59 protein-coding genes (1 of these 59 running past the window's edge) are annotated in these 57,671 nt (G+C 52.3%); 32 read left to right on the top strand and 27 right to left on the bottom strand.

Going from position 1 to position 57,671, the window contains the following annotated elements; genetic code table 11:
• Both KNP74_RS10265 and map read left to right on the top strand, forming a co-directional pair.
• Positions 1–286 carry the end of an EAL-associated domain-containing protein gene (locus tag KNP74_RS10265; RefSeq protein WP_251130149.1) on the top strand. Its footprint begins 878 nt before the window's first position, so only the last 286 of its 1,164 coding nucleotides appear in the window; its start codon lies off the left edge, out of view; the stop codon is at positions 284–286.
• A gap of 12 nt (positions 287–298) precedes the next feature.
• Positions 299–1,048: a type I methionyl aminopeptidase gene (gene map, locus KNP74_RS10260; protein ID WP_214712413.1), complete on the top strand. Its 750-nt coding sequence runs from the start codon at positions 299–301 to the stop codon at positions 1,046–1,048.
• Positions 1,049–1,097: 49 nt separating this feature from the next.
• On the opposite strand, the gene menC is transcribed toward map, so the two are convergent.
• From menC to KNP74_RS10230, 6 genes are read right to left on the bottom strand one after another with little or no spacing between them, the layout of a single operon-like run.
• The gene (gene menC, locus KNP74_RS10255; RefSeq protein WP_214764206.1) at positions 1,098–2,165 is read right to left on the bottom strand and encodes an o-succinylbenzoate synthase; all 1,068 of its coding nucleotides are present in this window, start codon (positions 2,163–2,165) and stop codon (positions 1,098–1,100) included.
• Complete coding sequence (gene menE / locus KNP74_RS10250) at positions 2,149–3,519, bottom strand: o-succinylbenzoate--CoA ligase (protein WP_214764205.1); 1,371 nt, start codon at positions 3,517–3,519, stop codon at positions 2,149–2,151. The genes menC and menE overlap by 17 nt, the downstream gene beginning before the upstream one ends.
• Before the next feature lie 49 nt (positions 3,520–3,568).
• A complete protein-coding gene (gene menB / locus KNP74_RS10245; protein ID WP_021067784.1) occupies positions 3,569–4,393 on the bottom strand; it encodes a 1,4-dihydroxy-2-naphthoyl-CoA synthase in 825 nt (274 codons plus the stop codon).
• Entirely contained in the window at positions 4,394–5,170 is a 777-nt protein-coding gene (locus KNP74_RS10240; protein ID WP_214764274.1) for an alpha/beta fold hydrolase, read from the bottom strand.
• Positions 5,170–6,819, bottom strand: a complete 1,650-nt coding sequence (gene menD, locus KNP74_RS10235; RefSeq protein ID WP_214764204.1) for a 2-succinyl-5-enolpyruvyl-6-hydroxy-3-cyclohexene-1-carboxylic-acid synthase — start codon at positions 6,817–6,819, stop codon at positions 5,170–5,172. Before menD ends, KNP74_RS10240 begins: the two co-directional genes overlap by 1 nt.
• Positions 6,816–8,201, bottom strand: coding sequence for an isochorismate synthase (locus tag KNP74_RS10230; RefSeq protein WP_034781040.1), 1,386 nt, complete (start codon positions 8,199–8,201; stop codon positions 6,816–6,818). Before KNP74_RS10230 ends, menD begins: the two co-directional genes overlap by 4 nt.
• A gap of 166 nt (positions 8,202–8,367) precedes the next feature.
• On the opposite strand from KNP74_RS10230, the gene KNP74_RS10225 reads away from it, so the two are divergent.
• Together KNP74_RS10225 and KNP74_RS10220 are read left to right on the top strand one after the other, a co-directional pair.
• On the top strand, positions 8,368–9,267 hold the full coding sequence (locus tag KNP74_RS10225) for a 1,4-dihydroxy-2-naphthoate polyprenyltransferase (RefSeq protein WP_138859928.1): 900 nt from the start codon (positions 8,368–8,370) through the stop codon (positions 9,265–9,267).
• Positions 9,268–9,286: 19 nt separating this feature from the next.
• Positions 9,287–9,838, top strand: coding sequence for a beta-class carbonic anhydrase (locus tag KNP74_RS10220; RefSeq protein ID WP_034781037.1), 552 nt, complete (start codon positions 9,287–9,289; stop codon positions 9,836–9,838).
• A gap of 41 nt (positions 9,839–9,879) precedes the next feature.
• Here the strand turns inward: KNP74_RS10220 and KNP74_RS10215 are convergent, their stop codons facing one another.
• From KNP74_RS10215 to KNP74_RS10200, 4 genes are all read right to left on the bottom strand, one after another.
• A complete protein-coding gene (locus tag KNP74_RS10215; protein ID WP_138859927.1) occupies positions 9,880–10,827 on the bottom strand; it encodes a YihY/virulence factor BrkB family protein in 948 nt (315 codons plus the stop codon).
• A 68-nt stretch (positions 10,828–10,895) separates the two neighbouring features.
• Positions 10,896–11,333: an NUDIX domain-containing protein gene (locus KNP74_RS10210; RefSeq protein WP_034781346.1), complete on the bottom strand. Its 438-nt coding sequence runs from the start codon at positions 11,331–11,333 to the stop codon at positions 10,896–10,898.
• A gap of 66 nt (positions 11,334–11,399) precedes the next feature.
• Positions 11,400–12,326: a carbohydrate kinase family protein gene (locus KNP74_RS10205; protein ID WP_034781033.1), complete on the bottom strand. Its 927-nt coding sequence runs from the start codon at positions 12,324–12,326 to the stop codon at positions 11,400–11,402.
• 119 nt (positions 12,327–12,445) lie between these two features.
• The gene (locus KNP74_RS10200; RefSeq protein WP_214764203.1) at positions 12,446–14,353 is read right to left on the bottom strand and encodes a heavy metal translocating P-type ATPase; all 1,908 of its coding nucleotides are present in this window, start codon (positions 14,351–14,353) and stop codon (positions 12,446–12,448) included.
• A 199-nt stretch (positions 14,354–14,552) separates the two neighbouring features.
• Between KNP74_RS10200 and KNP74_RS10195 the strand changes: the two genes are divergently transcribed.
• Both KNP74_RS10195 and KNP74_RS10190 read left to right on the top strand, forming a co-directional pair.
• On the top strand, positions 14,553–15,488 hold the full coding sequence (locus tag KNP74_RS10195; protein WP_034781029.1) for a DMT family transporter: 936 nt from the start codon (positions 14,553–14,555) through the stop codon (positions 15,486–15,488).
• Positions 15,489–15,626: 138 nt separating this feature from the next.
• Positions 15,627–15,929: a hypothetical protein gene (locus KNP74_RS10190; protein ID WP_128123764.1), complete on the top strand. Its 303-nt coding sequence runs from the start codon at positions 15,627–15,629 to the stop codon at positions 15,927–15,929.
• A 41-nt stretch (positions 15,930–15,970) separates the two neighbouring features.
• On the opposite strand, the gene KNP74_RS10185 is transcribed toward KNP74_RS10190, so the two are convergent.
• Genes KNP74_RS10185 through yfkAB form a run of 3 tightly spaced genes read right to left on the bottom strand, consistent with a single transcriptional unit; the run spans position 15,971 to position 18,509 of the window.
• Positions 15,971–17,113, bottom strand: coding sequence for an MFS transporter (locus KNP74_RS10185; RefSeq protein WP_034781020.1), 1,143 nt, complete (start codon positions 17,111–17,113; stop codon positions 15,971–15,973).
• A 41-nt stretch (positions 17,114–17,154) separates the two neighbouring features.
• Positions 17,155–17,349, bottom strand: coding sequence for a hypothetical protein (locus tag KNP74_RS10180; protein WP_021067771.1), 195 nt, complete (start codon positions 17,347–17,349; stop codon positions 17,155–17,157).
• A 53-nt stretch (positions 17,350–17,402) separates the two neighbouring features.
• A complete protein-coding gene (gene yfkAB / locus KNP74_RS10175; protein ID WP_214764202.1) occupies positions 17,403–18,509 on the bottom strand; it encodes a radical SAM/CxCxxxxC motif protein YfkAB in 1,107 nt (368 codons plus the stop codon).
• Positions 18,510–18,594: 85 nt separating this feature from the next.
• On the opposite strand from yfkAB, the gene KNP74_RS10170 reads away from it, so the two are divergent.
• From KNP74_RS10170 to KNP74_RS10160, 3 genes are all read left to right on the top strand, one after another.
• The gene (locus tag KNP74_RS10170; protein ID WP_016510454.1) at positions 18,595–18,804 is read left to right on the top strand and encodes a hypothetical protein; all 210 of its coding nucleotides are present in this window, start codon (positions 18,595–18,597) and stop codon (positions 18,802–18,804) included.
• Entirely contained in the window at positions 18,801–20,177 is a 1,377-nt protein-coding gene (gene rlmD / locus KNP74_RS10165; protein ID WP_034781018.1) for a 23S rRNA (uracil(1939)-C(5))-methyltransferase RlmD, read from the top strand. Before KNP74_RS10170 ends, rlmD begins: the two co-directional genes overlap by 4 nt.
• Positions 20,178–20,272: 95 nt before the next feature.
• On the top strand, positions 20,273–20,680 hold the full coding sequence (locus KNP74_RS10160) for a cytidine deaminase (protein ID WP_214764200.1): 408 nt from the start codon (positions 20,273–20,275) through the stop codon (positions 20,678–20,680).
• A 27-nt stretch (positions 20,681–20,707) separates the two neighbouring features.
• Here KNP74_RS10160 and KNP74_RS10155 read toward each other — a convergent pair whose 3' ends face one another.
• Complete coding sequence (locus KNP74_RS10155; RefSeq protein WP_034781015.1) at positions 20,708–20,917, bottom strand: hypothetical protein; 210 nt, start codon at positions 20,915–20,917, stop codon at positions 20,708–20,710.
• A gap of 127 nt (positions 20,918–21,044) precedes the next feature.
• Between KNP74_RS10155 and KNP74_RS10150 the strand changes: the two genes are divergently transcribed.
• A complete protein-coding gene (locus KNP74_RS10150) occupies positions 21,045–21,332 on the top strand; it encodes a hypothetical protein (protein WP_034781013.1) in 288 nt (95 codons plus the stop codon).
• A gap of 24 nt (positions 21,333–21,356) precedes the next feature.
• On the opposite strand, the gene KNP74_RS10145 is transcribed toward KNP74_RS10150, so the two are convergent.
• The 5 genes from KNP74_RS10145 to KNP74_RS10125 all read right to left on the bottom strand — a co-directional run bounded on the left by KNP74_RS10145 (position 21,357) and on the right by KNP74_RS10125 (position 26,439).
• A complete protein-coding gene (locus tag KNP74_RS10145) occupies positions 21,357–22,742 on the bottom strand; it encodes a sensor histidine kinase (RefSeq protein ID WP_034781011.1) in 1,386 nt (461 codons plus the stop codon).
• Entirely contained in the window at positions 22,739–23,428 is a 690-nt protein-coding gene (locus KNP74_RS10140) for a response regulator transcription factor (protein ID WP_021067764.1), read from the bottom strand. The genes KNP74_RS10145 and KNP74_RS10140 overlap by 4 nt, the downstream gene beginning before the upstream one ends.
• Before the next feature lie 169 nt (positions 23,429–23,597).
• A complete protein-coding gene (locus tag KNP74_RS10135; protein WP_021067763.1) occupies positions 23,598–24,164 on the bottom strand; it encodes a GNAT family N-acetyltransferase in 567 nt (188 codons plus the stop codon).
• A gap of 201 nt (positions 24,165–24,365) precedes the next feature.
• On the bottom strand, positions 24,366–25,517 hold the full coding sequence (locus KNP74_RS10130) for an amidohydrolase (protein WP_214764199.1): 1,152 nt from the start codon (positions 25,515–25,517) through the stop codon (positions 24,366–24,368).
• 13 nt (positions 25,518–25,530) lie between these two features.
• Positions 25,531–26,439 carry a TIGR01777 family oxidoreductase gene (locus KNP74_RS10125; RefSeq protein WP_034781005.1) on the bottom strand — a complete coding sequence of 303 codons (909 nt, stop codon included), beginning with the start codon at positions 26,437–26,439 and terminating at the stop codon, positions 25,531–25,533.
• A gap of 158 nt (positions 26,440–26,597) precedes the next feature.
• On the opposite strand from KNP74_RS10125, the gene recX reads away from it, so the two are divergent.
• From recX to KNP74_RS10065, 12 genes are all read left to right on the top strand, one after another.
• Positions 26,598–27,410 (top strand): recombination regulator RecX, encoded by an 813-nt coding sequence (gene recX / locus KNP74_RS10120; protein WP_214764198.1) that lies wholly within the window; start codon positions 26,598–26,600, stop codon positions 27,408–27,410.
• 49 nt (positions 27,411–27,459) lie between these two features.
• Entirely contained in the window at positions 27,460–29,097 is a 1,638-nt protein-coding gene (locus tag KNP74_RS10115) for an L-lactate permease (protein WP_214764197.1), read from the top strand.
• A gap of 316 nt (positions 29,098–29,413) precedes the next feature.
• Positions 29,414–31,138 carry an ABC transporter ATP-binding protein gene (locus KNP74_RS10110; RefSeq protein ID WP_214764196.1) on the top strand — a complete coding sequence of 575 codons (1,725 nt, stop codon included), beginning with the start codon at positions 29,414–29,416 and terminating at the stop codon, positions 31,136–31,138.
• A 22-nt stretch (positions 31,139–31,160) separates the two neighbouring features.
• Entirely contained in the window at positions 31,161–33,206 is a 2,046-nt protein-coding gene (locus KNP74_RS10105) for an ABC transporter ATP-binding protein (RefSeq protein WP_214764195.1), read from the top strand.
• 9 nt (positions 33,207–33,215) lie between these two features.
• The gene (locus KNP74_RS10100) at positions 33,216–34,394 is read left to right on the top strand and encodes an RtcB family protein (RefSeq protein ID WP_214764194.1); all 1,179 of its coding nucleotides are present in this window, start codon (positions 33,216–33,218) and stop codon (positions 34,392–34,394) included.
• Between the two features lie 68 nt (positions 34,395–34,462).
• A complete protein-coding gene (locus KNP74_RS10095) occupies positions 34,463–34,777 on the top strand; it encodes a YfhH family protein (protein ID WP_214764192.1) in 315 nt (104 codons plus the stop codon).
• Positions 34,774–35,043 carry a YfhJ family protein gene (locus KNP74_RS10090; RefSeq protein ID WP_021067754.1) on the top strand — a complete coding sequence of 90 codons (270 nt, stop codon included), beginning with the start codon at positions 34,774–34,776 and terminating at the stop codon, positions 35,041–35,043. Before KNP74_RS10095 ends, KNP74_RS10090 begins: the two co-directional genes overlap by 4 nt.
• A gap of 164 nt (positions 35,044–35,207) precedes the next feature.
• Positions 35,208–35,747: a helix-turn-helix domain-containing protein gene (locus tag KNP74_RS10085; RefSeq protein WP_214764191.1), complete on the top strand. Its 540-nt coding sequence runs from the start codon at positions 35,208–35,210 to the stop codon at positions 35,745–35,747.
• A 13-nt stretch (positions 35,748–35,760) separates the two neighbouring features.
• Positions 35,761–36,867, top strand: a complete 1,107-nt coding sequence (locus KNP74_RS10080; RefSeq protein WP_214764190.1) for an ABC transporter ATP-binding protein — start codon at positions 35,761–35,763, stop codon at positions 36,865–36,867.
• Entirely contained in the window at positions 36,854–37,675 is an 822-nt protein-coding gene (locus KNP74_RS10075) for an ABC transporter permease (RefSeq protein ID WP_034780994.1), read from the top strand. The genes KNP74_RS10080 and KNP74_RS10075 overlap by 14 nt, the downstream gene beginning before the upstream one ends.
• Positions 37,672–38,472 (top strand): ABC transporter permease, encoded by an 801-nt coding sequence (locus KNP74_RS10070; RefSeq protein WP_034780992.1) that lies wholly within the window; start codon positions 37,672–37,674, stop codon positions 38,470–38,472. Before KNP74_RS10075 ends, KNP74_RS10070 begins: the two co-directional genes overlap by 4 nt.
• Entirely contained in the window at positions 38,469–39,539 is a 1,071-nt protein-coding gene (locus KNP74_RS10065; RefSeq protein WP_214764189.1) for an ABC transporter substrate-binding protein, read from the top strand. The genes KNP74_RS10070 and KNP74_RS10065 overlap by 4 nt, the downstream gene beginning before the upstream one ends.
• Positions 39,540–39,589: 50 nt before the next feature.
• On the opposite strand, the gene KNP74_RS10060 is transcribed toward KNP74_RS10065, so the two are convergent.
• The 3 genes from KNP74_RS10060 to exaC all read right to left on the bottom strand — a co-directional run bounded on the left by KNP74_RS10060 (position 39,590) and on the right by exaC (position 42,353).
• Positions 39,590–40,321, bottom strand: coding sequence for a nuclease-related domain-containing protein (locus KNP74_RS10060; RefSeq protein ID WP_214764188.1), 732 nt, complete (start codon positions 40,319–40,321; stop codon positions 39,590–39,592).
• 126 nt (positions 40,322–40,447) lie between these two features.
• A complete protein-coding gene (locus KNP74_RS10055; protein WP_214764187.1) occupies positions 40,448–40,831 on the bottom strand; it encodes a DUF779 domain-containing protein in 384 nt (127 codons plus the stop codon).
• A gap of 1 nt (position 40,832) precedes the next feature.
• Positions 40,833–42,353, bottom strand: coding sequence for an acetaldehyde dehydrogenase ExaC (exaC, locus tag KNP74_RS10050; protein WP_214764185.1), 1,521 nt, complete (start codon positions 42,351–42,353; stop codon positions 40,833–40,835).
• Positions 42,354–42,574: 221 nt separating this feature from the next.
• Here exaC and KNP74_RS10045 point away from each other — a divergent pair, with 221 nt between their 5' ends.
• The gene (locus KNP74_RS10045) at positions 42,575–43,108 is read left to right on the top strand and encodes a YceI family protein (protein WP_214764184.1); all 534 of its coding nucleotides are present in this window, start codon (positions 42,575–42,577) and stop codon (positions 43,106–43,108) included.
• A gap of 27 nt (positions 43,109–43,135) precedes the next feature.
• On the opposite strand, the gene KNP74_RS10040 is transcribed toward KNP74_RS10045, so the two are convergent.
• Positions 43,136–44,095 (bottom strand): metal-dependent hydrolase, encoded by a 960-nt coding sequence (locus KNP74_RS10040; RefSeq protein WP_251130148.1) that lies wholly within the window; start codon positions 44,093–44,095, stop codon positions 43,136–43,138.
• A gap of 110 nt (positions 44,096–44,205) precedes the next feature.
• Here KNP74_RS10040 and mutY point away from each other — a divergent pair, with 110 nt between their 5' ends.
• The 5 genes from mutY to KNP74_RS10015 all read left to right on the top strand — a co-directional run bounded on the left by mutY (position 44,206) and on the right by KNP74_RS10015 (position 49,309).
• Entirely contained in the window at positions 44,206–45,240 is a 1,035-nt protein-coding gene (mutY, locus tag KNP74_RS10035) for an A/G-specific adenine glycosylase (RefSeq protein ID WP_214764182.1), read from the top strand.
• Positions 45,227–45,652: an SRPBCC family protein gene (locus KNP74_RS10030; RefSeq protein ID WP_214764181.1), complete on the top strand. Its 426-nt coding sequence runs from the start codon at positions 45,227–45,229 to the stop codon at positions 45,650–45,652. The genes mutY and KNP74_RS10030 overlap by 14 nt, the downstream gene beginning before the upstream one ends.
• 89 nt (positions 45,653–45,741) lie before the next feature.
• A complete protein-coding gene (gene ntdP, locus KNP74_RS10025; protein ID WP_021067741.1) occupies positions 45,742–46,284 on the top strand; it encodes a nucleoside tri-diphosphate phosphatase in 543 nt (180 codons plus the stop codon).
• Positions 46,285–46,320: 36 nt separating this feature from the next.
• Positions 46,321–48,069, top strand: a complete 1,749-nt coding sequence (locus KNP74_RS10020) for an ABC transporter ATP-binding protein (RefSeq protein WP_214764180.1) — start codon at positions 46,321–46,323, stop codon at positions 48,067–48,069.
• 91 nt (positions 48,070–48,160) lie between these two features.
• Positions 48,161–49,309 (top strand): DUF3238 domain-containing protein, encoded by a 1,149-nt coding sequence (locus KNP74_RS10015; RefSeq protein WP_214764179.1) that lies wholly within the window; start codon positions 48,161–48,163, stop codon positions 49,307–49,309.
• A gap of 13 nt (positions 49,310–49,322) precedes the next feature.
• On the opposite strand, the gene KNP74_RS10010 is transcribed toward KNP74_RS10015, so the two are convergent.
• Positions 49,323–49,739, bottom strand: a complete 417-nt coding sequence (locus KNP74_RS10010; RefSeq protein WP_214764177.1) for a thiol-disulfide oxidoreductase DCC family protein — start codon at positions 49,737–49,739, stop codon at positions 49,323–49,325.
• Positions 49,740–49,792: 53 nt separating this feature from the next.
• Positions 49,793–51,025 (bottom strand): MFS transporter, encoded by a 1,233-nt coding sequence (locus KNP74_RS10005; RefSeq protein WP_214764176.1) that lies wholly within the window; start codon positions 51,023–51,025, stop codon positions 49,793–49,795.
• A gap of 93 nt (positions 51,026–51,118) precedes the next feature.
• On the opposite strand from KNP74_RS10005, the gene KNP74_RS10000 reads away from it, so the two are divergent.
• Positions 51,119–52,756 carry an ABC transporter substrate-binding protein gene (locus KNP74_RS10000; RefSeq protein ID WP_034780970.1) on the top strand — a complete coding sequence of 546 codons (1,638 nt, stop codon included), beginning with the start codon at positions 51,119–51,121 and terminating at the stop codon, positions 52,754–52,756.
• A 33-nt stretch (positions 52,757–52,789) separates the two neighbouring features.
• Here the strand turns inward: KNP74_RS10000 and KNP74_RS09995 are convergent, their stop codons facing one another.
• Positions 52,790–54,088, bottom strand: coding sequence for a glutamate-1-semialdehyde 2,1-aminomutase (locus tag KNP74_RS09995; protein ID WP_214764175.1), 1,299 nt, complete (start codon positions 54,086–54,088; stop codon positions 52,790–52,792).
• 191 nt (positions 54,089–54,279) lie between these two features.
• Between KNP74_RS09995 and perR the strand changes: the two genes are divergently transcribed.
• A complete protein-coding gene (gene perR, locus KNP74_RS09990) occupies positions 54,280–54,711 on the top strand; it encodes a peroxide-responsive transcriptional repressor PerR (protein ID WP_029596002.1) in 432 nt (143 codons plus the stop codon).
• Positions 54,712–54,739: 28 nt separating this feature from the next.
• On the opposite strand, the gene KNP74_RS09985 is transcribed toward perR, so the two are convergent.
• Positions 54,740–55,099: a YgzB family protein gene (locus tag KNP74_RS09985; protein WP_034780966.1), complete on the bottom strand. Its 360-nt coding sequence runs from the start codon at positions 55,097–55,099 to the stop codon at positions 54,740–54,742.
• Positions 55,100–55,267: 168 nt separating this feature from the next.
• Here KNP74_RS09985 and KNP74_RS09980 point away from each other — a divergent pair, with 168 nt between their 5' ends.
• The gene (locus KNP74_RS09980) at positions 55,268–56,134 is read left to right on the top strand and encodes a nucleotidyltransferase-like protein (protein ID WP_214764273.1); all 867 of its coding nucleotides are present in this window, start codon (positions 55,268–55,270) and stop codon (positions 56,132–56,134) included.
• 32 nt (positions 56,135–56,166) lie between these two features.
• Positions 56,167–57,342, top strand: coding sequence for a PstS family phosphate ABC transporter substrate-binding protein (locus KNP74_RS09975; RefSeq protein WP_214764272.1), 1,176 nt, complete (start codon positions 56,167–56,169; stop codon positions 57,340–57,342).
• Positions 57,343–57,671 lie beyond the last annotated feature (329 nt).

Raw genomic sequence — 57,671 nt, 5'->3', positions numbered from 1 at the left:
TTTGACGGACCAAACCGGGTTCCAGACGAGCGCAAACGTCTATCAGGCACAGTCCGCTTGGACGGTCGATAACACGTATCGCGGCTATAATTGGAGTTTCCGTCCGTACTTTATTCGGACGATGGCAGCGATGGACGTGCGCGGACGGGGCTACTTGTCCGAGGATTATCGCGACTTCAGTTCGAACGAAGTGACGCGGACGTTCAGTTATCCGTTACCGGACGGCATGTTCTTGTTTGCGGACTTATCAGAAGAGTTCTTATATCAAAATCGATTATTAGATTGAGAGGGAAAACGAATGTTAGATTATGATTACGATGCATTGCGTGAGATTGGGCGAATCGTCGCCTTGGCGCGCGATGAGATGGCGAAAGCGGTCAAACCGGGCATGACGACGAAACAGTTGGATGAAATCGGGCAGCGTATTTTGGAAGCGGAAGGGGCCGCCTCGGCCCCGATCACGATGTATGAGTTCCCGGGTTATACGTGTATTTCCATCAATGACGTCGCAGCCCATGGGATTCCAGGTGACCTCGTCATCCAAGACGGCGACGTGGTCAACGTCGACGTATCCGCCGTGAAGGACGGCTACTATGCGGACACAGGACGTACGGTCATCGCGGGCACACCGAAATCGGCTAAACACGAGCGTTTGGTCGAAGTGTCATTGACATCGCTCGAAGCGGGTCTCAGCAAAGTGAAGGCCGGCGTCAAGGTCAACCAAATCGGGAAAGCGATTTATGCCGATGCCCGTAAGAACGGCTTCACGGTCATCCGTAACTTGGCGGGCCATGGCCTCGGTCGCACGCTCCACGGTGAGCCGGAGACGATTTCGAACTACTATAGCCGTGAAGAGAACGACATCTTGAAAGAAGGACAAGTCATTGCCGTCGAGACGTTCATCTCGACGAAAGATGAAATCGTCTATCAATCAGAAGAGGACGGTTGGTCGTTATTCACCCCGAACAACAGCCTCGTCTCCCAGTTCGAGCACACGGTCGTCGTCACGAAAGACGGCTATGAAGTATTGACGGGCACATTCCGTTAACGATGAAAAGGCGGCAGACGCGAAGTCTGCCGCCTTTTTTGCGGAGTTTTTACAGGAGTCGAATCGTCTGTTCACTCAGTTGCTCGATCATCGTCCAATCCGGTGCGACCTGGTCGGGAAGCATCAATTGTCCGTTCTCGACCTCGAGCGGGGTATCGAGCAAATCGGTTTCGAAGTAAGCGCTCGTCCCGGCCATATCGGCCGGATAGGAGGCTCCGCTCAATGAGGCGAATAAGAGCGTGTGATAACGGCCGATCGAGGACTCATACATCCCACCGACCCAGTAGGGGGTGCCGCTATCGCGAATCGCGAGCGCCTCGCTCCAGCCGCCGACGCGGGCCGGTTTGATATTGACGATGCGACCGGCTCGAAGTCGATGCATCGTCGTCGCGTCTTGAGCCGAACTGATCGATTCGTCGAGACAAATCGGTGTGGTGAGCCGTGCCTGCAAGTCCGCTGTCTCGACCCAATGTGTGCTCGGATAAGGCTGTTCGATCATCAAGAGACGGTAGGTATCTAACGCCTCGAACCAGTCAAGCGGTTGCTCGGAGCCACTTCCATTCAAATCAATCATGAGCGGGGCGTCCGGAAAATTGCTTCGAATCTCGCCGAGTGCAGGAAGCAGTTCATGCGGGGACGCTTTTAACTTGATCCGGTCGAATCCGGACGCGAGCGCAGCCTCGATGGCGTTCAACGTCTGACTGAGCAGACCGATGCCAATCGTCCGGCCGCATGCCACGGCATCGCCGGCTTGGACGTATTGTTTTAATGTCTGATTCGCGCGGGCCGCTTCCACTTCCCATAGAGCGCTCTCCCACATCGCTTTCGCCATCGGTTGGCCGATGATCGAGCTGACATGGGTACCGAACGAGGCGGCAGACAACGTCATCCCTTTCAGGAGTTGGATAATCAAAGCGGACGTATCGATGACGGAGCGGACGGTCTCAGCCGTATACCATGGCGTCTCGAACGCGACACCTTCCCCGTAGCCGACAACACCGTCGACCGTCTCCAGCCGGAGAATGACCGTCCGTCTCGTCGTCAACACGGCGTGGGCGGTGACAATCGGATGTTTGAACGTGAGGGGGACGATATACAGTTCAGCGCGATGAATCATGGTCAGCCTCCTTTAAGCGATGACGCATCAATTTACCGTTGGCGTTACGAGGCAGCTCGTCGACGGCAATCCATGCTTTCGGATGTTTATAAGATGCCAGATGGTCGTGCAGCAGCTGAATCGCCTCATCGAAATCGAACGTACCAACCGTGAAGGCGATGGGTACCGCTCCCCAATTCGGGTCGGGACGACCGACGACCCCGACGTCTTGAATGCCCGGGCAACGCAATAACACGCTCTCGATTTCGGCCGGATAAATGTTCTCACCGCCGGAGATGATCAAATCACTGCGGCGGTCATGGACGTACAAGTAACCGTCTTTCATCGTGCCGAGGTCGCCCGTCCGCCAATAGCCGTCGGGCGTCCAAGCATCGGCCTCTGGCTGTTTATAGTAACCAGGGGTCACCGTCGGTCCGTTCACTTCAATCTCCCCATCCGCATTGATACGGAGTTGGGTCGGCGTGATTGCTTGACCGCTCGAACCGATGTGGGCGAGTGCCTCGGCTGGCAACAGCGTCGCGACTTGCGAACACGTCTCCGTCATCCCGTATGTCTGGGCGACCGGTAACTGCCGCCGCTCGGCTTCTTCGAGCAACGGACGCGGTACGGGACCGCCGCCGACGAGCAGAAGTTGCAACTGATGGCGGGAGAGACCTGCGTCGAGGAGCCGCTTAAGCATGACCGCAACGAGCGAGATGTGGGTGATCTGCTCCGTCGCAATCAACTCGAGTGTACGAGCGACATCGAACTTCGGTTCGACGTATAGTAGCGAACCGAAACGAGCGCTCCGATACACTTGGGCGAGTCCGCTCATATGGAAGAGTGGCGTCACGACGAGCATCCGGTCACTTGTCCCATAACCGAGGCGCGTCTTGGCCGCCTCGGCGCTCGCGACGTGATTGCCGAACGTCTGCTTTACGGCCTTGGCCCGTCCAGTCGTGCCCGAGGTGAACATGAGCGACATGACTTCATCGTCTGTCCACTCGTGCGGTTTGGCGAGTGACGCCTCATCTCGTGACGTCAACGCGAATTGGGTGATCGACAGTTCAATCGGTTCATCGACGAGCAATACATCGATATCGGCCGTCTCGATTTGTCCTGCCAGTTCGCTCATCGTCAACCGTGTGTTGAGCGGAACGAGTACTTTTCCGAGTAACTGGATGGCGTGGACAGCGATGACATAATCAGCGCTGTTCACAGCGCGTAATCCGATATGCCGGGCTTCGGGTGCGACCCGTTCCAGGAAGTGGGCCAAACGGGAGCTTTCCGTGCTTAACTCGGCCCAAGTCAAACTGACGGACGCGGTGACGAGTGCCATGGCGTCGCGTCGATGTTGTGTCACATAACGATTCATCATCAGGACCTCCAAAAAAAGAGTAGCGAAGTCGCTACTCTTTGTCGATTTACGGGAAACGCGGGAACTGACCGAAGTCTGGATCGCGTTTTTCTTTGAAGGCGTCGCGGCCTTCTTTTGCTTCGTCTGTCGTGTAGTAGAGAAGCGTCGCGTCGCCGGCAAGCTGTTGAAGTCCTGCGAGTCCGTCCGTGTCGGCGTTCATCGCTGCTTTCAAGAAGCGAAGGGCCGTCGGAGAGTGTTGCAAGATCTCTTGGCACCATTGGATCGTCTCGGCTTCAAGTTGCTCGAGTGGAACGACCGTATTGACGAGTCCCATGTCAAGCGCTTGCTGTGCGTCGTATTGACGGCAGAGGTACCAGATTTCGCGTGCTTTCTTGTGGCCGATGATGCGGGCCAAGTAACCTGAACCGTAACCGGCATCGAACGAGCCCACTTTTGGTCCAGTTTGACCGAAACGGGCGTTGTCGGCTGCAATTGTCAAGTCACAGACGACGTGCAAGACGTGTCCGCCACCGATCGCATAACCGGCTACCATGGCGATGACTGGTTTCGGGATGACGCGAATCAAACGTTGAAGGTCGAGGACGTTCAAGCGTGGAATCTCGTCGTCACCGACGTAGCCGCCGTGGCCGCGGACTTTTTGGTCGCCGCCTGAGCAGAAGGCTTGATCGCCTTCACCAGTCAAGATGATGGCACCGACTTCTTTATCGTCACGGGCGCGTGCGAACGCGTCGATGAGCTCGTTGACCGTGAGTGGACGGAACGCGTTCCGTACTTCCGGGCGGTTGATGGTAATTTTGGCGATGCCGTTCCACTTCTCGTACTTGATATCTTCGTACGTGCGGACCGATGTCCAGTTTGCTACTGATTCCATTTAAATTCCCCCTAAAATCAATTTCTCTATCATTGTACCAAATTGTTGGGCATTCTCGACATGTGGAGCATGAGATGCGTCCGAAATTTCATGAATTTCAATATCGGGACGAATCAACTGCATATTCCGAGCAATCTGTTGAAACTTCACATCGTGTTCCCCGACGATCAAATCGGTGCGAGGTAAACGGTCGAGTAGCGGCCAGAGCGACGGCATGCTACCCGTCCCGATGGCGCGGAGGCTGTCCGCGAGTGCGGCTGGACGTTGGGCCAACCGCTCGGGACGGAGGGCGGCGCGCATCTCATCGGTTTGATGCCAGAGCGGAAGACGTTCCCAACGGTCAACGAACGCCTCAAGTCCTGCTCGCTCGATGAATTCGGCGAGCTTTTCGTCTTGAAGCCGGCGTTGTCGACGTTCAGCCGCTATGTTGAGCCCGGGCGTCGTGCTAATGCCGATGAAGTGGTTGACCCGATCATCATAGGCGGCGAGTGTCATCCCGATACGTCCGCCGAGCGAGTAACCGACGACCGTCCACGGACCTTCGTCCGTATCGAGTAGCGCCGACAAGTCTTTAATCTGTTGACTCATCTTGGCACGCCCGACCGCTTGCTGTCCGGTGCCGCCGTGTTGCAATAGCGACGGGGCGACGAGCCGGACGGGAAGCTCAGGGAACTGGGAGATCCAAGCCGCACTCCCGGTGAACCCATGAAGAAGCAAAACGGGACGGCCGCTTCCACGTTCGAGCACCTCATAGGAGACGCCACGCACGGAACGCATCACGACTCGTTCTCCGTCGTCAAACGGTCCGTGAGCGAAGCGGTCCAACGACGATGCTCGGCCACGTTTCTAGCGCGATCAGACGGAAATTCAATCAGCTGAACGCCTGCTTCAATCGCCGTCATGACATCTTCAGGCTGCTCGAGCAAGCGATAGCTGAGTCCGTATGTCTCGGCAAATCCGCGCAAGTTCAAGTGGAGCGGCGTCCCGAACAAGTCCTCGAACATTTGCGGTGCGATCGAAGCTTGTGGCAAGAAGGAGAAGATGCCGCCGCCATCATTGTTGACGACGACGATGGAGAACGTACCTGGGTGCGATTTGACGAGTTGCAGGGCGTTGCTGTCATGATAAAACGCCAAGTCGCCAATTAACAGGGCGGCCTTGTCCGTATCGTGACAGGCACCGAGCGCGCTCGAGATGATGCCGTCAATCCCGTTCGCCCCGCGATTGGCGAGGACGTCGATTGACTGACCGGCTGAAAGTGTTGTATCGATATCACGGATCGGCATGCTATTGCTGACGAAGATGCGATCAAGACGAGACGCCAGCAAATGACGCGTCAATGCGCTTTCTCCGCTCAAAGCAGGTTTTGCGGATTCGGCGACGCGTTCGAACAATGCGAAACGATCGAATAAGTCGGCGTCATAGTCTTTGTTGATGTTGGCGACATAATCAATCGCATCGCCGTACACGACCGTGGCGCTGTTCGACGGGTCGCGGAACGATCCCGGTTGCTCGATCAAGACGTATGGCACGTCGTGAAGCCACTGATTCAGCCGTTTCGAGACGGGGGCAGCCCCGAACCGGACGACCGCGTCAGGTGTCCATTCCGTGCGATGCTCGCTCGCGAGCCACGCGTCATAGTTCGTCAAGACATGGTCAAACCGGCGCATCCCGCTCAATGGGTCGGCGAAGACCGGAATGCGATGGGCCAGCGCCGACGTGTAGAGAGGCTCAAGCCATGATGTCGGAGTACCTGGTCCGACGATGAAGGCGAGACGATTGACGTCAATCTCTTGTTTGAACCGTTTCAAGTCGAGACTTGTCGGTTTAAGATAGGTCGGCTCAGAGGATTCGGCTTCACCGCCCAGGAGTGACGTGAAGCGCTCGATATCCGGCAACAACGGTTCACGGAACGGGATGTTCACATGGACCGGACCGAACGGCGCATGCATACTCGTCCGGACGAGCCGGGCGACTGTCTGTTCCATGTAGCGCTGGCTCGCTGCTTCAGGAACGGGGAGGTCGACGCTCGCTTTCACGTGTTCGCCGTACAGTCGGACTTGGTCGATCGCTTGAGGCGCCCCGACGTTCCGAAGTTCGTGCGGCCGATCGGTCGTCAACACAACGAGCGGCAGTTGTGAGATATTTGCCTCGGCCACCGCCGAAAAGTAGTTGGTGGCGGCAGTGCCGCTCGTGCAGATGAGCGCGACCGGGCGCAACGATGATTGCGAACGAGTCAACCCGAGTGCGAAAAAGGCGGCCGACCGTTCGTCGACGATGATATGATGTCGGACGCTCGGATGAAGATAGGCGGCCATGGCGAGCGGTGTCGAGCGAGAGCCGGGACTGATGACGACGTCCTCGACTCCTTGTTCGACGAGCCGGTTCATCATACCGGCGACCCACTCCGTTAACGGTTCATTCATGCTTCATTGCCTCCTGCGCGTACTTTGTCCAATCCGAGAGCTTGCTTGATTGGACTGAGCTTGATTTCTGTCTCGGCGAGCTCCGCTTCGAGTTCAGACTCTTGGACGATTCCACAGCCTGCGTATAGCGCCACGAATTGATGGTGGACAAGAGCCGACCGGATCGAGACGACGAACTCTCCTTCACCGTCCGTGTTCAGCCAACCGAACGGTGACCCGTACCAGCCGCGGTCGAACCGTTCAATCTCGCGCAACAAGCGGACAGATGTCCGTTTCGGAGATCCACCGAGCGCCGGGGTCGGGTGGAGCGACTCGATGATCGACAGCAAGGATGCGTTCGTATCGAGCGTCGCTTGAATCGGTGTGTGCAGATGGAACACCGACCGGTTCTCCAAGATGCGCGGCGACTCCGGTGCTTTGATGGTAGCCGCGTATGGTGTGAGGGCGTTCTTGATGTCCTTCACGACGATTTGGTGTTCCTCGAGGTTTTTGGCGTCGTGGAGTAACGTCTGTTTGGCTACATCCGATTCGATCTCGGTGTCTGGTCGCTTGATGGTGCCGGCGATGGCGGCCGTTTCAATGTACGGTCCTTGTTTCTTGACGAGCCGTTCCGGCGTCGCTCCGAAAAATCCGATTTCCCGCTTCGGCTGATACAAGAACACGTAACTGCCCGTCTGATGTTCTGACAAGTGGCGCAGTGTCGTCGCGAAGGGGAACGCCTCTTCCGAGGTCTGGTAGATTTCTTCCCGGGCGATGACGATCTTTTCGACTCGTTCTTCAGTGATGTTCAGTTTAGCTTGTTGGAAACTCGACTTGAAATGGTCGACGCCGTCTTTGACTTGCGAGTAAGTCGGTGTTTGTTCGTCGGGCGCATGTAGCGCGTTGAACTGGGCGAGTTGATCGGCCAATTGAATCAAATATTGTTCGACCGAACGTTTGGCCGAGACGAGCGTCGAAACGGTCAACGTGTGCTTGTCGCCCGAGCGGCGATATAAAAATTTCGGCACGACCAACGATGCTTCACCGAACGCTTCCCACATATTTTTTTGGGGCCGCACGAACGTGTCGAACGAAAAGCCTGAGAACGCATAAATGACCGCGTCGACGTCCCGGCGGTGCAGGCTCCAATCGTACTGTAGACGTTGGAAACGTTCGGGACCAGAAGCCGTCAACACGAGCGCATCGGCACATCCGAGCATCTCGAGGGAGCGGTCTGGCGTCGAAAAATAGTAGTGGGACGTTTCAGTGTTTTGAATAATATGGAACGCGTCGAACGAAGGGATTTCCCACGTGTACGAGGCAAGTACCGGTCGTTGCCAAGCACGTGCCCGTTTATGGGCTTGTTCGATTCGTTGTTTAATGTGTGTTTGAGTATCTGGCATGAAAGAAAAGCCTCCTCAATCCAATGGAATTCTCATTCTTTAGTGTATCATGACTTCACAACAGAACTGGCCGTCAAATGCTCGAGAAAGTGAAGGGAGCCGTCCGAGCGGCGGGCATTGACAGGTTTTTTCAAAGAGACGTAAACTAACGAAGGGAGGGAAGTGCATGAAGAAGAGAGAGAAAGGTGCGTATTGGCGCATGATTCGCCCGCATACGTTGACAGCGAGCTTCATACCGGTGCTGTTAGGGACGTTCATCGTCCTCGGGCAAGTCGAGTTGAAGTGGGGATTGTTCTTAGCGATGCTCATCGCCTCGGTCTTGATTCAAATCGCGACGAATTTATTTAATGAATATTATGATTACAAGCGTGGACTCGACCACGAAGGTTCCATTGGAATCGGTGGCTCGATCGTACGTGATGGGTTCACACCCGGACAAGTGCTCGGGATCGCGCTCGGTATGTATGGGGTGGCGGCTGTGCTCGGGCTCTATATTGCGGCTTCAACGAGTTGGCATTTAATTTGGATCGGTGTGCTGTCGATGGTCGTCGGATTCCTGTACACGGGAGGTCCGCTCCCGATCGCCTACACGCCGTTCGGGGAAATCGTCGCTGGCCTATTCATGGGTTATGTCATCATCGGCATCTCGGGATATATCCAAATCGGGACGGTGACGACAGAACTGTTGCTCGTATCGTTTCCGATGGCGCTTTTGATCGGGGCGATCTTGCTCGCGAACAACATTCGTGATTTGGATAATGATAAAGTGAATGGGCGCAAAACAATCGCCTGTCTCGTCGGACATCGTCGTGCCGTTCTCGTCTTGGCCGGATTCTTTATCGCGGCATTGGTCGGCATCCTCGTCGCCGTATTCGGGTTTGGCGTGACGCCGTGGGTGCTGTTGTCATTGCTGACAATTCCAATCATGGTACGGGCAGTGAAGCGTTTTTGGGTCAAGCGTGAACCGGCTGAACTCATGCCGGCGATGGCGATGACCGCAAAAGTGAACACGTTGTTTGGCGCTTGGATGGTCATCGGGTTAATGGTCGCGCGGCTAATCGCGTGAATTAAGAGGAGGGAACCACATGTCAGTCGTTCAAGAAATGCTAGCGTTCAATGAAAAATTCGTAACAGAGAAACAATATGAGCAATTTGTCTCGGATAAGTTTCCCGATAAAAAAATCGTCATTTTAACGTGTATGGATACGCGTCTGACGGCGTTGTTGCCTCAAGCCCTCGGACTAAAAAACGGGGATGCCAAAATCATAAAAAATGCGGGAGCCGTATTGTCACATCCGTTCGGATCGGTTATGCGTTCGATCCTCGTCGCGTTGTATGCGCTCGGGGCCGAAGAGGTCATCGTCATCGGTCATTATGATTGCGGCATGGCGGCGATCGATCCGAATGCGGTCATCGCAGAAATGGAACGTCGCGGCATTGAACCGCAGACACTTCAAACACTCAAGTCGTCAGGGATGGATTTGGAGAAGTGGTTGCACGGGTTCGACTCGGTCGAAGCGAACGTCGTCAACTCGGTCAACCTCGTCAAAAACCACCCGCTCTTGCCGCCGGGCACGAACGTCCATGGGTTCGTCATCGACCCTGCGACCGGTCGTCTTGACGTCGTCGAAGCATAATGCAAAAGGCGGTCTCTTCTGGAGAGACCGCCTTTCTTTCGTTACCCGTATGTGTTGACGGGGATATCTTTATAGTCGTCTTCGTCCGAATCTTTTGATTTGGACTTTTTATTTTTCTTATAGTTTTTCTCGTACTCACGTTCGCTCGGCGTTTTGAAGAAACGTTGCCAAGTAGCGTTGATTTCTGAGCCAATCAAAATGATCATGCCGGTCAGCTGGAGCCAAAGCAACGTGACGATGATTCCTCCGAGTGAGCCGTACGTCGAATCGTAATTGCCGAAGTTCGAAACGTACAGGCTGAAGCCGAGGGAGACGAGCTGCCAGGCGATGACGCCAAAGATCGCACCTGGAATCGTGCTTTTCCAGAACACGTGTTGCTGCGGGGCGATTTTATAGAAAATTGACAGCGTGAAAATCAAGATGACGGTCGTCAACACGTAGCGGAACACGTTGATCAAGATGACGTCGGCCCCCGAAATCGGGATGAAACGGGCCACGAAATCGATGATTTGCGAACCGAATACGTTCGAGACGATGAGCAGTAACATGCCAACGCCGAGTAATAACGTCAACCCGAGGGCGATGCCTTTGCTGACGAAGAAATTACGTTCGTTATCTTCCCCGTACGCGTGAATCGCCATATTGATCAAGCGTTCAACCCCTTTAGCCGCCGACCAAATGGCTAAAATCGCACCGATTGAGAGGAGTCCGCCGCGCGGTTCGCCGATGGCGTCGAAGATACCGGTCAAAAATTCAGTCGCGGCCGCCCCGGGCGCCAAGTTGTTCAACTGCTCTTGGAACGACGCCTGAGAAATGTCAAAGAACGACAGCAATGCGAGAATGAAGATGATACCCGGGAAAATCGATAAGAACCAAAAAAAAGCGAGTGTCGCGCCGTAATCTTGAACATCATGTTCTTTGAAGCGACGAAGCAACTCTTTCCCGAAGGCGAACCAATTCTTTTTTTCTTTTACTTCTGTAGTATCCATATATGTGCCTCCTGAACGTTATCGTTAGAAACGTTCTTTCCCGAAATGTCAGGAGGCTACACATGAAATCAGTCTTCGGCCAGCGTTTTATTGAAAAATCGCTCGGCTTCGTTCGACAGCAAGTCGGCGAGTGACGGTGGTCGTACCGGTAAATGGCTGAGCGCGCTTCGTTTCACCCACATCGGCGTATACGATCCGTTCGTTTGCTCTGCTTGAAATTCTTCACCTGTCCCGGTCCCGAACTCACCACCGGTCATCCGGGCCCAGTAGTATGGGTTCAACTCTCCATTGAAGGCGACATGTGCGGCTACGCCTTCAAGTTCGACGTGGACGCCGAGCTCTTCGAACGCTTCACGGACGGCCGTCTCTTCAGCCGTATGACCGAATTCGACACCACCGCCCGGAAATACATAATACAAAAGGTTTTCTTTCTCTCGGCGAATGAGCGCGACTTCGTCATGTTCATTCACGAGGATGATGGCACTGCGTAATTTCGTTCTGACCAATGGAATCGTTCCTTTCGATTTCGTATCGTGAACAAAACGCATCGACTCGCGGCCGATGCGTTTTGGTTAATCTGTTGCTGGTTGTTCAAGTGAGGCGTACATGTCAGGTGTCAGGCCGTTATCGTGCGAGGCGATGACTTTCCCAGCGACGCGCATCCCGAGTCGGAGCGCATCTTCAATCGGGTGACGTTTCATCAACTCAGAGATGACAGCAGAGAAGAATGAGTCACCCGCACCGGTCGAGTCGGCAACTTTCACTTTCGTCGTCGGGACGTGACCTTGTTCATTCGTGCGTAAGTCGACATAGACGGCGCCGAGCTCACTCATCGTGACGATTGTGAGCGGAGCTCCTTTCATCGCGAGCACTTCGGCGACGCGTAACGCATCGTCCACTGTGACGATGGACATATCAGACAAAATCTCCGCTTCTTCGCGGCTACAGATGAAGCCGGTGAAACCTTGAAGTAAATGACGGTTCCGTTCAATCACCGACAGATGACCGCACACGCCATACAGCGGAAGCTTCATTTCGCGGCACAGTTCAATGGTCTCGTTCAATACATTGACCGACAAGTCGAGGTCAATCGCGACCGCCTCACTTTCAGCGAACACCGTATCGATGCGACGGAGGATACATTCTTCCATCATCGCTTCGTCCGGTTGCTTAGAGATTGACGTTTGCAGGTCACCGTTGTTATCCATGACGGCAAGCCACATGCCCATCCCATTGTCATCGAGCAAATCGACGTGATCGACGTTGACGTTCAAACCGCGGAGTTCTTCGAGAACACCCATCCCGATTTGATCGTTCGTCACGGTCGACACGAAACGGACGTCATTCCCGAGAACACCTAAGTTTTGGGCGACGTTTCGGCCGGTCCCACCGTTCGAGAACGCGATGTCACCGACGTTCTTGGCATCTTTATGAAGCGGGGCGAACGAGGTTCCTTTAATATCGACAAACACCTTGCCGATTACTGCAATCGTATTCATATACTGTACCACCTTTAGCCAATCTTCCTATCAGTTCCGGTCTCATTAGACACATTGTTTCAATTATAGCGAAATTACTAACGGCTTTCAACGACGGTTTGAATGAGTGTCGAATTTTGTCATTCCCACGAGGTGCTGAGCAAACGAAGCCCGTTCAAGATGACGAGGATGGTCGATCCTTCATGGCCGACGACCGCGAACGGCATGACGAGCAGTTCGAAGATGTTCGTCGCGATCAACACGAGGATGACACCTAGGGCAAACACGACGTTTTGGAGGACGACGCGATTCAATTTACGGGACTGTTTGATGGCCGAGCTCAACCGACGGAGGTCGTTTTTCATTAAGACGACGTCGGCCGTCTCGAGGGCGGCGTCTGTCCCTTCACCCATGGCGATCCCGACATCGGCTGTCGCGAGGGCAGGGGCGTCGTTGATGCCGTCGCCAATCATGCCGATGCTACCGTATTCTTGTTTTAATTGTTTAATCTGCTCGACCTTCTCTTCTGGGAGACATTCGGCGATGTAACGGGTCAACCCGGCCTCAGTGGCGATGGCGCGGGCTGTCGCCTCGTTATCGCCCGTGATCATGATCGTCGCGATACCGAGATGGTTGAGTCGTTCGATCGCTTGTTTGGCTTCAGGGCGCAGTGTGTCCCGGAGCGCGAACGCTCCAATCGTCTTCGCTTCATCGCTGACGAACACGAGCGTATGGCCGGCAGCTTTTAAACGTTCGACATCGTCGCGGAAGAAATCTCCGCTCAGATCGGCGAATTTTTGTTTGCCGACCCGATAGGCGACACCATCGATCGTCGCTTCAATCCCGGACCCGGTCACGTCTTTGAAGTGTTCCATCGTTCCTGTGTAGTTCCCTGTGAATTGGACGAGCGCTTCGGCGAGCGGGTGCATCGAATGTTCTTCAATCAAACTGACGATGCGATAGACGTGCTCTTTCTCAACGGTTGGATGGATCAATGCCGATTGGACTTCTGGTTTACCGATTGTAAGCGTGCCGGTCTTATCGAAGGCGATTGCTTTCAAACGGCCCATGTTCTCGATGTGAACGCCGCCTTTGAACAAAATTCCATGTTTGGCGGACGAAGCGATGGCGGCGAGTGCGGCCGGAGTGATGGCTGCGACGAGGGCGCACGGCGAAGCGACGACGAGTAAAATCATACCGCGGTAAATACTCGTCTCAAGCGACCACGGCGTCAACACAGGTCCGAGCAAGATGATTGCGGTGACGGAGACGAGCACGACTTGAACGTAGCGTCCCTCGTACCGGTCGATGAACTGGGCGGACGGTGATTTTTCTTCTTGCGCTTGCTGTACCATTTGAATGATTTTTTGGAACAACGTTTCCGTGGCGAGTTTTGTCACTTCTAATGTCAAGACACCGTTCAAGTTGACGCTTGAGCCGTATACCTCGTCACCGACGTTTCGGTCGACTGGAATCGATTCACCGGTGATGGCGGCTTCCTCGATCGAGGCACTGCCTTTCAAAATCCGACCGTCGACCGGGATGCGTTCGCCGGGTCTTACGTAGATGTGGTCTCCGACGCGAAGGTCGTCGATATGGACGACCTCGAGGCCGTCCGAAGCGTTCAATCGCGTCGCTTGTTCAGGTTGCAGTTCCATTAATGACTCAAGAGCGCGTTCGTTTTTGTTCATCGTGTACGTCTCGAGTGCACCGGACAAAGCGAAAATGAAGATGAGGATGGCACCTTCCATCCAATAGCCGATGGCCGCGGCGCCGATGGCCGCGATGATCATGAGCAGTTCGACGTTCAACGAACGGGTTTCCCACGTATCGGTCAGACCTTCTTTCGCTTTGGCATATCCGCCGATTAAAAAGGCGGTCAAATAGAGGGTGACGTAGAGCGCAGGAGCTCCGTCTTGTCTTTCCGCGATATATGCGAGTACAATCAATACACCACTGATGAGCGCCATGATGAGCTCGATATGTTCGAACCAGTTGGCCCGTTTGAAGACGTGGCTTTTTTCCTGTGTGACGGTTGATGTGTTCATGTGAGCACCTCTTTCTAAATGAGAATATATATCAGTTAAATGATAATGATTGAGGATGATTATCATTATCTATTGTTGATATGATTGGATTTAATACTAGTTTCGGCTCATAACCTTATTTATAATGATTATCATGTAAGTCTATTTTAGCACCAATCGTAATAACTCACAAACTAAAAGATTAAGGAGTTTTTGTGTCATGCAAAATGTATTTCAACGTCCTTGGACGGTCACGTTCCTCGCGCTATTCAACACGTTTTTATGGGGGAGCGCGTTCCCGTTCATCAAACTGAGCTACGAGGCGCTTGATATTCAAGAGCACGAGTACGGCCAGCAGTTGTTTTTTGCCGGCGAACGCTTTTTATTGTCCGGACTGCTCTTGCTCGTGATTAGCCGCCTCGTCTTCAAACGGCCGATTCGATTAAACGCGGAAAAGTTGAAGGCGTATGCACATTTAGGGGCATTTTTGACATTCTTACAATATTTGTTCTTTTATATCGGGCTTTCCATCTCGACCGGGGTGCAAGGTTCGATTATCGCGGGATCGACCTCATTCTTCCAAATGGCGCTTGCCCATTTCCGTTATGAGGATGACCGTCTCAACCGGTTGAAGGGGATTGCCCTCACACTCGGTTTCTCTGGGATCGTCATCGCCAACTGGCCGACAGCGCACGCAGAGATAGGATTTGGGATTGGCGAGATCTTGCTCATTATGGCGATGATCTCAGGAGCGTTCGGGAACTTGATTGCGAAAGACTACTCACGCGCACATGATGTCGCCCCGATGACGGCTTGGGCGATGGTATTCGGCTCGCTCGGTCTTCTCGTCGTCGGCTATGTGCTCGCGCCAGGGGATGTGTTCCTTCCTTACACGGTCACGACGCTTTTCTTCTTGCTGTATCTCGCGCTCTTGTCTGCAATCGGGTTCACGTTATGGAACACACTCATGAAATATAATCCGGTCAGCCGGGTATCACTTTATATGTTTTTTGTTCCCTTATTCGGTGTCGTCTTATCGAGCGTTTTACTCGGTGAAACGATCCCGTGGAACGCGCTTGTCGGATTATTGTTCGTCATCGCGGGCATCTATCTCTCGACTTATTTCCAGGGGCGAGTCAACCGTTCGGCCCGTTGATCAAACAAAGCTGACGCACGGTTGACGGAATCTTGTTCCCATGGCAAAATATATTAAAAATTCTGAATTCTTTCAGTTGAAAATCGGTCTTCGTTGTAAAGACTTGCGTGCGAATCTGATAGAAGGGAGGATTGTGCCATGGCAAGAAATCCGATTGTCCGAAATATACTCATCTCGCGTCAACCACGGGACGAGTATGTCAAATACGTGATGAAGTGCGTAAGTCGCGGATTGAAGGAGCATCACGACCAAGTGGACGCGCGTGCCACGAGGCAAGGGGAGGACATCCAGACGAAGTGGCATATCAATGATCGCGTCATTGAAGTCACAATCAAGTCGGACGTGCTGGCCTCACTAGAGACAGAACCGTTCGCGCTCGATGAAGTGTTCATGCGCGCGTTCGAACGAAACGACGTTCGTCTCGGTCCAATCAAGGAATGAGTGATACGAAAAAGGGTGAGTCTCCGTTGAGACTCACCCTTTTATGCATCAATCGGCTTCGCTTTCGCTGTGAACAGACTCACAGCCAAGATGCCGAGAATAAGTGTGTACATCAAGAAATACACTTCTTTCGGTAACGCAATCCAAAACGCGCCAATCATCGGTCCGCTGATCGAACCGACGCTGAACGAGATGCTATAGAGCATATTGCCGGTCGGTAACAACGAACGTGGCAACACTTCTGTCATATGAGCCAAACCGAGCGAATACGTGGAGCCGAGACCGGCGCCGGCAAGAGCGAACAAGACGAGCAGCCAGGCGTAATGCTCGACGGCGAGGTTGGCGACGGCGAAGACGAGCGTTCCGAGCGTCAACACGATTTGCAGGATGCGTTTCTTCCCGAAGTGATCGGCGAGGCGACCGAGCGGTAACTGGACGATGATCGAGGCGACGATGAACGTCGTGATGAGCGTACTCGTCTGTGTCAGCCCGATGTCGTTGCGGACCGTGAAAATCGGTAAGTTGGCATTCAAGCTCGCCTCAAGGAACCCGTATGTAAAAGCAGGTAAGAGCGTATATCCGCCGCCGATGAGGACGAGGCGGATGCGTCCTTTCGAGTCGGTCTTCACTTTCTCAGCCTCAGGGTACTCGTTGTCGACCTTGAAGATCAAGAACAAGGATGCGAGACAGAAGACGATCAAGACGAGGAACGGCAGCCAAAAGTGGAGGTCGACGAGCGGGGCGATGAGCGGGCCGACCGCGAATCCGAGGCTGAACGCCATCCCGTAATACGCCATCGCCCGGCCAAGACTTCGCTTCTCGCTCGCAGACGTGACCCACACTTGGGATCCGTAATGGAGCGCCGAATCCCCAAATCCGATGACGAAACGCATGAGTGCCCACATGAGCAGTGACGGCCAGAGCGGCAAGAAGAACGTGGCAAGCGCCGTCAAGACGATGCCGAGGACGATGGTCGGCCGAAACCCGTACTTGCGGACGAACCGTTCGAGTAGCGGCGCAGAGACGATGACGCCCAAGTAGAGCATCGTCGCATTCAACCCGTTCAACCAGGCCGGGTTGCCGTCCCGTTCGATGAGCGTCGACAAGAGCGGGATGAGCGCGCCTTGAATCAAACCAGAAATAAAGACGACGAGTAATAAAATCGAAAACCGAAATCGTTGCATAATTCACCTCATACTCAAATAGTAAAAAGCTGAGAAGGGTCTCAGCTTTTTGGTTCGTCAATTGGTTGAGGTACATGATTCAAGTGTAAGAGTTCATCATCCCAACTGCCTTGACTGAATACTTCATCACGGTCTACTTTGTCTGAAACGAATGCGGCTGTCAATAAGATGCTGAGCACACCACCGAAAATGATGATGGCCATGACGGTGATCATGAATACATAGATGGCTGTCATCTTTAAACACCTCGATTCAGGTTATATACTGAACATTTCCCGAAACAAAACAATTAAAACGGCTCGGCGACACGTTCTTGAAAGTTCACGTCCGGGTAATACGCTTGCTTGACGAGCGCGTTCGGTCCGAGACACTTGACGGCGGGGCAGTGGCATGACAGTGTGGCGTTCAGACTGCTGTTCGTCCACGCCTCATACGCGTCTTGGAACGAGGTATCATACAGTGTGCCGAGCGTGCCGAGCTCGTCTCCGAAGTCGGTGACGATAATCTGGCCATCGAAGATATTCGTGTTGAGGCGTGAGCGGCCATCTGGGTCGTTCCGAACGGTGACGTTCTTCGCCTCGTGGAGTCGTTTCAGCAAGGCGCGGTCCTCTGGTGCGTCGGAGCAGGCATAAAACGGCAACGTCCCGAATAACATCCAGACGTTCTCGTCCCGGACATCGAGCAGGTCATGAATCGCCTGACGGGTGTCGGCAAGCGATGCCGACTCGAGCGCGCTAGCAAAGTCTGCGGGGTACATCGGGTGAACTTCGTGACGCTGACAGCCGAGTGCGACGATCTCTTCATGGATTTCTTTCAAGTGCGGGATCGTCCGTTTGTTGATCATCGTCTCGGCGGATACGATGATGCCTTCGGAGGTGAGCGCCCGGGCATTGTCTTTCATCGTCTGAAGCATCTTCAACCGTGCCTCGACGCTCGGTTTCCGGTCCATCATCGCGAAACCGCCCTCTAAGAAATCGGCGTCTGTGCCCCAGTTATGCGAAATGTGCAAAACGTCGAGGTAAGGGGTAATAAGATGGTAGCGAGAGAGTGGGAGCGTCAAGTTCGAGTTGATTTGTGTCCGGGCGCCACGCTCTTTCGCATAACGCAAGAGCGGGACGACATAGTTCCGCACCGACTTCATCGACAGCATCGGCTCGCCGCCCGTGATGGAGAACGCGCGCAAATGCTCGATCTCATCAAGGCGCGAAATCAATAGGTCGAGCGGGACTTCAGGTTCTTCCGTCTGATCGAGCATATAGCCGACCGCGCAATGTTCGCAGCGCATATTGCATAGCTTGGTCGTCGTCACTTCGATGTTCGAAAGGACGAGGCGACCGAACTCGGTTTGATCGAGGTAGGCTTCCCATGGATCAAACGTTGTCGAGATGTTTTGCATATCAATTCCACCTTTTCATCAAGTCACACGAAATAGTATGCTATAATAACAACTCTTTGTCACGAACCAAAGGAGCGATCACGAGATGGGTAAATCACGAACGGATACGGCAGGAAAAATGAACGTGTTAAAATCGAGAACGGAATTACTGTGCTTATCAGTCAATACGTTGGACGAATTCACGACGCCAGAGGATTTGCATCGATTGTTAGCTGATATTGATTCCTTACGTGCGAAAGTCGTACGTTACGCCAAAGATTTAGAACAAGTATCTCGAAAGGATGAAACACATTGAAACTGATCGTAGGAGAATACACTAGCGCCCAAGCCGAACGGCTAGGCATTAACGGAGAGGGCATCGCGACGATTGATCGGATGGTCATCTTCATCCCAAACTTATTACCAGGCGAGAAGGCGAAAGTCGAGATTACGCGCGTCGAACGGAACTACGCCGAGGCACGCGTCATCAAGCGCGACAACGATTCACCGGACCGGGTCAAACCACCGTGTCCGATTTATGACGAGTGTGGCGGTTGCCAGATTCAACATATGAGTCCGCGCCTACAGATGGACTATAAAGAAGAAATCGTCCGCAACGCCTTCCGTCAGAAGACGAAACTGAACGTCGACAAGTCGGATATCCGTGCGACGAAAGGGATGGACAACCCTTGGTACTACCGCAACAAGTCGCAATTCCCGCTCTCGACACGCCGCGGCGAGATCGTGTCGGGTCTCTACAAACCGAACACAAACGAACTCGTGCCAATCGAACACTGCATGGTACAGCAGCGCGACACGACGAACATTAACAACGCCATCGTCCGTATTTTGAACGAGCTCGACATCCCGGTATACGATGCGCGCCGTGACGTCGGTTTCGCCCGTACCGTCATCGTCCGCTCAGGCTACAAGACAGACGATGTCCAAGTCGTGCTCGTCGTCGGGAACGAGGACGTCCCGCGTTTAGATGAATTGAGCGATCGCATCATGGCGTTACCGAACGTCGTATCGTTCCACATTAATATCAACTCGAACCGTTCGGGTGTCATCTTCGGTTACCGTACGGTCCATATCGCCGGTCAAGACAAGATGGACGAGCAACTCGATGACGTCCATTACCACTTGTCACCGCGCGCGTTCTTCCAGCTCAACCCGGCTCAGACAGAAATCATGTATCGTGAAGTCGTCGAGGCGGCTGGACTCACGGGCGAAGAGCGCGTCATCGATGCGTACGCCGGTGTCGGTTCAATCGGGCTATGGCTCGCGCCGCACGCAAAAGAGATCCGTGGGATGGAAGTCGTCCCGGAAGCGGTCGAAGATGCGAACGCGCACATGCGTGAGAACGGCTTCAGCCATGCGACTTATGTCGAAGGCCGGGCCGAACATTGGATCCCGCGCTGGGTGAAAGACGGATGGATTCCAGACGTCATCGTCGTCGACCCGCCGCGCACAGGGGTCGATCATCAACTGTTGAATGCGATGATCTCATCGAAAGCGAAACGCATCGTGTACGTGTCATGTAACCCGCAGACGCTCGCGCGTGACGCGGATCAACTCATGAAAGCCGACTATAAGATCAACTATATCCAGCCGTATGATATGTTCCCGCAGACGGCGCACGTCGAGTCAATTGTCGTCTTCGAGAAGAAGAAAAAGAAAAAGTATTGACGGGGTTGTGAAAACGCTTGCAAGAACGGCGTTTTCACGTTATAGTTCAGATGTCAGACTTCTTTGATAAACGTTAAGAAGCGGAGGAACATCAGATGATCCCACAAGAAAAAGTGAACGAGCTTGTCCATAAAGCGATTGATGTACGGTCGCGCGCCTATACTCCTTATTCGAAGTTCAACGTCGGGGCTGTCGTCATCGACGAGACCGGCAAAGAGATCTCAGGTTGCAACGTCGAGAACGCTTCGTACGGCTTGTCGATGTGTGCAGAACGGACTGCCATCTTCAAAGCGGTATCGGAAGGCAGCAAGGCAATCGAGACCGTCGTCGTCGTTGGCGACACGGACGGACCAATCTCGCCATGCGGCGCTTGCCGTCAAGTTATCGCCGAGTTTGCCAGTGACGACTTTACATTGATTCTCGCGAACATGGCCGGGGAGACGAAAGTGATGACGAAAGAAGAGATGTTGCCTTACGGCTTCTCGCCAAGCGATTTAACATAAAAATGCGGACGAATTTCGTCCGCATTTTTATTTATTGCCCTCATATTTTTTCTCGCTGACCGAGTCATCCTTCGAGTGCCGCTTTTGTTTCTCATCTTTCACTTTCTGGTTCAGCTCTTCTACCGGGATCGGGTCGACAGTTTCCATCCCTTCCTGGTCGAAGATGCTCTCCTTGTCAGTATCGACGGCATCCGGATTATCAAACGGTCGCTTGGACGTATCTTTTGACTGTTTCATCTTCATCGCCTCCTTGTCTTGACTGTTATTCCACTTCCTGAATGGGTGTAAACGCTTTAGAAAATGGGTTTCGATTTCGCAGAACAGTGGAATTATCCGTACATAGTGACTAAGGAGGGGTATTCGGATGGATAAGAAAGTATTGATGGGAATCGTGCTCGGGGTAGCCGGGGCCGCGCTCGTCGCACCAAAAGTAGCGGCACTTTTGACTCAGGACCGAGATGACGATACGTGGAGCAAGATGGACAAGATGGAAAGTGTCGATTCGGATAAGGATGAGGCGGAGGAAGGCCTCACTCAACTCGATTCGAACTATCGGGCCGAGTGGCAAGCGAATGGTTATCCACAGACGCACGCCGAGCGGGAACGTCTCATGAATGAATCAGATGACGCCTATAAAGGCAAAGACATATAAAAAAGACAGCCGCGGCTGTCTTTTTTATATGTCTTCGTCCGGCAAGAGCGGCAATGTGAGCGTGACGGTCGTTCCGTTGCCAACTTCTGAAGTGAAGTGCATTGAGCCGCCATGGCGTTCCATGATGTGTTTGGCGATGGCGAGGCCGAGCCCGGTCCCGCCATCTTCGCGTGTGCGTGACTTATTGACACGGTAAAATCGCTTCGTCAATTGATCGAGATCCTCTTTCGGGATACCCCGACCTTCGTCCCGAATCTCGGTGACGGCATTGTCGGCGGTCGCATATGTCTTCACATGGATCGATTTCCCGGCTTCGGTGTAGCGAAGAGCGTTGTCGAGCAAGTTTCCAACGACTTGCTCGAGGCGGTCGTGGTCCCCAAGAATGATCAAGTCGAAATCGAGGTCCGTCTCAATCGTGACGCCTTTCGCCCCGGCAATCGGCTCGAAACGGTACAGCACATCTTCGAGCACTTGCGAATAGACGACCGGTTCTTTCGTCATCGGATATGAGTCGCGTTCGAGTTGGGCCAAGTCGAGCAAGTCGTTGACGAGCCGTTGCAAGCGCTCCGTCTCATTCTCGATGATTTCGTAATATTGGTTTTTCGTTTTCTCGTCGAGCGACGGGTCTTGGAGCATTTCCGTATAGCCCCGAATATATGACAACGGTGTCCGCAATTCATGACTGACGTTCGCCAAAAATTCTTTCCGTTGCTCTTCGACGAGACCGAGTGACTCGGCCATCCGGTTCAGCGTCTCGGCGAGCTCGCCAATCTCGTCATCGTAATAAATCGGGATACGGTGCGAGAAGTCGCCTTTGGCATATACTTGCGAGGCTCGTTTCATTTGTATGAGTGGCTGAATGATCGTATCGATAATTTGCGTCCCGAAGATGAGCAAGTTCACGATCATCAAGATGAGCAAGAACGTGATCATAAGCCGAATCGGTTGGAACGGCTCACTGATTTTACTTAACTCCATATATAGGATGAGCGCATTATCGAGCTCGCCGTCCCGGATGAGCGGGAAGGCGGACATCAGGATATCCACATCCTCGGTCGGATGTTTACGGGTGACGGAGATCGCGTAGCCGTCTTGCAGTTTGGCGAGGTCTTGTTCCCGTAAAAACGTCTTGCCTGAGCCGAGACTGTCTTCCCTGACCGACGAGAGGAACACTTTCGTCTCGGTCAGTTCGTTCGTGTACGTCATACTGTCCGAAAACGCGTCAGAGAAGCCGTCCGCCTTGTAGATGGTGACGAGCTTCTCTCCGCGGTTGATGAGCAGTTCTTCCTGCGTCTGAATATAGAACTTGTCGTATAAGTAAAACGTCATGATGATGAACACGAACGCGGAGAAGAGGCTAGCGGTCCAGATGGTGATCCAAATCCGCTTCCGGATCGTGTATTGCTTCATACGGTCGCCTCGAACTTGTAGCCGATCCCCCAGACGGTTTGAATGTAGCCACCTGCTTCACCGAGCTTGAGGCGAAGCGTCTTGATATGCGTGTCGACCGTCCGAAGGTTACCGTGGTACTCGGTGCCCCAAATTTGATCGAGCAACTGTTCACGTGAGAATACTTTCTCTTCATTCGTGATGAACAAGTAGAGCAAATCGAACTCTTTGCGGGTCAAGTTGACCGTTTTGCCTTTCACGCTGACCGCACGGCCATCGATATCGATGGACAAGACTCCGGTATCGAACGTCGCTTCTTGTTCTTTCGAGAAGTTATGCGTCCGACGAAGCGTTGCTTCGATGCGGGCAAGCAGCTCGCGCGGACTGAACGGCTTCGTGATATAGTCATCCGCGCCGATCTTCAAGCCATGGATGCGATCGAGTTCTTCTGACCGGGCCGTGAGCATGATAATCGGGACGTTCGAGAACTCGCGGATGCGCATGCACGCCGTGAGGCCGTCGAGTTCAGGCATCATCACGTCGAGCAGGACGAGGTGGAACGACTGTTCTTTCAATAAGTCGATTGCCTCGAGGCCGTTCGTGGCTGTGACGGTCTCATATCCTTCCTTCTCTAAGTTCGAAACGAGTAAATCCCGCATTTGTTCTTCATCATCGGTCACTAAGATGCGAAACGTTGGTTCTGACATTGGGCATTCTCCTTTACAAAACGGTTAACGAGGCTGTGTGATAATTCCCTCATACCTCTATCATACCTATCTCTCCGAATTAGAACAGAAATATTCATTGCCGTAAAGTTGTCCTCATGAAATCCACACAAAAACGCCACAAAAAAGCCAATTCTTTGTCAGAATTGGCTTACGCTTCGAGCTGTGCTTCATAGGTATGGTCGAATTCAGGCGCATGGAGTGAGTGCAAGTAGAGTTGGAAACTCGACTTCGACACTTCATACAAGACATATTCGACGTCCCCTTGGTTGATTTCAGTCAATAGTTCAGACCGGATCTCGTTAGCGCAGAAAGCGTACGGTAGTTTCTCAGCCGCCGCGATCGAACGCTCATTCGATTGACGGATTTTTAAAAATACACTTTCTATGTCAAGCTCGAAGAAAAGTTCAGAGAAGAACGCTTCTTTCGCGACTTGATTGTAACCTTTGCCGTGATACGGTTTGCCAAGCCACGTCCCGAGGAATCCATAGCCCGATTCCACGTCGAACAAGCTGATTGTCCCAATCGGGGTACCAAACTCGTTCGTGATGGTACGTGAGATGATGTTTCCTTGCTCTTCTAGCTCGATGATTTGCTTCGTGCTAAATAAAAACTCGTCAAAGTGGACCGTCTTTTGACGGACATACGGAAAGACATCTGGGTGTTGCATCAGTTCGAACAACTCCGCGCAGTCGGTAAGCTCACGAAATTTGAGCACCTTTACATTCCTCCTCCTATTTCAGACCGCTGAAGAATAGTTGTAACGAAAGCATACTTCTGGCTTCGTTGTTCGAACTTGCCTTGGCTGCTCCCTTTTATGAAGTTACAAGATTATTTTATATAGTTTTTTTGAAAAAGCAAGTAAATAAAATGCAACTTCACAAAAAAATAATAAGAGCGCTTTCACGACTGGCCTCACTCACATCTCATGATGTGTTTTCGATCGGTTCGTCGAGTAAACGATGTGGCCATCGACGATGGTCATAATCGGCTTTGACATGTAGTCGAGCGGGAAGTGACTCCAAAGGACAAGGTCGGCATCTTTGCCGATTTCGAGCGAGCCGATGCGGTCGTCTACTCCAAGCGATTCGGCCGGATGAATCGTGATGGCGCGGAGTGCGACGTCGACCGGAAGTCCTTCGCGGGCAGCAAGACCGGCGCAAAGATTTAAATATTGAACGGGCGTATAAGGATGGTCCGTCGTGATCGAGACGATCATTTCGTGTTCATGTAAAATTCGGTACGTCTCCCATGTTTTGTTCTGGAGCTCAATTTTCGATTTACGTGTGAACGTCGGACCGACGGTGACATGTTTGACACCGAGTTCGCGTAACTTTTCAGCGACGAGATGTCCTTCCGTACAGTGCTCGATCCGATAATCGAGGTCGAACTCTTGCGCGAAGCGGACGACCGATAAAATATCGTCGGCGCGGTGGGCGTGGACCCGGATTGGCATCTTGCGGTCAAGGGCGAGTTGAATCATCTGGCTGCCAAACGTGCCGATCGTCTTCGTCGAGTCGACGGTCCGGAACGCTTCACGCAACAACCCCATGATCCCCATGCGGGTCAACTCGCCGGATCTCCCCATACTGTGGACACGCTTCGGGTTCTCCCCGAGGGCGAGTTTGAGACCGGCATAACGCCGAAGTACCATGTCCTCGATGAAGCGGCCGTGCGTTTTAATGACACTCGTCACCCCGCCGATGACGTTCATACTGCCAGGCATGACTTGAACGGCAGTGACTCCGGCCATGAGCGCCTCTTGAAACCCTTCATCGAGCGGATAGACGCCGTCGATGGCCCGAGCGTGCGGCGTCATCGCCTCGACGGTCTCGTTTGCATCGTTTCCGACTGAACCTGTCCCTTCGTCATACAGTCCGAGGTGGGTATGGGCATCGATAAACCCTGGGAACAAGAAGTTGCCTTCGGCTTCGATGACCGTTTCTCCGTCGAGCGGGTCCAGCAAGTCTGCCATTTCAATGATTTTGCCGTCCTTGACGCGCAAATCTCCGTAAAAATGTGGGGCAGTGATTGGATAAATGTGGGCGTTACGAATTAACAAATTACTCACGTGCTAGCTCCTTTCAAATCAAATGAAGTAGTTGTTTCAAAGCGGGTTCTAACGTTTCGTAACGGAAGCGGAAACCGTGATTGAGTGCTTTCGTCGGGACGACTTTCGCCCCTTCAAGGACGATGACACTCTTCTCTCCGAGCGCGAGCTTGAGGAGCGGTGCTGGGGCAGGTGCCCAATGCGGGCGATGCATCACGCGTCCGAGCGTTTTTCCAAACTCATTCATCGTGACGGGCGTCGGTGCCGTGCCGTTGACGGGGCCTTCGATGGAAGTCGTCTCGATGATATGGACAAACAGGCGAACGAGGTCGTCCAAATGAATCCACGGTACCCATTGCTGTCCTGAGCCGAGCCGTCCTCCGACACCGAGCGTGTACGGCAGTTTCATGAGCGGGAAGGCACCGCCGTCATTCGATAAGACGACACCGGTCCGCATCGTGACGAGGCGAATTCCCATGTCTTTGATCGGGGCAGCCTCTTTCTCCCACAACACGCAGACGTTGCCTAAAAAGTTGGTCCGGTCGGGGAGCGGTGTCGCTTCCGAATACGTGATGGATCGATCTTCACCGTATATCCCGATGGCGGACCCGCTGATGACGACGCTCGGCTTGCGTTTCATATTTTTAATGATGCGGACGACTTCTTTCGTCCCGTCGATTCGGCTTTGAAGAATGGCTTGTTTCTGTTTATGTGTCCAGCGTCCATCGTTGATGGAGGCGCCAGCCAAATGGATGAAGGCGTCGACGTCTTGCAACTCGGACTCAGGATGGCTGTCAGGCGTCAACCATTCAACGAACGAGATCCCTCCTTGTCGCGGGCGCGGGCGGCGCGTCAATACGACGACTTGATGTCCGGCCTCGGCGAGCGCGCGGACGAGCGGGCGACCGATTAGTCCGGTTCCGCCGGTGATTGCAATTTTCATAAGTCTCCCTCCAGTATATTGAAGCGATTTCAAAACGGGTATGGGTTCCATAAAGAAAGCGGACCGTTCGTATTGTGAATACCCTTTCTTCTAACTTATCAAAAATCCTGCTAGAAAGGGGAACGTGATATGTTAGAAGCAGGAAATGGAGGGATTTCGTGAAAATTGCCAAGTTTACGACCCAGAAGAAAAATAAAGACCGGCTCAACGTGTACGTCGAGAAGGACGGGCGTGAGGAGTTTGCGTTCGCCATCGACCTCGACGTCTTCATCAAATATGAATTGACGAAAGGGATGGAGCTCGGAGACGACTTCGTCCGTGACGTCCTTCAAGCCGAAGAAGAACAAAAAGCATATAAAGCGGCCGTCAATTATTTATCGTACCGGATGCGTGCCGTTTCAGAGGTGCGTGACTACCTCGTGAAGAAAGAGATAGATGAGGCAGCCATCAAGCGCGTCATCGAGCGATTAATCGAACAGCGCTACTTGAACGATGCTGAATTTGCCAAAGCCTACACCCAGACGAAGTTCAATACGAGTCCGAGCGGACCGATCAAAATCAAACGAGAACTCACCCAGCTCCGAATCGACGCTGACATCATTGAAGAAGTCATCGGCGCAATTTCACACGAAGACCAGCTTGAAAAGGCCGGAAAATTCGTAAATCGGAAACAAATGGAAACAAATCGCCGTTCTGCCACAGAAGTGCAACAAAGAATTCAACAAACCCTAATGCAAAGGGGATTTACGTTTGATATCATTTCAGAGGCGATTCTCACGTTTTGGGAGAACGAGGATGAGGACGTTGAACTTTCGGCTTGTTTGACACAGGCGGAAAAATTAAATCGGAAGTTCAGTGGATATGCCCCATATGAGCGGAAACAGCGGATGAAGATGCAGCTTCGACGCAAAGGTTTTCCATATGAGGTGATTGATCGGGCTTTAGATCGACTCGCTGAACAAGAGTCATAACGGGAGATTCATTTACGGTAGGGGAAAAATCTGAAAAGGTGGGTCTACATTGACGATTTTTGAATGGATTACAGCACTCATGCCGATTGTGGCAGTGCTCGTATTATTGGTCATTATGCGTTTACCGGCGTCGGTCGCGATGCCGCTCTCGCTCGTATTGACGGCAGGACTGGCGTTCTTCGTCTGGCAACTCGATGCGACACGGATTATGGCGGCGACGTTACAAGGACTCGTGATCGCCGTCACGACGGTCTGGATTGTGTACGGTGCGATTGGGATGATGAATACGATGAAAGAGGGCGGCGGTATGAACGCGATTCGCTCTGGATTCGTTAACATCACACCGGACCCCCGGATTCAAGTGCTCATCGTCGGCTGGTTGTTCGTCTCATTCATCGAAGGTGCTTCGGGCTTCGGGACACCAGCTACGGTTGCGGCGCCACTGTTGATCGCCCTCGGCTTCCCGCCGATTGCAGCGGTCGTCATCGCTTTATCGGCCGACGTCTCGGCGGTCACGTTTGGTGCGGTCGGCACACCAGCTTTAATCGGAATTGGGAACGGGCTGTCGCTTGACGTCAATCAACCGGAAACGATCGAGTTTTTGACAAGCGTCGTCTTACAGACGGTACTCATCGACATGTTCGTCGGTTTGTTGATTCCGTTTATCTTGATTTTGATGCTGACCCGATTCTTTAGCAAAGAGAAGTCAATCAAGCCGGCGCTCGAAGTGTTCCCGATTGCCATTATCGCAGCACTCGTTTACAGTATCCCGGCCTACATTTGGACACTCATCCTCGGATTTGAATTCGGGGGCATGCTCGGCGGGTTGACGGGTCTCGTCATCCTCGTCACAATGGCACGCAAAGGGATCCTCATGCCAAAACGGGTGTGGACGTTCGACGGTTATGCCGATGAGATCGAGCAGCCGCTTGAGAAGCCGTCTGTCGGTAAAGGCAAACGTGAACTTCCGCAGTGGAAGGCGTGGGCGCCATATTTGATTTTGACGATTTTCCTCGTGTTGACACGGACCGTGCCATTCTTGAATGAATTGGCACGCAGTGTCCGCATTGACTTGCCAAACATCATCGGGGTCGAAGGAATCTCGACGTCGTGGGAACCGTTCTATTCGCCAGGGTTCATGTTCATCTTGACGATGATTGCGACATTCTTCCTCCACAACATGAGTTGGTCACAAGTGACTTCGGTCTTTAAAGCGACGACGCTCGGTGTCGTCGGGACGGCCATCACGCTCGCTGCGTCAGTGCCGATGGTTCGAATCTTCATTCACTCAGAAAATGGTGGAGCTGGGCTGGCTTCGATGCCGGTCGAACTCGCCACGGCTGCAGCCGATACGTTCGGCGGTGTCTGGCCGCTCGTCGCACCATGGATTGGGGCGCTCGGCGCCTTCGTTTCCGGATCGGCCACGTTCTCAAACATGATGTTCTCAAGTTTGACGACGAATGTTGCCGAATCCGTTGGTTTGAACGAGACGCTCGCGTTATCGATGCAGATGGCAGGAGCCAACGCCGGTAACATGATTTGTGTCTTGAACGTCGTCGCGGTCGCCTCGGTCGCAGGTCTTCTTGGGAAAGAAGGAACGATCATTCGCTATACGCTCATGCCGATGATTTACTACGTGACGGCGACAGGTCTTGTTGGCTTGATGCTCGCCACCTTCTTCTTGTAAAAAAGTTACAAATTATTTACGACAATAATATTGACAATTTTCTGAACAGTCTGCTAAGGTTTTAGTAGATTTTCAAACTATGAACAGAGAGGAGCCAGCATGATGAAGTACATCCCAACACTACAATGCACACACACAACATCATATGGCTACTCGTATTTGACTGCGTAATTTTGCAGCTGGATAGGGGTAGTGTCCTTTCCCTGACCATGCAAAAGACTGAAGACTCAGAAGCGTACTTCATCCGATTGGTTGCACAATCAGGTGACGTGCGCTTTTTTTGCGTGCGCGGAAAGGACGGAAGGGGGAATCAGTCATGAAACTGATTAAACAACTAGATTGGTTTATTAAAAGACAGAAGCGGACGTATATCGTCGCCATCATCTTGTTGGTTATCACCGGGATCGTCGATATGCTCCCGCCGTGGATTATCGGGCAAGCGATTGATGCAATCCGCGAAGGCAGCTTGACGACAGAGCGACTCGTCCTCATCGTCGGGTCATTGCTCAGTATCATGGTTTTATCATACGTCCTTTCGTATGTATGGATCGCCCGTCTGTTTGGGACGGCGTTCCTGCTCGAGAAAAAATTGCGAGCCCGTTTCTTCAGGCATCTGCTCCGGCAGACACCGCGCTTTTATCAACAGCACCGCACCGGGGATTTGATGGCACTCGCGACGAACGATTTGAAGGCGGTGGAACGGACGGCCGGATTCGGCGTCATGACGCTCGTCGATTCGTTCAATATGACGCTTATCGCCCTCACGATTATGGGAGTGTTCATCGATTGGAAGTTGACGCTTGCGGCACTCCTGCCGATGCCGCTCCTCGCCTGGTCGATGAATAAGCTTGGTCGCCAAATCCATGCTCGCTTCACAGCGGCACAGGACGCGTTCGGCGTGATGAACGACCAAGTCGTCGAATCGATTTCAGGCCTTCGGGTCGTCCGTTCGTTCGTCCAAGAAGAGGCGGACACGAAGAAATTCGACACGATCACCGACGACGTGATGGCGAAAAACATGCACGTCGCGAAAATCGACGTCTTGTTCGAACCGGTCATTAAACTGCTCGTCGGCTTGAGCTATTTGATCGGTTTGTCGTTCGGAACGTATCTCGTGTTCACGAACGACATCACACTCGGACAGCTCGTCTCGTTCAACATCTATCTCGGGATGCTCATTTGGCCGATGTACGCGTTCGGGGAACTGATCAACGTCGTGCAACGGGGGACGGCCAGCCTTGAACGAATCGAGGCGACGATGAACGAGACACCGGACGTCGTCTCGACCGGCACGGTCGAAGTCGGCGTCCCGGAGAAAATCACGTTCAAATCACTATCGTTCCAATATCCAGGATCGACCCGAGCCTCGCTTGAAGACATCGTCTTGCACGTGTCGCGTGGCGAGACGATCGGCATCGTCGGACCGACCGGGGCCGGGAAGACGACGCTATTGCGTCAAATGCTCCGCGAGTATCCGATCGATGACTCGCTACTCGTCAACGGGGTCCCGATTCACGACATCAAACTCGATACCGTGCGCGGTTGGAGCGGTTACGTCTCGCAAGAACATTTGCTGTTCTCGAAAACGGTCCGTGACAATATCTTGTTCGGCTCAAACGATGCGACAGCACAAGACCTCGAGACGGCGATTCGACTTGCGGCGTTCGATACCGATATCGAGCATTTAGAGAACGGTCTCGACACGGTCGTCGGGGAACAAGGGGTCATGCTCTCGGGTGGCCAGAAACAACGGCTCTCGATTGCCCGCGCTCTCTTGAAAGACCCAGAGATCCTCTTGCTCGACGATTCGCTTTCAGCGGTCGACGCCAAGACGGAAGCACGCATCATCGATTCGGTCCGGACGAGCCGGGCCGAACAGACGACGTTCATCGTCGCGCACCGCCTGTCCGCTGTCGCCCATGCCGACCAGATTCTTGTGTTGCAAGACGGTCGCGTCACAGAGCGGGGCACACATGACCAACTGATGGAACGACGCGGTTGGTATTATGAACAATACGTTCGACAAGGAGAGTCGGAGTAATCCGGGAAAGGGGGAATCTCTCATGATCGATCAATACGAATTAGATCCAGTCCGCAGGAAAAAAACGATCCGTTCACTCGTCGGCTATGCCAAACAAGTGAGACACTCGATTTTCCTCGGTTTGACCTTACTATTTTTAGCGGTCGGGGCCGAACTAGCCGGACCGTATATCGCCAAAATTATCATCGACGACCATATCGTCGCCATCGAGCGCGATTGGGTTCAAGTCGAGTCAGGCGGGAGTGTCGACTTTGACGGCAACTCCTATGAAAAAGAGACACGGCTCGACGGAGAGACCGTCGTCCGACCTGTCTCGATCGTTCAGACGACGGACGGATACTATCTCGTCCCAGACGCTGTCATGAGTGGTGGGGTACGTGAAGTCGAAGACGGCGTCCTCACCATCACACGGAGCGAGGAATCAGCGACGTACGACAATATCGTGCCGCTCTCCTCGACCGATGTGTTTCAATTTTATGAGACGGATCTTCAGGCCGTGCTTATGTTATCTGCCTTGTACGTCGTCTTGCTTCTTATCGCGGCCGGTTTGAACTGGGGGCAACAGATGCTCCTCCAGCGATCGGCCCATAAGATTGTCAAGACGATGCGACTCGACGTCATACGACATTTGCAGACGATTCCGGTCCGCTACTTTGACCAGACACCGATCGGGAAAATCGTCAGCCGCGTCACGAATGACACTGAGACGATTCGCGACCTATATTTGGGCGTGCTCGCACGCGTCTTCCAAAGCGTCGTCATGATGATTGGTGTCCTGATCGCCATGTTCTTCTTGGACGTGCGCCTCGGTCTCGTCTCGCTCATCATCATCCCGGTCGTCATCGTCTGGATTAAGCTGTTCCAACGCCTGTCGACCCGAAACAACTTCCGTGTCCGTGCCCTCGTCGCGGATATGAACGCCCAATTGAATGAGAGCATCCAGACGATGCCGATCATTCAGTCGTACGTCAAAGAAAATCTCGTCTATGACGAGTTCAACGAGAAAAACAGCGACAACTTCCAAACGAGACGGAAACTGCTCAAACTGGATGCGCTCATGTCGCACAACTTGGTCAACTTCTTCCGCAACATGGCGCTCGCCTTACTCATCTGGGTCGTCGGTGCGCAGACGCTTGGAACGGGCAGCGTGCTCACGCTCGGGATTTTATACGCCTATATCGATTACGTGTCACGGATCTTTGAGCCGGTCACACAAATCATGAACCAACTGTCCCCGCTCCAACAAGCGCTCGTCTCGGCAGACCGGATGTTCCAGTTGCTCGACGAGAAAGGGGAAGACGTGTCCACGGAACGGATTGCACGCTTTAAAGGCGAGGTCGCCTTCGAGGACGTGTCGTTCAGCTATGAGGCCGGGAAACCGGTGCTTCAACACATCGACATCCATGCGGCACCGGGTGAGACGGTGGCGCTCGTCGGTCATACGGGCAGCGGCAAGAGTTCGATCATGAACCTGCTCATGCGTTTTTATGACCCGTCAGAAGGAACGCTCAACATTGATGGCATGGACGTGACGAAACTGCCGACGCAAGCCGTACGCGCCCATCTCGGTATCGTGCTCCAAGACCCGTTCTTGTTCACGGGTTCGATTCGGACGAACGTGACGCTCGGTGACGAGACGATCTCGGACGAGCGGATTTGGCAAGCGTTGACGGCGGTCGGAGCCGATCGATTCGTCAAACAGTTGCCACATGGAATAGACGAGCCGGTCATCGAACGCGGCGCCTCGCTCTCGAGCGGAGAGCGCCAGTTGATCAGTTTCGCCCGTGCCCTCGTCTTCGACCCAGCCATCCTTGTCTTAGATGAGGCGACGGCAAGTGTCGATTCGGAGACAGAAGCGCTCATCCAAGACGCGCTCAAGACGCTCACATACGGGCGGACGACGTTCGTCATCGCGCACCGTCTCTCGACGATACGGGAAGCGGACCAAATCCTCGTCCTCGATCACGGTCACATCATCGAGCGAGGCAACCATCAATCACTCATCGCTGATGGCGGGGTCTACGCCCGGATGCATGAGTTGCAAAGTAAACAACAAGCCATCAGTTGAGGAGGTCTTATGGAGATTATCGGAAAGCATAACCGGGCCAAAGTGTTCAATGAACGGATTGACGATACGACGCGGGCCCAAATCCAAACACTTGTCGATCAACCGTTCACGCGAGGCGCCTCGATTCGAATCATGCCGGACATGCATGCCGGCAAAGGATCGGTCGTCGGGACGACGATGACGATTCACGACAAGGTCGTGCCGAACCTCGTCGGCGTCGACCTTGGGTGTGGCATGCTCTGTACGGAAATCAAGGTAAAGCGCATCGACTTTCAACGGCTCGACGACGTCATCCGCCAATTTGTACCGAGCGGGATGAACATCCGGGATACAGCACACTCTTACGCGTCTGAGCTCCCGCTCGAGGATGTGCGGGCGCCGTATAAGCTCGACCGGGCCCTCCGCTCGGTCGGCACGCTCGGTTCGGGCAATCATTTCATCGAAGTGAATCGGGACGAAGCCGGACGCACGTTTCTTGTCATCCACTCCGGCTCACGCCACCTCGGTGTCCAAATCGCTGACCATTATCAACAGTTGGCGGTCGAGCACATGATGAAGACCGTCGACATTCAAGACGAGATTGAACGGATGAAGGCAACGGGGCGGCAGCAAGACATCTCGGCCTATCTCGAGACGGAGCGCGAGGCACGGAAACGTTTCCGCGACCTCGCCTACGTCGAAGGGGAAGCGATGGAAGACTACATGCACGACGTGCGCATCGCACAGCAATATGCGGCCGCCAACCGCCTTGCCATGACCGACGTCATCGTCGAGGCGATGAACTGGAACGTGGTCGATCAATTCGATACGGTCCACAACTACATCGACCACGACGCGATGATGCTTCGGAAAGGGGCGATCTCGGCGCGGGACGGCGAGCGGGTCATCATTCCGATGAACATGCGCGACGGCTCGCTCATCTGTACCGGCAAGGGGAACCCGGACTGGAACTTCTCGGGACCACACGGTGCGGGTCGCGTCATGTCGCGCTCGGCCGCGCGAAAACGCGTCGACTTCAACGAATTTAAAAAGTCGATGGCGGATGTCTGGTCAACTTCGGTCCGACCATCGACGATTGACGAGTCACCGTTCGTCTATAAGTCGATGAAGGAAATCGTCCGTTATATCGAGCCGGCTGTCACCATCAATCAAGTCATCAAACCGCTCTACAACTTCAAGGCGAACTGAACATCGTTTCAGTTTCGCCTTTTTCTTTTCCGCGAAAAATCTGATACGCTACAAGAGAGGTGAGCGAAATGGAAAAACGATTGAGTGATTTATCGAAATACGAGCTCGAACAAGAGATTCGAGCGCTCCATGAACGGAAGCGGAAAGCCGAACAGATGGGCATGGTCAGTGAAATCGAGGTCGTCTTGCGACGCATCGCGATTGCCGAGAGTTATTTGATTGACCCGAAATCGTTCAAGCCGGGGACGACGTACATCGTCAACTATAATGACCGTCCGTTCCGATTGAAATTTGTGAACGGCGTCATGGGCTGGGGGACGTTCGAAGGGGAGACGGCTGAACATGCGATTCCGCTCTCGGAGCTGTCGGAGGTGAAAGTATGAACCGGACCGAACAATACGAGCGCTTGGCCGAAATCTTGAAACAGAAGAACGATGTCTTGAGCGAGCTCGAGGCGTTGACGTGGGTCGAAGTGCTGTGGGAGGATTTTGAGACGACGCTCGCCCGTGCTGGCGAACCGTATCCTGGGGAAGCAAAATCGTTCCAATACGTCGTGCAACAAATCGATGCGTACGGGCCCCAGCTCCATTTGTTCCAAACGAAAAATGAGAAGTTCAAACACTTGATGTCAAAGCGCGACATCCATTAAAATCACGCCGCAATCGGCGTGGTTTTTTTACTTGCAAACCGCACATAATCCGTTATAATAAAGGTCGCTATTAGTTCGCTTTGTAGTTAAGTATTTATAAACTTTCTTTAGTTGGAATCATCTTTCACTAAACTTGATTCAAAGCCGAAAGGAGGGATTGTGACTTGGAAGTCGGTCAAAAGATCAAGCGGCTCCGCGTCAAGAAAGGGTTGACGCAAGAAGAGTTGGCCGAGCGCACAGATTTGAGTAAAGGCTATATCTCTCAAATCGAGCGTGATTTGAGTTCACCTTCGCTTGAGACGCTATTCGATTTGTTGGAAGTGCTCGGTTGCTCACCGAAAGAGTTCTTCGATGAAGAGATGTTTCAAAAAGTGAGCTATACCGCAGACGACCGGACCGTGTATGCCGATGAGGAACGGAAATACCGGACCGAATGGCTCATCCCGGAATCGAACGAAAAAGAGATGGAACCGATTTTGCTGACGTTCTCCAAACATGGGGAATTCAAGCGTTACGAGCCTTCCCGTTCGGAGACGTTCGTCTACGTCCTGTCAGGGCGGGTCGCTCTCAAGCTCGGCCACCACACATACTTCGCAAAAGCCGGAGAAACGTTATATTATGTCGCCTCCGATTCGCATCAACTCGTCAACGACTATGACGGCGAGAGTGAATGTTTAATCGTCGCGACCCATTCATATTTATAAGGGAGGAACTGAAATGAACCCAGAAACGATTATTCGCTTTGACAATGTGTCGAAGCGTTACGATGACACCGTCGTCTTAGAAAACATCAGCTTCGAGATTGAGAAAGGGAAGTTCTACACGTTGCTCGGACCGTCTGGCTGTGGGAAGACGACGATTTTGCGTCTGATCGCAGGTTTCACGGATGCGACAGAAGGCGATATCCAGTTCAACGGGAAGCGCATTAACGACGTCCCAGCGAACAAACGTCAAGTGAACACTGTGTTTCAAGACTATGCGCTCTTCCCGCACTTGAACGTGTTCGAGAATGTCGCATTCGGTCTGCGCATCAAAAAGATGAAAGAAGCGGACGTGAAGACGAAAGTCGAACAGGCGCTCAAATTCGTTAACTTGAAAGGGTACGAGTCACGTGAAATCGATGAGATGTCAGGCGGGCAACGACAGCGTGTCGCCATCGCCCGTGCCATCGTCAACGAACCGGAAGTCATCTTGCTCGATGAGCCGCTCTCGGCGCTCGATTTGAAGCTCCGGACCGAGATGCAATATGAGCTTCGTGAATTGCAACAGCGTCTCGGCATCACGTTCATCTTTGTCACGCACGACCAAGAAGAAGCGCTCGCCATGTCGGATGAGATTTTCGTCATGAATAACGGAAAGATCGTCCAAAGCGGGACACCGACCGACATTTACGACGAGCCGATCAACCGTTTCGTCGCTGATTTTATCGGAGAGTCGAATATCGTACCGGGCGTCATGCCAGAAGATAACATTGTCACGTTCGCCGGGAAGACGTTCGATTGTGTCGACCAAGGGTTTGATCGCAATGAAAAAGTCGAAGTCATCATCCGTCCGGAAGATTTGGAGATGACGTCGGTCGACTCGGCGAAACTCGTCGTCGACGTCGATTCGCAACTGTTCCGCGGCGTCCACTATGAGATTTGCTGCTATGACCAAGAAGGGAACGAATGGCTCGTCCATTCAACGAAAAAATCGGTCGTCGGCTCAAAAATCGGCCTCACGTTCGATGACGAGGCGATTCACGTCATGCGCTTAGGGGAGACGGAGGAAGAGTTCGACCGTCGTCTCGAGTCCTATGAGGAGGTCGCTCATGAATCAAACTAGTCAAACCGCGAAGACGGTCTATTTGACGACCTATTGGTTATGGATCGCGCTGTTCGTCATCGCGCCGCTCCTGCTCGTCGTCTACTACTCGTTTTTTGATATCGAAGGGAACTTGAGTTTAGAGAACTATCAGATGTTCTTCACGTCGACGTATTTGACGATGACGTTGTCTTCCTTCTGGTATGCGTTCTTGATCACGTTCTTCTCGCTGTTGATCGGGTATCCGACCGCCTATTTATTGACGAAGACAAAGCATAAGCAACTTTGGCTTTTGCTCATCATTTTGCCATCATGGATAAACTTATTGCTTAAAGCCTATGCATTCCTCGGCATCTTCGGGACGTATGGCATCACGAACCAATTTTTAGAGGCGATTGGCATCGGGACACAGCAGATTTTGTTCACGGATTTTAGTTTCGTGTTCGTGTCGGTGTACATCTTCATCCCATTCATGATCTTGCCGATTTATAACGCCATTGAAAAGCTCCCGCCGTCGCTCGTCTATGCGTCGCGTGACCTCGGGGCCTCGAACTGGACGACATTCCGCCGGGTCATCTTCCCGCTCACGCTCGACGGCGTGAAGTCAGGGATTCAAATCGTCTTTATCCCGGCATTGTCACTGTTCATGATCACCCGACTCATCGCCGGAAACCGAGTCATCACGCTCGGGACGGCGATTGAACAACAATTCCTCGTCACGCAAAACTGGGGCATGGGCTCGACGATTGCCGTGTTCTTGATTTTGGCGATGGTCCTCGTCATGGTCATCACGCGTGACTGGGGCGCGAAAGGAGCGGTGCGTCGATGAAACCGAAAAAATTTAAATTAGCCAACCTCTATTTGATGGCGGTGTTCTTCATCCTCTACGCACCAATCATCTACTTGGTCGTCTACTCGTTCAACAGTGGCGGGACGATGAGTAACTTTGAAGGCTTCACGCTCGACTGGTACAAGTCGCTCTTTACCGACACACGCCTGCTCGTCATCGTCTTGAACACGATCGTCATCGCTCTGCTGTCGGCGACGATCTCGACCGTGCTCGGCGTCATCGGGGCGCTCGCTATCTATACGGCGCGACAACGCTTCACGAAGACGTCGCTCTTATCACTCAACAACGTGTTGATCGTCAGCCCGGACGTCATCATCGGGGCCTCGTTCCTCATCCTGTTCACGATGCTCGGGATTCAGCTCGGCTTTTACTCGGTGCTATTGGCGCACATCGCCTTCTCGGTACCGATTGTCGTCATCTTGGTCTTGCCGAAGCTGCAAGAGATGAGCCCGACGCTCATCGATGCGTCGCGTGACCTCGGCGCGAGCACGTGGGACGTGTTGACGAAAGTCATCTTGCCGTATATCACACCGGGCATCTTCGCCGGGTTCTTCACGGCGCTCACGTATTCGCTCGATGACTTTGCCGTCACGTTCTTCGTGACCGGCAACGGCTTTACGACACTTGCCGTCGAAGTCTACTCACGGGCTCGCCAAGGTATCTCGCTCGAAATTAACGCCTTGTCAGCCATCTTGTTCTTGTTCACACTCATTCTCGTCCTTGGGTATTATGTACTTGCCCAACGCGGTGGTAAAGCGAAGGAGGTAAGACGATGAAAAAATTGGTCATCATGTTGACGGTACCGGTCGTCGTCAGTTTCGGCCTCTTGCTCTGGGTGTATCAAATCAATATGGCGCAAGGGTTCGGCGGCGATAACACGCTCGTCGTCTACAACTGGGGCGATTATATCGATGAAGACTTGATTGGAGAGTTCGAGGAAGAGACGGGCTTGAAAGTCATCTATCAGACGTTCGACTCGAACGAGGCGATGCTCACGAAAATCGAGCAAGGCGGTACGGCGTTCGACATTGCGGTCCCGTCGGATTACGCCATCAGTAAAATGATCGAAGAGGACCTGCTCTTGCCGATCGATTATGACAAGCTCGAGAACTTCGATAACATTGACCCACGTTTCCTCGACAAGTCGTTCGATCCGGGTAACACGTACTCGGTCCCTTACTTCTGGGGAACGGTCGGTATCGTGTACAACCCTGAGCTCGTCGACGGTGAGATTACGTCATGGAACGACCTATGGGACATGCCGCTCGAGAATGACATCTTGCTCGCAGACGGGACTCGTGAGGTGATGGGCTTCGGTCTGAACTCGCTCGGTTACTCGCTCAACACGACGGACAAAGACGAGTTGCTCGAGGCGGAGAAAAAGCTCGAGACGCTCTGGCCGAACATCAAAGCGATCGTCGGCGATGAAATCAAGATGCTCATGGCCAATCGCGAAGCGGCCGCGGCCGTCGTCTGGTCAGGTGACGCCTCCGAAATCATGTACGAGAACGAAGAGTTGACGTACGTGATCCCGGAAGAAGGGACGAATCTCTGGTTCGACAACCTCGTCATCCCGAACACATCGAAAAACGTCGAAGGCGCGCACCAGTTCATCGACTTCATGCTTGACGCGGAAATCGCGGCCCGCAATACCGACTATGTCGGCTATTCGACACCGAACGAAGCGGCACTTGAATTCTTAGATGAAGAAGTGACGTCAGACGAACGTTTTTATCCGTCAAAAGACGTGACAGATGAGCTCGAAGTGTATGAGAATTTAGGCAAACGCATGAACGCGTACTACAACGAACTCTACTTGCGCTTTAAAATGCAAAGTAAATAAAAGGAGTCCCGCTCACCGTGAGCGGGACTTTTTTGGATGGGGCGGGAATATTAGCCGATGGGGGATTTTGTCTGTTGAATGGCATCGATGTGTGCTGCCTTGACTTCATCGCTAACGTGCATATAGGGACGAAGTTGTTCGTATAAGTTGATTCGTTCGGCCGCCGACAATCGAGACTCAACGGAGTCCGTCATTTGTTTGGCCCATGCTTTTCGATTCAACACCGGAACGCTCGACGACTCCACTCGTTTCAATGTGGAACGGTCACTGAAGACGATCCACGAGTGCAAACAACTGCGGTCGAGACCGAGCAGTTGTTCGATCGCCCGCATATGGAGCTCGTTTTGTTTAACCGGATTATAGAATTTGAACTTCTTTCGATTGGATAAAGTTTGTGTCCATTGCTGTTCTTGCTCCCGACCGAAGATCCAACCGCTATAATTTTTCGACTCGATGACGTGCACGCCGCTCTCATCGATAAACAGAACATCGATTTCAGTCGTCCGATCTCGTTTTGTCGGATGAGGCAAATACAAATTTGTCAAAATGAGTGGGGCAAGCCGGCGCGCTTCGATTTCAGCGACGCAACGATACTCCCCATATAATCCGGTATCTTGCAGGACTTTCGTGTAACGATGTCCGGTCTGTACATAATATTGGCTTTGTTTATATCGTTTTACCTTCGTGTAAACGATTGTTCCGCAAATCAAAAACAGTGGGACGGCAAAACTGAGTAATGCGACGAATAGACTTCCAAGTACTTCATTCAATAATTGGCTCATCCTGATGCTCCCTTCTTGTCTAGATTCACTATACAAGATAAAGAGAAACGATAGAGTCAAGTTTGGATGGAATTGGAAATTAGAAATTGAAAAATGAAAGTGAAAGATGAAAAAGCCAGTCATCTGTTAAGATGACTGGTCCAAAGACAATAATGATTGTTGCAATTTGGCCCTTTCTTCGTCCGTGAACACGCGGGAACGGCTTAAAAACCGTTTTCCTTCGACGCCCTCGACCGAGAACATGCCGCCCCGGCCCTCGACGACGTCGATGATGAGCTGGGTGTGTTTCCAATAATCGTATTGCTTCTCGTGCATATAAAATGGACAACCGCCGATTTCGCCGAGCAGGACGTCATGATCCCCGATCATGAACTCGTCTTGCGGGAAACACATCGGGGAGCTCCCGTCACAACAACCGCCCGACTGGTGAAACAAGAGCGGTCCATGTTTTCGTTTCAGCTGTTCGAGGAGCGCGAGCGTGGCGGGGGTGGCCTCGACGCGGTTCACCATCTCAGAAGAACCCGAGTTTTTGTTCGCTATAGCTGACGAGCATGTTTTTTGTCCGTTGATAATGGTTGAGCATCATCTTATGGTTCTCGCGGCCAATCCCAGACATTTTGTATCCACCGAACGCGGCATGGGCCGGATATTGGTGATAGCAGTTAATCCAGACGCGACCCGCTTGAATCTCGCGACCGAACCGGTAAGCCCGATTCATGTCACGGGTCCAAACGCCGGCGCCGAGTCCATATAACGTGTCATTCGCGATGGCGAGCGCCTCGGCATCGTCCTTGAACGTCGTCACCGACAAGACCGGTCCGAAAATCTCTTCTTGGAAGATACGCATCTTGTTATGGCCTTTGAAGATGGTCGGCTGCACATAATAACCGTCAGCGAGTTCGCCGTCCATCATGTTGCGCTCACCGCCGATGAGGCATTCCGCGCCTTCCGACTTTCCAATCTCCAAATACGACAAGATTTTTTCCATCTGCTCATTTGAGGCTTGGGCACCCATCATGACGTCAGGGTCGAGCGGATTTCCGAGTTTGATCGCTTTGACCCGTTCGAGGACGCGTTCCATGAATGGCTCATAAATCGACTCGTGGATGAGCGCGCGTGATGGGCACGTGCATACCTCGCCTTGGTTCAAGGCGAACATGACGAGTCCTTCGATCGACTTGTCAAAGAAATCATCATCGGCGTCCATGATGTCGGCAAAGAAGATGTTCGGCGATTTGCCGCCGAGTTCGAGCGTGACCGGGATGATGTTTTGTGAGGCATACTGCATGATGAGTCGACCTGTCGTCGTCTCACCCGTGAACGCGACCTTATCGACGCGGTCGCTCGACGCGAGCGGTTTGCCGGCCTCGAGTCCGAACCCGTTGACGATATTCAACACGCCTGGCGGGAGCAAGTCTTCAATCAATTCCATGAGCACCATGATGGATGCAGGCGTCTGTTCAGCTGGTTTCAACACGATACAGTTTCCAGCAGCAAGGGCCGGCGCGACTTTCCAAACCGCCATCAAAATCGGGAAGTTCCATGGGATGATTTGGGCGACGACACCGAGCGGTTCATTGAAATGATAAGCGACCGTGTCGTTGTCGAGTTCACTGATACCGCCTTCCTGTGACCGGATGACGCCCGCAAAATAGCGGAAGTGATCGATGGCGAGCGGGAGGTCGGCGTTGAGCGTCTCGCGGACGGCTTTCCCGTTCTCCCACGTCTCAGCGTAGGCGAGCATCTCAAGGTTCGCTTCCATACGATCGGCGATCTTATTTAAAATGACAGAACGTTCGGTGACCGACGTTTTGCCCCAGGCGTCTTTGGCGGCATGGGCCGAATCCAAGGAGAGTTCAACATCTTCTTTCGTCGAGCGGGCGACTTCGCATAAAACTTTACCATTTACCGGAGAGGTGTTCTCAAAATATTCTCCCCCTGCAGGCGCGGTCCACTTTCCATTGATGTAGTTCTCATAGCGGTCTTTAAAGTGAACTTTCGTGCCTGTCGAGTTTGGGACTTCATAAATCATGGTCGTTCCTCCCTTTTCCGTAAAGTATAGGGTTCCTATGTATGCGCTTACATTTTACTGTAAGTCAACAGCTCCCTTTTTTCATCGTAATGGGTCGGTGTGATAAAAGTCAAAATTTTTCGACAATAATTTGTCACATTTGAATTGATATGTTTTGAAGTCAAGATTTGTGGTAAACATCATATTAGTATCAATTTCAAATCGAAGGAGTGGACGGATTCATGGCAAAAACATATCAAGTCGATCCAGCACACAGTACCATCAACTTTACGGTCAAGCATATGATGATTTCGAAAGTAAAAGGAGAGTTCAAAGATTTTCAGGTCGTGGCGAACGGGCAACCCGATGATCTCGCGAACGCAAGCGTGAAGGTGATGATTAAGGCGGCATCAATCGATACGAACAACAGTGACCGTGACAACCATTTACGGTCTGGAGACTTCTTCGATGTGGAGCAGCACGAGGACATCGTGTTCGAGTCAACATCGTTCCGCTCAAAAGGTGGCGGTGAATTTGAATTGACCGGGAATTTGACGATTCGTGGGACGACCCGGGAAGAGACGTTCGAAGTCGAGTACGAGGGAAGCGCGAAAGATCCGTGGGGCAACATGAAACACGCCTTTACCGGGGACGGGTCGATCAACCGGGAAGATTACGGATTGACGTGGAACCAGGCGCTCGAAGCGGGTGGCGTTCTCGTCGATAAAAAAGTCAAATTTGACTTTGAGCTCCAGTTCACGGAGTCAGAGGCATAAAAAAAAGTCGCTCCTGTGAGCGACTTTTTACTGTTCGTAGGCCAATTTCTTTTGCAAGCTCTCTTCACTGAACACCCAGCCAGTGAATGAAGACAACACTTCATTCGATTCTTCGTCGACGATGACGACGGCGACGAACGGATAGATATCTTTCGCGAAATAACGCAAGTTCGTGAAGCGATACTCGATCATCCCATTGTGGCGTGTGACCGTATACGTGTGAATTTTCGAGAATTCGAGGAACGATTGAAGATCCGCATTTTTACGCGCTTCCACGAAGTGAAGGTCATCTTCACCTGGCATCGGCTTGTCACGGAAACGACCGCATTCGATGACCGTCCCTTTTTTCACTTTGACGGCACCTAAACCGTTGCGGAATCGAACGGCGACGTGCCAGTCATCCCAGCCGATACCCGGCGAGATGAACAGCTCGTGGGCGCCGGCGAAGTGACGGGCGACCGTGGCGAGCGCGCGATTACGCAATTTGAACTGAATGGCGTAATAGCTGATGACGAGCGCAATGAGCAGTGCAAAAATCGGGACAGTCGCCCCCGTGATAAGCCATAATACATATGCCCCGTAATATGCAGAGAACAAGTACGGATCAAACGTTCCGATGACGCCCCAACCAATCCATTTTTTTGAGAATGGTTGGAGGGCTTGCGTCCCGTAAGCGTTGAATAAATCGACTGCGACATGTAACAAGACGGCAATCTGTGCCATAACCCATAGCGAGGCTGGGTTGACGCCAAGCGCGAGTCCGATGACGGCGCTGACGATGATCGGCCAAGCGAGGAGTGCGGTGATTCCATGTGAACGACCGCGGTGCTGGCGTAAATACGTGCTATTTCCTTTTAGTTTGAAGACCGTGTCAAAGTCGGGAGCGTGTGACCCGACAAGAGCCGTCGCCGTCATCGCTAGAAACAGTTGTGCGTCGCCTGAAACTTCTGGACTGAGCGTTGCGATTGCACTTAAACCAAGTCCCATACCGATGTGAGTAGCAGTATCCAATGTGCTTCAGCACCTCCATAAAGTAGAAAAACCGCATGATTTGATCCATTCCATCATACAATATTTTTAAAACAAGGGGAAACGAAATGCTTAATGTTGATAAAATGTTCACAAATTATAATATTCAAAAATTCAATACGAATTTAGTGACGTGGTTCAATCGTGAAAAGCGTGATTTGCCGTGGCGTCATAAAAAGAATCCATATCGTGTCTGGGTGAGTGAGGTCATGCTCCAACAGACGCGCGTCGATACCGTCATCCCATACTATAACCGTTTCATGGAGCGCTTCCCGACGATTGAGGCATTGGCAGCGGCCGAACCCGATGAGGTCGTCAAATATTGGGAAGGACTCGGTTATTACTCACGGGTCCGAAACCTTCATCAAGCCGTCCGGGAAGTCGTTGCTGTGTACGACGGCATCGTCCCCGAAGAAAAAGAGCGGTTCGAAAAACTGAAAGGCGTCGGACCGTATACGACCGGGGCCGTGCTCTCGATCGCCTACAATCAGCCGGAACCAGCCGTCGATGGCAACGTCATGCGCGTCATGTCCCGTCAATTCGGGATTTATGACGACATCGCCATCCCAAAAACGCGGAAATTGTTTGAGCAAGTCGTGCGTCGACTGATGGACCCGGCGCATGCCTCGGACTTTAACGAAGGCATCATGGAACTCGGGGCGACGGTATGTACGCCGAAAAAACCGATGTGTTCGCTTTGCCCCGTTCAAGACGATTGTTATGCTTATACCCATAACGTTCAAGATGAACTCCCGGTCAAGACGAAAAAAGGGGCGTCTCGGATTGAAATGTATGATGCGCTTTATTGTCGACAAGAGGGCCGCACGGCCTATATGAAGCGGCCGGAAACAGGTCTTCTCGCTGGAATGTGGCAATATCCGCTTACAGACCGGGGAACGGGGGAACAGTTAAACGGAACCTATGTTGGACAAGTGAAACATGTGTTTTCCCACATCGTCTGGTACATCGACTTATATGAAGTCGAGACGTTACCGGCAGGGGAATGGACTTGGCTCGACGAAGAGGCACGAGACGTGGTGACCGTATCGGTCGCCCAACAAAAATTAGAGCAGATGGCAGGTGCGAAAGATGAGACAGTTTGACGTACGAACACCATTCGACACGTCCGTGGACACATTATGGACGTTGCTTCAAGACGCTTCGCTCTTATCAAAACTGACGTCTTTCCCGAAAGTGACGCTCGTTGGGGATGGGGCGTCGGTCGAGGGGAACGTCGTTCAGCTCCGTATCGGGGTCGGGCCGGTCTCTTTGCCTTGGAATAGCGCCATCACATTGGCTGGAGACCGTGCCTTTTGTGATCAAGGCGTGAAGTTGCCGTTTCCGTTCCGTCGTTTCAGTCACGTCCACCGCGTCGAACAAGTGGACGGGCAAGCCGTTATGGTCGATGAGGTCACGTTCGACAGTTACGTGCCGACTGTCCTCGTCGAGTACTTCGTGCTCCGGCCGATGTTCAAAGCGCGAGCCAAAGCATTCCAAAAAACACTAAATTCGTGAAAATAAGAGATTTCCTTTTTCATTGGTTCTGAAAGTCGCTATAATTAAATATGAGAATTGTATAGCATCATAGCGGAAAGGAGGAGCTTATGAGCTTATTTCCCAAAGCAGGTAGCAAGATCGAGATACAGAGCTACAAGCACAACGGAACTTTGCATCGCGTTTGGGAAGAAACGCTCGTCCTTCAGTCGTCAAAAACGGATATGATCGGATTCAATGACCGCATCATGGTCAGTGAGTCAGACGGCCGGCAATGGAGAACACGTGAGCCGGCAATTTGCTACTTTTCATCTGAGTTTTGGTTCAATGTCATCTGCATGATTCGCGAAGATGGGATTTACTACTACTGTAATCTAGGTTCGCCGACAACGTTCGATGGGGCAGAACGTGCCATCAAGTACATCGATTACGATTTGGACATCAAGGTGTTCCCGGATATGTCGTACACGATTTTAGATGAGGATGAATATGAGCGGCATCGTCGCGAGATGAATTATCCGAAAGCGATTGATCGAATCTTGAAACAGAACGTTCAAGAACTTATTAACTGGATTCGAGGACGGAAAGGGCCGTTCAACCCAACATTCGTCGATGAATGGTATCGCGAATACGAAGCACGTTACCGGAGATGATCGCTCATCTCCGCTTTTTTCTTGAAGGAGGAACTAATGGGTAGTATTAAACGTTATTTACAGTTCGTTAAACCGTATAAGAAACAAATCGCGCTGACCATTTTCGTCGGGATTTTGAAATTTTCCATCCCGCTCGGGTTGCCGCTCCTTTATAGATATGTCATCGATAACTATTTGACAGACCCGGAACCGGCGAGGGATTATACCGAGCTCGTCTGGCTGTTCAGCATCGTCTTCTTCGTCTTCCTCGTCTTGAAGCCGCCGATTGAATACTTGCGCCAATATTTGGCGCAATGGGCAGCGACGCGGATTTTGTTCGACGTCCGGAACCGATTGTTCGACCACGTCCAAAAGTTGTCGCTCCGCTATTATTCGAACAATAAGACGGGACAGATTATCTCGCGCATCATCAACGATGTCGAACAGACGAAAGACTTCGTCATCACCGGCCTGATGAACATTTGGCTCGATATGGTCACGATTTTAATCGCGATCGCCATCATGTACACGATCGACCCGCAATTGACGCTCATCGCCATCTTGCCGCTCCCGTTCTACGCCATCGCCGTTCGCTACTTCTACGGAAGATTGCGCCGGCTTACGCGGGAACGCTCGGCCGCCCTTGCGGACCTTCAAGGTCATTTGACCGAACGCGTCAACGGGATGGCCGTCATCCGCAGCTTCGCCCTCGAACCGTATGAGAACAAGGCGTTCGAAGAACAGAACGGCGGTTTCTTGAAGGCCGCGCTCCGTCATACAGGGTGGAACGCGAAGACGTACGTCGTCGTCTCGACGATCACCGACATCGCTCCAATTTTGATTTTCACGACGGCCTCATGGCTCGTCTTGCAAGGGGACGTCTCGCTCGGGACGCTCGTCGCGTTCATCGCCTATATCGACCGTCTCTATGCACCGCTCGGCCGTCTCGTCAACTCGGCGACGACGCTCACGCAATCAGTCGCTTCGATGGACCGTGTGTTCGAATTCCTCGATGAGCCGTACGACATCGAAGAGAAGCATAGCGCCTTCGTACCTGTACAAACGGCTGGGGATATCGAACTCGACCGGGTCAGCTTCGCTTATGAGAAAGACGGAGCCCAGGCTCTCCACGATGTCAGCTTGCACATCCGTTCTGGGGAGCGGGTCGCGTTCGTCGGCATGTCTGGTGGCGGGAAATCGACGCTCGTCAGCCTGATTCCACGATTTTATGACGTCACGTCAGGCAGCATTAAAATCGACGGCACCGACGTCCGCGATTTTAAACTGCGGGCCCTCCGTGACCAAATCGGGATGGTCATGCAAGACTCGGTCCTCTTCAGTGAATCGGTCGCGATGAATATCCGGATGGGGAATCCGGAAGCGAGTGACGAAGATGTGATCGCCGCCGCGAAAGCAGCGAACGCCCATGAGTTCATTTCAAACTTGCCGGACGGCTACAATACGCCGGTCGGGGAGAAAGGGGTTAAACTGTCAGGTGGGCAAAAGCAACGGCTTGCCATCGCCCGGGTCTTCTTGAAACATCCGCCAATCATTATTCTCGACGAAGCGACGAGTGCGCTTGACCTTGAGAGTGAGGCGATGATTCAGGATTCGCTCGCGCGATTGACGAGAGGCAGAACGACGCTCATCGTCGCGCACCGATTGTCGACCATCACCGACGCCGATAAAATCGTCGTCGTCGATAACGGACAAATCATGGAGACCGGGACGCATGAAGAACTAATGCGTCGCCGCGGCGCCTATTACGATTTGTATATGATTCAAGATTTAGCAGTCGTCGAATGAGACGGGACCTCGAGGAAACTCGAGGTCTTTTTGTTTTCCCTGACAGTGAGACGGGAATGAAGAAACGACATGCCAAAAGGGGGATGAACCAATGATGAACGGGGAAGGATTAATTACGGTAAAACCGCTAAAAGACGCGCTCGAGCTGACGTGGTCAGTCGAAGGGACGGTCCGGCTCACGCGGAACGGGAAGTATGTGTATGAAGGAACCGATCAACACTATGTCGATCAAGAGACCGGTGTGGGAGAACAAGTCGCTTATCGCATCACGGACGAACAAGGGGAAGTGGCGAAAGTGTATACGGCCGCCGTGGACCCAACTGACGACTTGTACTGGAATCGTCATCTCACGTCGGCAGTCGTCGCCTCGAACGGCACCCATCTCCAATGGGACCCGATTGCTGACGTCGAAACGTATGCGATTTACCGGCAAGGACGACGCATTGCCGAAGTCGTCGGCCATGCTTATTTGGACGAGACGCCGCTCCATGAGCCGACGATGTATGAAGTGCGGGCGCTCCGCCCTGTGAAGCGAGATGAGAAACCGGGGACGAGTCTCATTCACGCCGTCGGCAAAGCGATGTCACTCGCCAAAGAATTGAAGACGGACACGAGACGGGACAAGGAATTGTACGTCATGTATTTTCTCGTCAGTCCGATTCGACCTGATTTGGAGACGGTGGACCAGATTCAGCTTCGCGTCCAGACGTTCATCCGCCCGCCGATGATTAAAAACCCGAACTTGTTGTCGCCTCATCCGTATTTTGAAGGAGACGGTCGCCCTTATAACGTTCATGCGACCGACTACCGGACGCGGACGGAAGTGAAAGCCGAAGGGCTGAGTGGTATTCCGATCGTCTCCATCAAAAAAGATGCGAATGTGACGCGTGGCTATACGAAGCATCACCGTTTGACGGGTGAAGATATCGCCTCTGTCGACCAAGTGTATCTCGAAGATGTCGATATCGACCGCGGGCGGGCGGCGTATCGGTTGCAACATTCCGTTGGCAACCCGCTCGTTATCGCGCCGGACATCAAATATACGATCGTCGCGCAATTAAAGGACAATGCTACGTTCAAGCTGTCCGGAAGTCATACGCAATCGCCACATCATGAAGTGTATCTTCAAGTCGGTGATGCCCCATGGACGACGATTCACCGGGCGGATGATCTTGGTGTCAGTTTTATGGGTAATCCGATGCCGGAGTGCCACTGGACGTACTTGACCTGTATGGACTAAAAAAACCGTCGACTCATCGAGTCGGCGGTTTTGATTGTTGGTCGAGAAATCGGCTCCGTTCTTCCGGCGTCGGCAGTTTGCACGTCTGTTTTTGTCCGAACCACTGATAACGATGTTTAGCGATCACATCATAGCCGAAATCACGAATCGATTTTGGGACGAACCTCACAAACCGGAGCCAACGCCACTTCCCATCCAATCCTTCCGCGATGCGGACCGCCGCATCGGATTTAATGTACGGGACACCATCGCGAATCAACACGATGCTGTCGACCGAGTCGTTGATACGATGACGTTTACGTAAAGCTTGACCGGCCTCGCCTTGAAGCGAGGCGAAATGAAAGTTCCCCGTCGCGTCACGGTTCAAGATGAACTGGACGCTCGCGTCGCAAAAGTTACAGTCCCCATCAAATAACACAATGGCTGGCATACGATTCTCCTCCTTCACTCTTGCATTTTACCGTTCCGGTGTCACTTCAAACGTTATGCGGCGAGCTGGCGCACCGATTCCATCTTATATAGCGAGACGTAGTAGAGGTAGGCACCGAGCGCTCCGAACAAGAAGATGTAGCCACTCATGAACACGGGTCCGATGAATGCTCCGACGACAATCCCGGCCGCGGCCACGAGTTTGGCCCCGTGGAATGTGAGTCCACCGAAAGCAAGGTACGAGGCGCGACGCTCCGGGTCGAGCAAATCGACTTGTTTCACTTGGCGGATCGGCGAGTACATCAATTCGCCGACCGTGAAGACAACGGCCAAGACGGCGAGAATCAGGAACGAGTTCATCGACGTAATGGCAGCGTACGCCGTGATGTATAACGACAAGCCGATGAAGAACACGTATTTCTCACGGTACCGTTTCACAAATGCAGTGACGGCGAACGTGACGGCGACGACGAGTAGTGTATTCTCGAGTTGCATGAACGCCATCATTCGGACACCATCGAACGGAACGCCGACGATCGAGCGCTGTTGAAACGATTCCGCCAAATGAACACCGATATAGTTCGCCATATGGAACTCGGTCGAGAAGACGAGCATGCTGCCGAGCACGAATAACATCCAGCGTCGGTCATTGAGGGCAATCCGGTAGTTTTGAATCACGCCGACAATCGGATTGGCCGGCGTCGACCGATTGCCTTGATGCGAATCGACGAGATAGCGTTGCAAGACAATCGTCGTGATCGTCAAAACGAGTGTCATCCCGACAAACAAGCCGAAGCGGTAGTCACGATAGAAGGCACCACCAAGCATGACGCCGCCAGCGATAGCCAAGTTGACGAGCCAATAGTCATATACATATATCGCTTTCCGATTCGATTCTTCCATCGAATCGATGACGATCGCCTCCAAGGCCGGATAGTTCAATCCGTTGGCGACCGCGTGACCGAAGTAGAGAATGGCCACGGCGAGTGCCCAATTGTTTGATGGGTGAATCGCCACCGTCATTCCGATGAAGCAAAGGATTTGAATGAGTTGGCCGATTTGTAAGACATGCTTGCGATTGAAGCGATCCGAGAAGTACCCACCGAACAAGCCGGTGACATACCCGACGATGACGAATGACGTCATGATGATCCCGGCAGCGATTTTGCCGAGTTCTTCTGAAAAGTATAAAGCCATGAATGGAAAGATGGCCGAGCCGACGATGCGGATGAAAAAGCCGCAGACGAGTCGAAGCCGAACATTGGTTGGAAAATATTTGAATTTCATGTGAGCACCTCCTTGTCACTACTTTAAACGTGGACTACACTTGGTAAAAAGAGACAAAATATTTGGACATGTCCACTTTTAGGGGGGGAGGTCATGAATGCGAAACTGGTGGCGATTTATCGCCACACGATAGAGACGGGCAAAAGGGAAGTGACGTTGCGGGAAGCGGTTGAAGCGGTCGGCTATAGTGAGAAACAAGTGAAGCGTGATATCAAGGCGTGGCAAACGTTAGGCTGGGTGGAATATCAGGCCGGAAAAGGGCGGGGTCATGAATCGATACTCCGCTTTCAGTCGGGGTTTGCCCGGACGCTGAACGACTGGGTCGAAACCTCATTCTCAACGGCCTCGATGGCGGACGCGGCCAAATGGTTGGAGTGGGAGTGGCCACCCGCGTTACGGGAATTGATTCAAGCCCGGATTTGGAGTCGATTCGGTTTCGAACAGACGGAAGAAGACCGATTCGTGTTCCCGCGTACCCGGACGCTTGAATCACTCGACCCGCTCGACATCCATATCGCGATGGAGGCGTCCTTGTCTCGGCACGTCTTCGATCGCCTCTTCGAATGGGATGGGACGACGGTCCAAACGTCCCTTGCCCATCATATCGAAGAAGTGACATTCGGATTTCGGTGTTATATCCGAAAAGGCGTCACATTCCACAACGGGATGACGTTAGCCGCCAAAGATGTCGTTTACTCGTTGAATCGATTATTGGCTCGCGGAAAACAAGTTTGGTTGTTCGCACCAATCGAACGGGTCGAATCGCCGGCGCCTTACGTCATTGACATCCATACGAAAGCGCACCGGGCCTACATCGAACGTTTACTTGCCCAAACGCCGGCATCCATTACGTATGAAGGGGCAGAAGGAATTGTCGGGACGGGACCGTTCAAATTGGAGAAACGGTCCGAAGAAGTCGTCCGGTTGCGGGCGTTCGAGCGTGGGCTTCGACCGCGTCCTTCATTAGATGTGGTCGAATTTGTCACGTTCTCAGAAACGGATTACGCCAAGTGGAGCGCCGGTGATGATCAGAGCATCGTCAAGTGGATCGCTGAGGCCGGGGCGCGTTATCTCATGTTCAACTTGCAGCACTCTTGGCTCAAAGATGATATGGACACACGACTTGCCATTCAACAGGCAATCCATAAAGAAGCGTTCGTCGACTTGGGAGGAGAGCGTCATCAAGTGGCCCATGGTTTTTTCCCGGAGGCGAGTCGACCGGTGGCGGCACCAAAAGCAACGGGAAGTTCGCGCCGTCCACTGCGTCTATTGCATTTGCCGTTCGACGTTGCGACAGAAGACGCGATGCTTGTCGCGGAACAGTTGCGCGTAGCCGGCTTTATCGTTGAGACCGAGACGTATACGATTGCCTCGTTACTACAAGAGGAGACGCTCCGCCGTGCTGATTTGATTTTATGCGGGGAGATGATGAGCGAAGATCTCGATTTGGCGTTTCTCGCGTTTTTGACGAGTGAATTGTCACTCGTCGGCAAGTTAATCGCGCATGAAACGGAGCTCCGGACGATGATGGACCGTTACCGTCAGACCGATATGAGTGCGTGGCCGTGGCTCCATCGTGACGTCGAGCGTTATTTGACAGAAGCAGCACTTGTTATTCCTCTGTATCACGTGGCCCGAGAGCGGCGATTCCCGAGCTTTCTAGGGGAAGTTCCAGTCGATGTGTTCGGCCACCCCCGCTACGACCAGCTGTGGATTCGGCCTTCGGTGTAAACGAAAAGGAGATGCCGCGGCATCTCCTTTTGCTTATAGTTGGGCGAACGCGCGATTCACAGCGGCAATCGTCTCTTTGATATCTTGTTCGGTATGCTCAGTCGTCAAGAACCAAGCCTCGTACTTCGAAGGGGCTAAATTGACACCGTTCTCGAGCATCAATTTGAAGAAACGTCCGAACACTTCACCGTCTGATTTTTCGGCGCCTTCGTAATCGGTCACAATCTCGTCCGTGAAGTAAACCGTAAGGGCACCTTTTAAACGGTTCAATGTGATGGTCACACCATGTGTTTCTGCGGCTTCACGAATCCCGGCCTCGAGCTCGGCACCGAGTGTGTCGAGCTTTTCGTAAACGCCGGGTTGCTCGAGAACCTCGAGACAAGCGAGACCCGTTGCCATCGACGCCGGGTTGCCGGCCATTGTTCCGGCCTGATAGGCTGGGCCGAGCGGAGCGACCGTCTCCATGATTTCAGCTTTACCGCCATAGGCACCAATCGGCAAGCCTCCGCCGATGATTTTCCCGAGTGCGGTCATATCCGGTTCAATCCCGTACACTTGCTGGGCGCTTCCGTACGTGAAACGGAACGCCGTGATGACTTCGTCGTAAATGACGAGTGCACCATGTTCATGGGTGATGTCATTGACGGTCTGGAGGAAGCCTGGTTTCGGCTCGACGATCCCGAAGTTCCCGACAATCGGTTCGACGAGGACGCAGGCGATTTGACTTCCCCATTCGCTCATCATGTCTCGGAACGCCTCGACGTCATTGAACGGCACGGTGATGACTTCTTTCGCCGTAGCTCGTGTGACGCCGGCTGAGTCTGGTGAGCCGAGCGTGGCCGGTCCACTGCCTGCCGCGATGAGCATCAAGTCCGAGTGACCGTGATAGCAACCGCTGAATTTGACGACGAGCTCACGACCGGTATAGGCGCGAGCGACACGAACGGTCGTCATGACCGCCTCGGTCCCTGAGTTGGTGAAACGGACTTTATCCATTGACGGGATGGCCGCCTTTAGTTTTTTCGCGAACTCGACTTCAAGCGCGTGCGGTGTCCCGTAAAGGAGCCCTTTAGACGACGCCTCAATCAACGCTTTATGGATATGCGGATGGGCGTGGCCTGTGATAATCGGTCCGTACGCCGCCAAATAGTCGATATAGCGATTGCCGTCGACGTCATAGAAATAAGCGCCGTCTCCTCGTTCCATATAGACGGGTGCACCGCCGCCGACTGCCTTGAATGAGCGGGAAGGGCTATTGACCCCGCCGACGATGTGCGTCAAGGCGTCGGTATACAAAACGTCTGAATTGTTGCGTGTAGATGGTGTTGCCATATGTATTGCCTCCTTTTACAAATTCGCACTTATTGTATCATAGCCGTCAACCGCATAAGCTCAACGTTTGACGACCGTTCAAGAAATCAGTACACTATTTATAAAGATTACTATGTAAGAAATAGGTTAATTCTAACTGACATTTCGCATGAATTTTATAGAAGAAATGAGGGATTGACGTGGGAAGCGAAATGCTTGACCATGCTGTTCAGTCGCTCCGAGAACATGGAGTCAGAATGACGCCTCAGCGCCAGGCCATTTTGGAGTACCTCGTCACGGAGCACAGTCACCCGACAGCGGATGACATTTATAAGGCACTTTCGGCGAGATTTCCGAACATGAGTGTCGCTACCGTCTACAATAACTTGCGCGTCTTTAAAGAAGTCGGACTCGTTCAAGAGATGAACTATGGGGACGCTTCGAGTCGCTTTGATTTTGTGACGTCGCGTCACTACCACATCATCTGTGATGCATGTGGGAAAGTCGTCGACTTCAACTATCCGGTCCTCGACGAGATCGAATCGGTCGCGTCTCAATTGACAGGGTTCAAAGTCGATCGTCACCGTCTTGAAGTATACGGGACGTGCCCAGCTTGCCAAGCTGAACAAGCGCATAAACATTAAAAAACATCCTCAGGCAGAGGATGTTTTTTTATTCGTGTGAATGGGTTTGACGCTTATTATATTTTTCATCGAACTCTTTACCTTCGAGCGATTGATCGATCGTGAGCGGTTCGTCGCAGTGCATACATAAGTCGACCCGGCCGAGCATCTTTGTCGGTTTCTCACAATTCGGGCAAGTGACGACGATGGCTTTCGTGGATGCCATCCCGATAATAAAGTAGAGCGCTGAACTCGATAACACCATCACGAAGCCGAGCAACATGAAAATAATCATCAGCCATGTGATGCTTTTCGCCAACAGGCCGAGATACATGACTCCGATTCCCGCAAAGACGAGCAACAACGCAAGGTTTCGAGCGCGGTTGATTTTATTCCCCCGTTTTTTCATTTCGTAATCCCTCCATGTCTGTCTTTACTATAGCTCATCTGCACGACCGTGAGAAGTTCATACAATCGCTGGCAGGAGAATTTTAAAAGAAGGCGAATCATTTTTGTATCAGATTATGGGGTGGACGTTTGTAGTTCATCATTATAGAAAGAAGGTATCAAGGTGACTATGGAGTATGCGACGCGCACGATCTATTCGGAATATGCGGCCTTGAAGACAACGCTTGGCATCATTGAAGTGAAAAAGAAACGGCCGAGAGACCCTTTGACCGATCAATCGGACCGGCTGTTGATTGTGATTGAAGCAAGGGAAGAACCGTTCTGGACAGTGAAACATTATCAAGTCGGGCAAGAGAAAATCATTCTTCATCTCGTGAGTGATTTGATGATGGATCGTTGGATTTTAATGAACGAGAACCGCCGAGCCATCCACTGGATTGAAGATGGGATGGTCTTGTTCGAACGAAATACGTTTTTATTAGACTTGCGACAACGTCTTCGTAATTTCTCAAACGATGAGCAACGTCTTCAACTGTCCCTTGCTTTTGCGAAGTTGTTGCGACGCTTTGAAGATGGACGAAGCTTATTTTTACAAGAGGAGCATCAAGATGCTTTCACCCAAATCCATCATGCCTTGACTCATTTGGCGCGGTTGTCGGTGTTGGAGGCCGGAATTCATCCGGAAATCGTATTGTGGAAGCAAGTGCGCACACTCGATTTGGAAATATATAAGTTACATGAAGAACTGGTGAGCGGACAAGAATCGCTAGAACAGCGGATTCATTTGGTAATCATCGGCATTGAACATTTGATTCAATCGAAAGTGTTGCCCGGCACTCTTCTTCTATTACAAACGATGCAACAACGGGATGAACCGTGGCCGTTCTCGGAATTAATGGAACACCCGAACTTGCAAGCATTGAAAGTCGACCTAGGTAGTATCGTCGGGTTCCTTGTCCGCAAAGGATATGTCCGTTCGGTCGCGCGACCGACAAAAGGTGTTGGAGTCGAAGCCATCGCCTATGAGATCGCCTAACTATATAGAAGCGAATGGAGTAGTTGAATCAGATGAAAATCGTCAAGTTTATATTCGGTAGTGTGTTGATTGTGCTTGTGACCGCAGTCATATCGGTCTTTACAGCACTCTTTACGATGGGCAATCCGATTGCAGGAGGACGCCCGATCCTTTGGACCATTTGGTACGTTGCCGCTTTATTAATTCTCATTATGGCGCTATATGACTTTTCGTCGTTAACGAAGGGGCAACTCAAACGAGTCGGATTGATTGGAACCGTGATTGGAGTCGTGTTCTTCGGTTCAGTGAAAGGGTACTACGTGTATACAGAGGGTTTGCAGATTGAAGAACGTGGTGTTGAGTTGTTTGACTATCAACCGTTTAAAGAGGAATCCGATTTAGCTAAGCTCGATGCGCCATCTTCGTTTAGAATCGATTCAAATCTCCCACGCCTCGATGGTGCTACGGCACTATATCCACTGTATGCGTCTTTTGTCGAAGCGGTTTATCCTTCTGACGAATATAATCCGTATAGTACGGAGGAGAGTCCTGTCGTCTCAACGACGACAGGAGAAGCGTACGATCGGTTGATTCAAGGGAAGACGGACATCATCTTTGTTGCCGGACCATCAGATTTTCAAGTGGCCGCGGCTAAGAAGGCTGGTGTGGAGTTCAACATGACACCAATTGGGCGCGAAGCGTTTGTCTTTTTTGTACATGAAGACAATCCGGTTGACTCTCTCAAATTAGAAGAAATACAGCAAATTTATGCGGGAGATCTCGATGATTGGAGTGAGGTCGGAGGCGAGACTGATACGATTCGAGCATTTCAACGTCCAGAAGGGAGCGGGAGTCAGACTGCTCTTCAGCGGGTGATGGGGGAAGAGAAACTGATGGATGCCCCAGTAGAAGATGTCCCGGAAGGAATGGGTGGGATTATCAAGCAGACGGCAGCCTACCACAATCATAAGAATGCGATTGGCTTTTCTTTCCGTTATTACGCGACCGAGATGGTAGAGGACCATGACATTAAATTACTTCAAGTGAACGGAATCGCTCCAACGGTCGAGACGATCGCTGACGGGACGTATCCAATCACTTCTGAATTTTATGCCATCACGACAGAAGAAAATTATGAAACGTACAAGCCGTTTTTGGATTGGATGACGTCTGAAGAAGGGCAGACGTTGGTAGAACGGACGGGTTACGTTCCGTTAGCGCAAGATTGAAGAGTTGAGCCTCGCTAAAGGGGCTCAACCTTTTTTTATTTTTTGTGATATTTCTATTGACGAAGTGGTAAATAGAGATTATAGTTATAAACGTTGTCACGGCGAAAGATTATTTCAGTAAAACAATTTGTGAAAAAAGTTGTTGACGCAGAGATAGACGACGTGATAAATTAATGAAGTCGCCAAGAGCGGCAGACGAACTTTGAAAACTGAACGATGAGGCAAAAAAGTTTTACAATGTTTGAATGAAGCGCAAGCTTCGTCATTTTTAAAGAGCTATATCAAATTCTTTGGAGAGTTTGATCCTGGCTCAGGACGAACGCTGGCGG

Source organism: Exiguobacterium sp. s141 (assembly GCF_018618085.1).
Classification (GTDB): Bacteria; Bacillota; Bacilli; order Exiguobacteriales; family Exiguobacteriaceae; genus Exiguobacterium; species Exiguobacterium mexicanum_A.
This window is presented reverse-complemented; position numbering and strand designations above follow the sequence as displayed.

Coding starts and splice junctions, on each gene's coding strand:
- map (WP_214712413.1), top strand. CDS start 299: ATGTTAGATTATGATTACGATGCATTGCGTGAGATTGGGCGAATCGTC.
- menC (WP_214764206.1), bottom strand. CDS start 2,165: ATGATTCATCGCGCTGAACTGTATATCGTCCCCCTCACGTTCAAACAT.
- menE (WP_214764205.1), bottom strand. CDS start 3,519: ATGAATCGTTATGTGACACAACATCGACGCGACGCCATGGCACTCGTC.
- menB (WP_021067784.1), bottom strand. CDS start 4,393: ATGGAATCAGTAGCAAACTGGACATCGGTCCGCACGTACGAAGATATC.
- KNP74_RS10240 (WP_214764274.1), bottom strand. CDS start 5,170: ATGCGTTCCGTGCGTGGCGTCTCCTATGAGGTGCTCGAACGTGGAAGC.
- menD (WP_214764204.1), bottom strand. CDS start 6,819: ATGAATGAACCGTTAACGGAGTGGGTCGCCGGTATGATGAACCGGCTC.
- KNP74_RS10230 (WP_034781040.1), bottom strand. CDS start 8,201: ATGCCAGATACTCAAACACACATTAAACAACGAATCGAACAAGCCCAT.
- KNP74_RS10225 (WP_138859928.1), top strand. CDS start 8,368: ATGAAGAAGAGAGAGAAAGGTGCGTATTGGCGCATGATTCGCCCGCAT.
- KNP74_RS10220 (WP_034781037.1), top strand. CDS start 9,287: ATGTCAGTCGTTCAAGAAATGCTAGCGTTCAATGAAAAATTCGTAACA.
- KNP74_RS10215 (WP_138859927.1), bottom strand. CDS start 10,827: ATGGATACTACAGAAGTAAAAGAAAAAAAGAATTGGTTCGCCTTCGGG.
- KNP74_RS10205 (WP_034781033.1), bottom strand. CDS start 12,326: ATGAATACGATTGCAGTAATCGGCAAGGTGTTTGTCGATATTAAAGGA.
- KNP74_RS10200 (WP_214764203.1), bottom strand. CDS start 14,353: ATGAACACATCAACCGTCACACAGGAAAAAAGCCACGTCTTCAAACGG.
- KNP74_RS10195 (WP_034781029.1), top strand. CDS start 14,553: ATGCAAAATGTATTTCAACGTCCTTGGACGGTCACGTTCCTCGCGCTA.
- KNP74_RS10190 (WP_128123764.1), top strand. CDS start 15,627: ATGGCAAGAAATCCGATTGTCCGAAATATACTCATCTCGCGTCAACCA.
- KNP74_RS10185 (WP_034781020.1), bottom strand. CDS start 17,113: ATGCAACGATTTCGGTTTTCGATTTTATTACTCGTCGTCTTTATTTCT.
- KNP74_RS10180 (WP_021067771.1), bottom strand. CDS start 17,349: ATGACAGCCATCTATGTATTCATGATCACCGTCATGGCCATCATCATT.
- yfkAB (WP_214764202.1), bottom strand. CDS start 18,509: ATGCAAAACATCTCGACAACGTTTGATCCATGGGAAGCCTACCTCGAT.
- KNP74_RS10170 (WP_016510454.1), top strand. CDS start 18,595: ATGGGTAAATCACGAACGGATACGGCAGGAAAAATGAACGTGTTAAAA.
- KNP74_RS10160 (WP_214764200.1), top strand. CDS start 20,273: ATGATCCCACAAGAAAAAGTGAACGAGCTTGTCCATAAAGCGATTGAT.
- KNP74_RS10155 (WP_034781015.1), bottom strand. CDS start 20,917: ATGAAACAGTCAAAAGATACGTCCAAGCGACCGTTTGATAATCCGGAT.
- KNP74_RS10150 (WP_034781013.1), top strand. CDS start 21,045: ATGGATAAGAAAGTATTGATGGGAATCGTGCTCGGGGTAGCCGGGGCC.
- KNP74_RS10145 (WP_034781011.1), bottom strand. CDS start 22,742: ATGAAGCAATACACGATCCGGAAGCGGATTTGGATCACCATCTGGACC.
- KNP74_RS10140 (WP_021067764.1), bottom strand. CDS start 23,428: ATGTCAGAACCAACGTTTCGCATCTTAGTGACCGATGATGAAGAACAA.
- KNP74_RS10125 (WP_034781005.1), bottom strand. CDS start 26,439: ATGAAAATTGCAATCACCGGCGGAACCGGACTAATCGGTCGCCCGCTC.
- KNP74_RS10110 (WP_214764196.1), top strand. CDS start 29,414: ATGAAACTGATTAAACAACTAGATTGGTTTATTAAAAGACAGAAGCGG.
- KNP74_RS10105 (WP_214764195.1), top strand. CDS start 31,161: ATGATCGATCAATACGAATTAGATCCAGTCCGCAGGAAAAAAACGATC.
- KNP74_RS10100 (WP_214764194.1), top strand. CDS start 33,216: ATGGAGATTATCGGAAAGCATAACCGGGCCAAAGTGTTCAATGAACGG.
- KNP74_RS10095 (WP_214764192.1), top strand. CDS start 34,463: ATGGAAAAACGATTGAGTGATTTATCGAAATACGAGCTCGAACAAGAG.
- KNP74_RS10090 (WP_021067754.1), top strand. CDS start 34,774: ATGAACCGGACCGAACAATACGAGCGCTTGGCCGAAATCTTGAAACAG.
- KNP74_RS10080 (WP_214764190.1), top strand. CDS start 35,761: ATGAACCCAGAAACGATTATTCGCTTTGACAATGTGTCGAAGCGTTAC.
- KNP74_RS10075 (WP_034780994.1), top strand. CDS start 36,854: ATGAATCAAACTAGTCAAACCGCGAAGACGGTCTATTTGACGACCTAT.
- KNP74_RS10070 (WP_034780992.1), top strand. CDS start 37,672: ATGAAACCGAAAAAATTTAAATTAGCCAACCTCTATTTGATGGCGGTG.
- KNP74_RS10065 (WP_214764189.1), top strand. CDS start 38,469: ATGAAAAAATTGGTCATCATGTTGACGGTACCGGTCGTCGTCAGTTTC.
- KNP74_RS10060 (WP_214764188.1), bottom strand. CDS start 40,321: ATGAGCCAATTATTGAATGAAGTACTTGGAAGTCTATTCGTCGCATTA.
- KNP74_RS10055 (WP_214764187.1), bottom strand. CDS start 40,831: ATGGTGAACCGCGTCGAGGCCACCCCCGCCACGCTCGCGCTCCTCGAA.
- exaC (WP_214764185.1), bottom strand. CDS start 42,353: ATGATTTATGAAGTCCCAAACTCGACAGGCACGAAAGTTCACTTTAAA.
- KNP74_RS10045 (WP_214764184.1), top strand. CDS start 42,575: ATGGCAAAAACATATCAAGTCGATCCAGCACACAGTACCATCAACTTT.
- KNP74_RS10040 (WP_251130148.1), bottom strand. CDS start 44,095: ATGGGACTTGGTTTAAGTGCAATCGCAACGCTCAGTCCAGAAGTTTCA.
- mutY (WP_214764182.1), top strand. CDS start 44,206: ATGCTTAATGTTGATAAAATGTTCACAAATTATAATATTCAAAAATTC.
- KNP74_RS10030 (WP_214764181.1), top strand. CDS start 45,227: ATGAGACAGTTTGACGTACGAACACCATTCGACACGTCCGTGGACACA.
- ntdP (WP_021067741.1), top strand. CDS start 45,742: ATGAGCTTATTTCCCAAAGCAGGTAGCAAGATCGAGATACAGAGCTAC.
- KNP74_RS10020 (WP_214764180.1), top strand. CDS start 46,321: ATGGGTAGTATTAAACGTTATTTACAGTTCGTTAAACCGTATAAGAAA.
- KNP74_RS10015 (WP_214764179.1), top strand. CDS start 48,161: ATGATGAACGGGGAAGGATTAATTACGGTAAAACCGCTAAAAGACGCG.
- KNP74_RS10010 (WP_214764177.1), bottom strand. CDS start 49,739: ATGCCAGCCATTGTGTTATTTGATGGGGACTGTAACTTTTGCGACGCG.
- KNP74_RS10005 (WP_214764176.1), bottom strand. CDS start 51,025: ATGAAATTCAAATATTTTCCAACCAATGTTCGGCTTCGACTCGTCTGC.
- KNP74_RS10000 (WP_034780970.1), top strand. CDS start 51,119: ATGAATGCGAAACTGGTGGCGATTTATCGCCACACGATAGAGACGGGC.
- KNP74_RS09995 (WP_214764175.1), bottom strand. CDS start 54,088: ATGGCAACACCATCTACACGCAACAATTCAGACGTTTTGTATACCGAC.
- perR (WP_029596002.1), top strand. CDS start 54,280: ATGCTTGACCATGCTGTTCAGTCGCTCCGAGAACATGGAGTCAGAATG.
- KNP74_RS09985 (WP_034780966.1), bottom strand. CDS start 55,099: ATGAAAAAACGGGGGAATAAAATCAACCGCGCTCGAAACCTTGCGTTG.
- KNP74_RS09980 (WP_214764273.1), top strand. CDS start 55,268: ATGGAGTATGCGACGCGCACGATCTATTCGGAATATGCGGCCTTGAAG.
- KNP74_RS09975 (WP_214764272.1), top strand. CDS start 56,167: ATGAAAATCGTCAAGTTTATATTCGGTAGTGTGTTGATTGTGCTTGTG.